Annotated in this window: 33 protein-coding genes, 1 tRNA gene and 1 pseudogene (1 of these 35 running past the window's edge); 5 read left to right on the top strand and 30 right to left on the bottom strand. The window is 62.8% G+C overall.

The annotated features are described in order from the left end of the window. Positions 1 to 143: 143 nt before the first annotated feature. From OS914_RS08680 to OS914_RS08575, 21 genes and pseudogenes are all read right to left on the bottom strand, one after another. Positions 144 to 650, bottom strand: a pseudogene (locus tag OS914_RS08680) (transposase); the annotation flags it as partial. Between the two features lie 337 nt (positions 651 to 987). After that, positions 988 to 2,358, bottom strand: coding sequence for an IS21 family transposase (istA, locus tag OS914_RS08675; RefSeq protein ID WP_267545648.1), 1,371 nt, complete (start codon positions 2,356 to 2,358; stop codon positions 988 to 990). A gap of 394 nt (positions 2,359 to 2,752) precedes the next feature. After that, positions 2,753 to 7,027, bottom strand: coding sequence for a LamG-like jellyroll fold domain-containing protein (locus tag OS914_RS08670; RefSeq protein WP_267545647.1), 4,275 nt, complete (start codon positions 7,025 to 7,027; stop codon positions 2,753 to 2,755). Next, entirely contained in the window at positions 7,024 to 7,812 is a 789-nt protein-coding gene (locus OS914_RS08665; RefSeq protein ID WP_267545646.1) for a hypothetical protein, read from the bottom strand. The genes OS914_RS08670 and OS914_RS08665 overlap by 4 nt, the downstream gene beginning before the upstream one ends. Further along, positions 7,809 to 8,612 carry a CDP-alcohol phosphatidyltransferase family protein gene (locus tag OS914_RS08660; protein ID WP_267545645.1) on the bottom strand — a complete coding sequence of 268 codons (804 nt, stop codon included), beginning with the start codon at positions 8,610 to 8,612 and terminating at the stop codon, positions 7,809 to 7,811. Before OS914_RS08660 ends, OS914_RS08665 begins: the two co-directional genes overlap by 4 nt. Beyond that, positions 8,612 to 9,790 carry a DUF1972 domain-containing protein gene (locus tag OS914_RS08655; RefSeq protein WP_267545644.1) on the bottom strand — a complete coding sequence of 393 codons (1,179 nt, stop codon included), beginning with the start codon at positions 9,788 to 9,790 and terminating at the stop codon, positions 8,612 to 8,614. The genes OS914_RS08660 and OS914_RS08655 overlap by 1 nt, the downstream gene beginning before the upstream one ends. A 105-nt stretch (positions 9,791 to 9,895) precedes the next feature. Next, positions 9,896 to 10,354, bottom strand: coding sequence for an FAD synthase family protein (locus OS914_RS08650; RefSeq protein ID WP_267545643.1), 459 nt, complete (start codon positions 10,352 to 10,354; stop codon positions 9,896 to 9,898). A gap of 10 nt (positions 10,355 to 10,364) precedes the next feature. After that, complete coding sequence (locus OS914_RS08645) at positions 10,365 to 11,987, bottom strand: sugar transferase (RefSeq protein ID WP_267545642.1); 1,623 nt, start codon at positions 11,985 to 11,987, stop codon at positions 10,365 to 10,367. A gap of 599 nt (positions 11,988 to 12,586) precedes the next feature. Beyond that, positions 12,587 to 15,280, bottom strand: coding sequence for a helix-turn-helix transcriptional regulator (locus tag OS914_RS08640; RefSeq protein ID WP_267545641.1), 2,694 nt, complete (start codon positions 15,278 to 15,280; stop codon positions 12,587 to 12,589). Positions 15,281 to 15,324: 44 nt separating this feature from the next. Further along, positions 15,325 to 17,958, bottom strand: a complete 2,634-nt coding sequence (locus tag OS914_RS08635) for a helix-turn-helix transcriptional regulator (protein ID WP_267545640.1) — start codon at positions 17,956 to 17,958, stop codon at positions 15,325 to 15,327. A 211-nt stretch (positions 17,959 to 18,169) separates the two neighbouring features. Further along, positions 18,170 to 18,754: an aminoacyl-tRNA hydrolase gene (pth, locus tag OS914_RS08630; RefSeq protein WP_267545639.1), complete on the bottom strand. Its 585-nt coding sequence runs from the start codon at positions 18,752 to 18,754 to the stop codon at positions 18,170 to 18,172. A 22-nt stretch (positions 18,755 to 18,776) separates the two neighbouring features. Continuing rightward, positions 18,777 to 19,391, bottom strand: a complete 615-nt coding sequence (locus OS914_RS08625) for a 50S ribosomal protein L25/general stress protein Ctc (protein ID WP_267545638.1) — start codon at positions 19,389 to 19,391, stop codon at positions 18,777 to 18,779. Positions 19,392 to 19,642: 251 nt separating this feature from the next. After that, on the bottom strand, positions 19,643 to 20,623 hold the full coding sequence (locus OS914_RS08620; RefSeq protein WP_267545637.1) for a ribose-phosphate diphosphokinase: 981 nt from the start codon (positions 20,621 to 20,623) through the stop codon (positions 19,643 to 19,645). Next, positions 20,620 to 22,128 carry a bifunctional UDP-N-acetylglucosamine diphosphorylase/glucosamine-1-phosphate N-acetyltransferase GlmU gene (gene glmU / locus OS914_RS08615; protein ID WP_420713907.1) on the bottom strand — a complete coding sequence of 503 codons (1,509 nt, stop codon included), beginning with the start codon at positions 22,126 to 22,128 and terminating at the stop codon, positions 20,620 to 20,622. The genes OS914_RS08620 and glmU overlap by 4 nt, the downstream gene beginning before the upstream one ends. A gap of 131 nt (positions 22,129 to 22,259) precedes the next feature. Then, positions 22,260 to 22,331: transfer RNA gene (locus OS914_RS08610), tRNA-Gln, on the bottom strand. A gap of 208 nt (positions 22,332 to 22,539) precedes the next feature. Beyond that, positions 22,540 to 22,971: an endonuclease domain-containing protein gene (locus tag OS914_RS08605; RefSeq protein ID WP_267545635.1), complete on the bottom strand. Its 432-nt coding sequence runs from the start codon at positions 22,969 to 22,971 to the stop codon at positions 22,540 to 22,542. Positions 22,972 to 23,636: 665 nt separating this feature from the next. Continuing rightward, a complete protein-coding gene (locus OS914_RS08600; RefSeq protein WP_267545634.1) occupies positions 23,637 to 25,454 on the bottom strand; it encodes an ABC-F family ATP-binding cassette domain-containing protein in 1,818 nt (605 codons plus the stop codon). Between the two features lie 64 nt (positions 25,455 to 25,518). After that, entirely contained in the window at positions 25,519 to 26,550 is a 1,032-nt protein-coding gene (locus OS914_RS08595) for a 4-(cytidine 5'-diphospho)-2-C-methyl-D-erythritol kinase (protein ID WP_267545633.1), read from the bottom strand. Between the two features lie 93 nt (positions 26,551 to 26,643). After that, positions 26,644 to 27,534 carry a 16S rRNA (adenine(1518)-N(6)/adenine(1519)-N(6))-dimethyltransferase RsmA gene (gene rsmA / locus OS914_RS08590; RefSeq protein ID WP_267545632.1) on the bottom strand — a complete coding sequence of 297 codons (891 nt, stop codon included), beginning with the start codon at positions 27,532 to 27,534 and terminating at the stop codon, positions 26,644 to 26,646. A gap of 43 nt (positions 27,535 to 27,577) precedes the next feature. Further along, positions 27,578 to 28,786 carry a transglycosylase family protein gene (locus OS914_RS18080; RefSeq protein WP_324290636.1) on the bottom strand — a complete coding sequence of 403 codons (1,209 nt, stop codon included), beginning with the start codon at positions 28,784 to 28,786 and terminating at the stop codon, positions 27,578 to 27,580. 463 nt (positions 28,787 to 29,249) lie between these two features. Next, positions 29,250 to 30,185 (bottom strand): TatD family hydrolase, encoded by a 936-nt coding sequence (locus tag OS914_RS08575; RefSeq protein WP_267545631.1) that lies wholly within the window; start codon positions 30,183 to 30,185, stop codon positions 29,250 to 29,252. Positions 30,186 to 30,390: 205 nt separating this feature from the next. Between OS914_RS08575 and OS914_RS08570 the strand changes: the two genes are divergently transcribed. The 3 genes from OS914_RS08570 to OS914_RS08560 are packed head-to-tail and all read left to right on the top strand — an operon-like array spanning position 30,391 to position 35,478. After that, the gene (locus OS914_RS08570; RefSeq protein WP_267545630.1) at positions 30,391 to 31,482 is read left to right on the top strand and encodes an AAA family ATPase; all 1,092 of its coding nucleotides are present in this window, start codon (positions 30,391 to 30,393) and stop codon (positions 31,480 to 31,482) included. Between the two features lie 10 nt (positions 31,483 to 31,492). Next, positions 31,493 to 32,953: a DUF58 domain-containing protein gene (locus OS914_RS08565; RefSeq protein WP_267545629.1), complete on the top strand. Its 1,461-nt coding sequence runs from the start codon at positions 31,493 to 31,495 to the stop codon at positions 32,951 to 32,953. Then, complete coding sequence (locus OS914_RS08560; protein ID WP_267545628.1) at positions 32,950 to 35,478, top strand: transglutaminase TgpA family protein; 2,529 nt, start codon at positions 32,950 to 32,952, stop codon at positions 35,476 to 35,478. Before OS914_RS08565 ends, OS914_RS08560 begins: the two co-directional genes overlap by 4 nt. Here OS914_RS08560 and OS914_RS08555 read toward each other — a convergent pair. Together OS914_RS08555 and rsmI are read right to left on the bottom strand one after the other, a co-directional pair. Then, positions 35,475 to 36,971, bottom strand: coding sequence for an NAD-dependent succinate-semialdehyde dehydrogenase (locus OS914_RS08555; protein ID WP_267545627.1), 1,497 nt, complete (start codon positions 36,969 to 36,971; stop codon positions 35,475 to 35,477). The genes OS914_RS08560 and OS914_RS08555 overlap by 4 nt on opposite strands. A 203-nt stretch (positions 36,972 to 37,174) precedes the next feature. Then, positions 37,175 to 38,059 carry a 16S rRNA (cytidine(1402)-2'-O)-methyltransferase gene (gene rsmI, locus OS914_RS08550; RefSeq protein WP_267545626.1) on the bottom strand — a complete coding sequence of 295 codons (885 nt, stop codon included), beginning with the start codon at positions 38,057 to 38,059 and terminating at the stop codon, positions 37,175 to 37,177. An 84-nt stretch (positions 38,060 to 38,143) separates the two neighbouring features. Here rsmI and OS914_RS08545 point away from each other — a divergent pair, with 84 nt between their 5' ends. Beyond that, complete coding sequence (locus OS914_RS08545; RefSeq protein WP_420713902.1) at positions 38,144 to 39,814, top strand: dolichyl-phosphate-mannose--protein mannosyltransferase; 1,671 nt, start codon at positions 38,144 to 38,146, stop codon at positions 39,812 to 39,814. Positions 39,815 to 39,837: 23 nt separating this feature from the next. On the opposite strand, the gene OS914_RS08540 is transcribed toward OS914_RS08545, so the two are convergent. Both OS914_RS08540 and OS914_RS08535 read right to left on the bottom strand, forming a co-directional pair. After that, entirely contained in the window at positions 39,838 to 40,935 is a 1,098-nt protein-coding gene (locus OS914_RS08540) for a TIGR01906 family membrane protein (protein WP_267545625.1), read from the bottom strand. A 60-nt stretch (positions 40,936 to 40,995) separates the two neighbouring features. Next, positions 40,996 to 41,988, bottom strand: coding sequence for a stage II sporulation protein M (locus OS914_RS08535; protein WP_267545624.1), 993 nt, complete (start codon positions 41,986 to 41,988; stop codon positions 40,996 to 40,998). A 121-nt stretch (positions 41,989 to 42,109) separates the two neighbouring features. On the opposite strand from OS914_RS08535, the gene OS914_RS08530 reads away from it, so the two are divergent. Continuing rightward, positions 42,110 to 42,889 carry an RDD family protein gene (locus OS914_RS08530; protein WP_267545623.1) on the top strand — a complete coding sequence of 260 codons (780 nt, stop codon included), beginning with the start codon at positions 42,110 to 42,112 and terminating at the stop codon, positions 42,887 to 42,889. A gap of 72 nt (positions 42,890 to 42,961) precedes the next feature. Here OS914_RS08530 and OS914_RS08525 read toward each other — a convergent pair whose 3' ends face one another. The 5 genes from OS914_RS08525 to OS914_RS08505 form a co-directional block, all read right to left on the bottom strand. Beyond that, a complete protein-coding gene (locus OS914_RS08525; RefSeq protein WP_267545622.1) occupies positions 42,962 to 44,188 on the bottom strand; it encodes a L,D-transpeptidase in 1,227 nt (408 codons plus the stop codon). Between the two features lie 128 nt (positions 44,189 to 44,316). Next, positions 44,317 to 45,156, bottom strand: coding sequence for an MBL fold metallo-hydrolase (locus OS914_RS08520; protein WP_267545621.1), 840 nt, complete (start codon positions 45,154 to 45,156; stop codon positions 44,317 to 44,319). A gap of 54 nt (positions 45,157 to 45,210) precedes the next feature. After that, positions 45,211 to 46,755 (bottom strand): adenosylhomocysteinase, encoded by a 1,545-nt coding sequence (gene ahcY, locus OS914_RS08515; RefSeq protein ID WP_267545620.1) that lies wholly within the window; start codon positions 46,753 to 46,755, stop codon positions 45,211 to 45,213. Positions 46,756 to 46,795: 40 nt separating this feature from the next. Beyond that, on the bottom strand, positions 46,796 to 47,056 hold the full coding sequence (locus OS914_RS08510; RefSeq protein WP_267545619.1) for a hypothetical protein: 261 nt from the start codon (positions 47,054 to 47,056) through the stop codon (positions 46,796 to 46,798). A 100-nt stretch (positions 47,057 to 47,156) separates the two neighbouring features. After that, positions 47,157 to 47,506 carry the 3' portion of a DUF3499 domain-containing protein gene (locus OS914_RS08505; protein ID WP_267545665.1) on the bottom strand. Its footprint extends 43 nt past the window's final position, so 350 of the gene's 393 nt are visible here — the last part of the coding sequence; the start codon falls outside the window, past its right edge; it ends in the stop codon at positions 47,157 to 47,159.

Genomic DNA, 47,506 nt, shown 5'->3' with positions numbered 1-47,506 from the left:
CGCGGCGAGTCCTACCGAGTCAAAAACGCGTTGATGAAATGAGCAGACAGCTGAAATGGCCTAAAAACGCGCCGCAGTGGCCTGATTCTTAGCGCCGAAATGGCCTACTTTAACTTGACGAAACACACCATGGCCTTGCCGAAACGGCGGATCACGGAAATGAGCTGGGTGATGGTGTCCTGGCGGGCCACCGCGTCCTGAAACACGGTCGAATCCACCGCCCGGCGGTGCCGCCCGGCCAAGACCCCGGTGGCGGTAATGACCTGGGCGACAGCCTCGTTGATCCGGTGCGGGCTGTCGCTGGCGCGTAGGCGGTTGCGCCAATGCACCAGTGCGGTGGGATGGAACGCGGCCTCCGTCAGCCCGTAACCGCACGCAGCCTTCCACCGCAGGTCATACGTCAACGCCTCCGCCGCCGCCCGGTCCGACAAGCCTTCCAAGGCCTGCAACACCAGCACGGTGCCTATCACCGAGGCCGGGATCGACGGCCGGCCCCGCTTAGACGGAAACAGGTCCTCCATCATCGAATCCGGAAACAGCCGCCCCCGGTGTTCGGCCAGGAACGCGTAGGCACTGCCCGGAGCCAACAACTCCCCAGCCAGCGACTCCACATCCAAATACCCGCGCTGAGCCTCTTCAATACCTTGCATGTATCCAGTCTTAACGACCAGCACCCGAAACCCGTCAGGCGCGCCTTAAACCACCCAAATTATTCAGCGCAATCCTAGCTGACGAGAATAGATAGCCAAGCGCATGCGCCAGTGTTTCCCAACAGGTCAGGTCAACCAATCCCTTGCTCTGGAGTCCGAGATCGTCTGGAACGTGCAGTCGTATTGGCCGCGCAAGATTGCCCAACCTTGCGCGGCCAGCACATTTCACCTCACACCCTGCGCCATTACGTGGACGGCTGGGTTATGTGGCCGGGTGGGGTGTTTGCGCTGGTGGAGGCGCTTGTGGGTCCGATTCCGGCCACATAATCCCGGGGTGTTATTGGCCGGCGTGGTCGAGCCATGTGAGGAGATCTTGGTCTGTTGTCCAGTCAGGCAGGGGCTCGGGGGTCAGCGGCTGGTAGGCACTTTCAATGGCGACGCGTTTCGCTTCCGTGTCGGCGCGGGCGTAGATTTCGGTGGTGGATACGTCGACGTGTCCGAGCCCATCAATATCGCGGTGCTGCGGCGGGACATGGTCCGGCAAGGTCGAGTACTGGCCTTTGCGGCCCGTCAGCCGCGGGTGTTCGCAGATGCTCTCGTGCCCGTCGAAGACCGTCACTCGGGAAGACGTCAGCCGGACCCGCAGCAGCTTGCCCGCCAACGCGAAGGGCACTGAATACCGTTGGGTGTCCGCGGTGATGTGGTAGTTCCGGCCCGCCTTGAGTTCCTTCCACTCGACGTCCTCGAACCCGGCATCGGGCAAAGGGCCGAGCATCTCCCGCTCCTCGGTGTCGAACCTCTCCCACCGGGTCGTGTCGTCGGCGCGGCGGATATCGTGGTTGATCTCCCGCACTCGCTCCTCGATCGCAGTATTCAACTCGTTCAGCGTCGTAAAGACATCGTCATCGAGGTAGCCGATGACGCGTTTGTTGACCACGTTCACCGCATTCTCGGCTGAGGCTTTATCGCGGGGTTTCTTCACTCTGGCCGGGACAATTGCTGTCTGGTAGTGATCCGCGAGCTGCTGATACCTCGCGTTGACGACCCGCTCCGCGTCGCCCTTATGGGTTTGGTGGGTGGAGGTCGTCGGGTTATCTGGCACGACGATCTGCGTCACGCCGCCGAAGAACGCGAACGCTTGAACATGCGCGTCGAGCCACGCCGGGGACTTCATATCCGCATATGCGCGGCAGAACATCAGCCCCGAAAACGGCAACACCGCGACGAACAAAATTGCCCGGACCACCTCGCCGGTGATCGTGTCGATGACATCCATCGTGTCGCCGGCCCAGTCCACCAGCATCGCCCGCCCCGGCTCATGGCGCAGCACTGCCACCAGATCGTGGGTGCGGAGGTAGCCAGTGAACAGAGCGCAGAACTGCGAGTACCCGTACTTCTTCCCCGCGTCCTTGGTGTCGACGTAGCGACGCCACGCCAGCAGCAACGTGAAGTGCCGGTTCGCTTTCATCGACGCCAGCACCCGCGACAAGTCGGGCTGGTCATACTCCTCCGACACTTTCCGGCGCCCGTCGGGAAACCAATCCGCCAGGTCGCTGTCACGGACCGCGACCGCCGAGGTGAGACCCCGCTCCTGGACCTCCTGCCGGACCCGGGCCACGTCGCGATGCGAGCACCCCGCGATCTCTACGACTTCGCGATAACTCCTCCCCTCCAACAACAACCCCAATATTTTCCGATATTCCGCCATGACCCGCCCTTAACAATGAGACGACAACGCCTTATGCGTTGTCGTCTCACAGCACAGCAGTTCACCAGGGCGAGCGCTACCGTGTTCCCGGAATCTTGCTACCAGGTCGCTGGACTAGCGCTACCAACAAGCGCTACTCGCCAGTTTAGGAACACGAGCAAACCTCATTCGTGTCCACCAAACCGGGTACGCTCCAAACCATCCCGCTGAACCTGAAGTAGACAAAAGGATGAACCCCAAAACCGCAAACATCTTCGCCACGGCAGGGATTTCGCACGTCACCACCCACGTAACTTCGGCCTAAAGGCGGTCAGTCCACAGGTTTTGACTATTTATCACGACAATGCGGGCGCGAGGTCACCCTGCCGCCCGCATGTATTCGTGGTCGCGTCTGTCAGTTCATGGGCGTCGTCAGCCAGTTTCGAAATGCCACTCGCACCGGACCATTGGTATTGGAGCCTGAAATGTAGGTTCGGAGGCCAACACCACCGGCCGATTGCAGCCCGGTCGTGGAATCCAGTGAAGTCAGTTGCCAGGCCGTAGGCTCCGTATCAACGGCCCTCCAAACCTTGGCGTTGAGCGTGGTGGGCGAGATGCCAAACACTTGGAATCTGATCTGCAGAAGATCTCCGGCCACATACATGCCCGGGAGCGCCTGCGATGCAATCGTCGTTTCGATGCCCCCATCGGTTTTGGCCAAGGTCATCGTCATTGCACCCGATTTAGAAATCCACATACTGACCCGATAATCCGCCGTTCCCACCCGTCGTCCCAGAATCGAGAAATAGGATCCTCCCCCATCGCCGATTCGATCCAGGGCCACCTGGACCCGAGTTTCCGCCGAGGAGGATGAGACGCCGTTGAGATAGGCGTACCGTGTCTGTCCCACAGCCGACGAAACAGTGCCAGCGCCGGGACTGACCGCGAAGTTGCTCGATCCGGAAGGAACCGTCCACGCACCTCCCACCGTCGCGGTCCCGAAACCATTAGTGCTGGTGCGGTTAAAATCGTCCTGCGCCAATGGCTGATTCACCGGCGGCGCCGCCGACACCGTCACGCCATGCGTCACAGCGTTCGTCGCACCCTTATCATCAGTAACCACCAACTTCACCGAATACGTCCCCGCCGCAGCATACGTATGCGACGGCGAAACACCCGTCCCCGCCACACTGCCATCACCGAAGTCCCAACCATAGGAAACGACCGACCCGTCCGGATCCGAAGAACCCGAACCGTCGAAGGACGCCACCAAATTCACCGACGACGACGCAAACGCCGCCACCGGAGGCTGATTCACCGGCGGCGCCGCCGACACCGTCACGCCATGCGTCACAGCGTTCGTCGCACCCTTGTCATCAGTAACCACCAACTTCACCGAATACGTCCCCGCCGCAGCATACGTATGCGACAGCGAAACACCCGTCCCCGCCACACTGCCATCACCGAAGTCCCAACCATAGGAAACGACCGACCCGTCCGGATCCGAAGAACCCGAACCGTCAAAGGACGCCACCAAATTCACCGCCGACGACGCAAACGCCGCCACCGGAGGCTGATTCGCCACACGGCCGGCTCCCAGAGCGAAATGATCGGCTACCGCGCTGGCACTGAGAGCTGTTGGATATACTGCCACCTCGTCGATGGTGCCCGCGAAGTAAGGCTGCGGTCCCCATGTGTTGTCTGACCCAACTCGCCAGTACCCGTCATATGGTTGGGCAGCTGTCTGCGGATTACTGCCGACGAGCTGGCCATCGACGTAGAGTTTCATTCCTTCAGCGGACTGGGTTGCCACCATATGATGCCACGCCCCATCGTTGTAGGAAGCCGTGGATGTAGTGGTATTTGTCTGCCCGGTATATACGCCAAACGTAAGCTGTCCGCTGTTTTCCATGTAGACGTGCCGATCATAATTGCTGGACAGGCCCATTTGGGAATCGCCAAAACCAATCAGCTTTCCCCCGTTCGTGGTGGTCGTGTTGAACCACAACTCCTCCGAGTAAACGGTTGGATTGGATACCCGCGCATTCCCGGACAGCAATCCCGCTGAACCATTGAACTGAACGGCTGTATTGCTCGTACCTGCAATGGCACCCGGCCGACCCAGAGTTACCCCAGCAATATACGTACCGGAGTTTCCGGCAATGCCGCTGTCGTTCGCGGTGTTACCTGTGCTCTCCCCCAGCCGCCAGTACAGGTCAGGTTCCGCTTGGAAGACGGCTTTGCCATAATTGTCTGCGGGGGCAACCGGAAGGTTCAGGGTGCGGCCAGAGGCTTGATAATGGTTTTGGACCTGCGACAAACTAAGAACAGTTGGGTACACAGCAACTTCGTCGAGGTCCCCGCTGAAGTAGCTACTGGCGGGCTGAGAAGGCCATCCATTCAAATTGTCACCACCAATTCGCCATCCGCCTGAGTACGACTGACCGGACGTCACGTCTGCGCGCTGACCGATTCGCTTGCCGTCGATGTACAGCGACATGCCGTTGGACCCCATGCTTGCGACGACCTGATGCCACTGTCCATCGTTGTAATTCGAAGCGCTCTGCAACGTTTGAGTGTTTCCGGTGTAGACGCCGAAGATCAGTTTTCCAGAGTTGTCCATGTATACGTGCCGGTCATAGCTGCCAGAATCCCCGGTTGCGCTGTTACCGAATCCGATAATCTTGCCGCCGCGGTTGCTGGTCGTCTTAAACCAGGCCTCCGTGGTGAACGTGTCGGGACCTTGCACTATCGTCTGGGTCGCGCCGTAACCGGCGTTCGTCCCATTAAAGCTGCTGGCCGTGTTGCTATCGCCGATTACGGCCCCGGCGGCGCCTCTAGTCACGCCCGACCCTAGAGCGGCATCGCTCCAGCCAGCCCAGTCGATAGCGGTCGAGCCACTGGGCTCCCCCAGTCTCCAATAAGCCGAGGCGCCGTCCTGCAAAACGCCCTGGGCATAGGCGCTGAGACTGCCCGTCGCTGCGACGGTGACTGAAACGGCCTGGGACTTGGACGTATTTCCGAACGGATCAACGGCTACGACTTGGTATGTATGGGTCGAACCCGGCATCAGCCCTGTATCCAGATAGCCCATAGCACTGCGCTGCCAGAAATTTGACAGCTTCGTCGTCGTATAAACAGGAGTCGCTGTCTTGCCATCGCGCACTAGCTGGTAGGTCAGGTTCTGGTTGTCTTTGTCCCAATTGGCCGTCCAGCTGACGCGGGCGGTTCCTGAGGAAAGACTTGCCACTGAAGGATTTGCCGCCGATCCGTTTATCTGCGGACCTTCCTTGTTGGGTGCGATGTCTTTTTTAGCAAACCGAACAATGCCCTGCTGGGCTTTTCCATTTACCTTGGGAAATTCACCGCCAAGAATCACATAGTCAGAGTTTCCGGTGACGTTCCATGCGGCTTGTGACTGGCCGGTGAATGTTCCAACTTCAAGGTCTGGGTACCACTGGAGGAGAGACGGATCCGGGGTCCCGGCAAAGTTGTAGTACCCGTAGGGATCGTTCGTAATCGTCCCCGTAGCTGCCTTGCTGAATGCGAGTGCGTGGTGGAACGTCCATGTTGGCGACGTTTGTGGGAACGCGCCAATGTTGCCACAATAATGCGCGTGACTTACGGTATAAACGGCTGTTTCGGCGGCGTAAACGCCGTATGTGTCACCGTGGCAATCTTCGACCCATTTGATGCTTCCAGTCGCCCAGTCGGCTGAAAATGTTCCTTCCAAATTCCCGCCAGCGCCGAAAACGTATCCCGTGCCGTAAATGTTGGGGCCGTCCGACGACAAGCTCAGGATCGATGCTTTAGCACCACCATTGCGGATCAGCCCGTTAGCCGCCCACGGCAACAGCCCTCCATTGAGGGTGTCGAGGGCACCAAGCCCGTAACCCGGGTCACTCGAACCATTCAAGGTAGTAAAGCTCCCGCCGACCACTACCTTGGAGCTATCCGGTGACAGCAGCATGGTGTTGATATCCCCACCGGCGGGGACAGGGTTCCAAGGCAGCAAGGTAGCATTTGCAGCGGTGACTGCCGCCAACTTCGTACGGCTGACCGACCCAACTCCACTGAACCACCCGCCCATGTACACCTTGTCATTTGAAGCGGTGATGGCGACGACGCGGGAATTGACCTTCGGCGCCCAAGAAGAAATGAGCGCCCCTGTCGATGGGGTGAGGGCTGCGACGTAAGGACGAGCCACACCGTTGACTTGCGAAAAGGCGCCGCCTACATACAGACGGGTGCCATCTGGCGAAGCCACAATAGTCTTGGCCATGCCGTTAAGGCTTGCAGTAAAAGAATTTATGAGGTTTCCCGTGGTGAGGTCATACGCGAGAATATTGTTGCGTGCCACGGTGTTGGTTCCGGGCGCAGAGCCCGCTGGCCTGGCAGTAGTGAACTGGCCGACCGCATATGCCGTGTTGCCTATGATCGCCTGCTGCCACACGATCCCGTCGATCTGGACGGTCGGTAGTGCATCGGCCGACACGGTCAGCGGCGTCGCGGGATTGGCCGGGTCCACAGGTGCTGTGTCGGCCATAGCCGCGGGTACTGCCACCGCAGCAACGGAAAGAGCCACCGCAACGGAAACTAAGATGCCAAATATCTTTTTTGTTGCGCCGCTCACCACGGTGCCGAATCCACCGGGACTGGCTATGCTCTCGTATCTCGGTACCGCTTTCATGGCTTTCCTTCTACTTGTGGCGCTGCGCCCTCAAACGCCGCGATGGTGGAATTTACTTCGAAATTTACAAGGATCCGCACAACCCCGCGCTGGTTTTGCGGGACAAGGTATACGTACGTCCCGGAACCTGATTGCCCCGGCAATATACTGTCCGTGAACCCTGATACTCCCGGCCCGCTCAGTGATATTGCGGGAACGTTATCCGTGCCTGTGCCCACGTTCACCACAACATTCGCAGTGGATATTGAACCTGCTGTTTGATTGTGGATGGTGACGGTGAAACGAAGCGAGGGGCCGGAAATTTCGCCGGGTCCACTTGCCTCCCCGGACACTGCCTCGATGGAGGAGATCTTTGCAGTAATGCCGTCGGCAACTGAAGAAGAGTGATCCAGCGGTACGGCTGCCGCTACGGGCTGATCTACTGTCGCGAGCTGCGCGGCGCCGGCCGGAGCGGAGGCCGCGGTGGCCGGACCAGCCGCCGGCGGCTTGTTCCCTGCTGGAGGATGCGACGGCGAGCCTTCCGCCGTGGGTTGTGGATCTACTGGTGCTGCGGCCGATGGAGCTGCACTTGTCGCACCGGCGGCTGCAGTCGCAACCGCGACCGATGATGCTGCCGATGAACTCTGGGCAATGGCACTCCTGCTGGCCGTTCGTCCCTGGCTGGAAGACCAAACCGCACCTGCTGCACCGAGGACGATTAGCACTACAAGGACAAGGACAACAGTAACCACGGTGCGTCCGGTGCGTTTCCCAGCCGCATCGGCGGGGCTCTCGGAATCGATCATCTTCCGCCTCCTCGACGGGACGAAATTTGGTCAGTTCCGACTGTTCTGAGCTCTCGGAACCACTTCAGTGACGCGAGGATGAAGAATCCTGCGGTGGCGATTGTTATCAGCGTGTAAAGCACGAGGAAAGCGGGTAAGGCACCTAGAAGAATAAAGGAGAGGCATAGAACCCCGTAGTCCATTGGAATTACGAGGACCGATCGCACCCAGGATGATCGTCCTCCGGCCGCGTCAGCCGCTGGGGTTGAGGTTCCCAGCTGGCGCCGCAACTGCTCGGTAAGGATCATTCCGAAAAAGAGTGCCGCCCCGACGATGGTTGCTGCCAGCGGTACCAGCAGCCATATCTGGGCAACGGATTCAAATCGATACATTCCCACCGCCAGGAAAATAGGGAGCGCCGAAATCTTGATCGCATCCGCCATGTGGTCGAGCCATTCGCCAGCAGGGCTACCGCCGCCGCGTAACCTCGCCAGTTGTCCATCGGCAGAATCAAAGGCATAGCCGACGACCAAGAACAACGCCACCGCAAAACCAAGCGCCCAAGACGGCGGGTACACGGCCAACAAGATAATGCCGATGTAGGTGAACGCGGCGCTAATAAGGGTGACGGTATTGGGAGTGAATCCGGCCCGATAGGCCCATGCCGCCAGCAGTCTGCCCAACTTTCTGTTGATGAAGCGGGAATAGGCGGGAGCGTGCAGGCCAGCTTTTTTTTGAGCGGAGGCTAGGCGCCCGAGGGTCTCGCGGTAGGCTTCTGTCCGACGAGCGGCACGTCCTGAGGTCGCATCCAAAGCTGACATCACAACCCCTGGTCCTGCAGCAGGCCGTACGACGGTGCCGTGTCTTTGAAATGGCGTCGTCCTTTGCCTCGCTGCCGATGCAGAATACCCGTGATAATGTCTCGGCATAGCTGCTCATACCCCTCGGCTATGTCATCCCAGCTATACAGCTTTGCCCGCCGCCCTGCAGCGGCGCCCCGTGAGACTAGGCCGGAGGAACATCGTTCAGCCTTTTCTGTGAGGACGGAAACGTCCTCCACGGTGGAAAAATACTCGCCCGCATCGCCAAGGACTTCGCGATTAAACCCGACGTCGAATGCGTTCGTGGCAGCGCCGGCACCCATCGCACGCAACAAGCTCGGATTGGTACCTCCCACCGAATGCCCATGCCAGTACACCAGAGCATTCGCATAGAGCTCGTCCAGCAGCTCCTGATCCCACACGCCACCGATGAACTGGACGCGCTCATCACCGAGAGCGTGCAGAGTGCCCGTATATTCCTCGGCGTATGGGTGCGATCCCACGACGATCAAGGGCAACCTTGCACGACTGTGCGTGTAACCCTCCACAATAATGTGGACGTGATTCTCTGGCAGGAAACGCGCAACGACCAAGTGATAACCTCGAGGACTCAACCCCAGAGATTTAATCCTGTCGCTCCTGCCATGCTCCAGAATGGGAGCACCATAAGTGAGCAGGGATGTGTCCGCACCGAACTCGGACCTGTAGTAGTCCTGTATCCCTACCGCATCGGCTATTAATGCGTCGGAAAGGCGAACCGAGAGCGCTTCCGCGGCGCGATAATATTTGCGTCCTAGCTTGCCCCATCTTGCTCGCTGCCACTCCAGACCGTCCACGTGCGTTGCTACAGGAATGTTCGCCGCCCTTAGAAACGGCAGCCACGGTGAATTGGCAGCATTAAAAAGAATGGCTGCATCGACGCGATGGGACAGAATGTGACCGACGGACAAACCCGCATGCCCGACGGTCTCAAGGGCACGCTTTCGGGGTGCCGGCAGGTGCACCAGTCGCATTCCCAAGTATTCCTTGCGGATCGGTTCGCCAGGCTGCTGATTCCGGCAATAGACGACGACGTCGTGTCCCCTAGCAGCCAATCGGCTCCCGACTTCTTCAACACACGTTTCAAAACCACCGTAGCGTGCCGGGACGCCGCGGGTGCCGACGAGTGCTATTCGCATGGAGGAACGATCTGATGCTTTCATTTTCATTTTTCATCCCCAGGATTGATATTTTCTGTGCAGCGAGACCGTGCAGCGACCGGCCGAGGGCCGTAGACAAATTTTCTAAGGTGTGTGTTGCAGGAGGGAGCCGCTAAGGAAGCCGGAGTTCAGGACCTCCAGACTTCTTTTAAGGACGGTGCTGGATGTGTGAACCGTGTACGGAAAATAGACGACTTCCACACCAACCGCTGCGAAATCACGCTCTAAAGCGAGACCTCTTTCCGTTCCGCGCCAGTCGTCGCCTTTGAAGAGGATGTCGAAGGGGAAATTACGCCAGGTATCCAACTTGCTGGGATGAACCTCAGCAACCGCCTCGTCGACGAAGCGGATGCTTCTAACAATTTCCAGCCGCTCAGCTAATGGAATTACCGGAGGATTACCCTTGGTCGCTATGAGGAGGTCATCAGCCACGACGCCTGCGATCAGGTAATCGCACCGCGCCTTGGCATGCCGGAGCAAATTCAGGTGGCCAACGTGAAAAAGATCGAAGGCTCCTGGTGCATAACCTACTCTGGTGCCCATGACATACCTTTCAGTAAGCGCCGACGGGAGAGCGCATGGCACGGAAAGTCCGCCACATGATGATGAGGTCGCCGGTGAAGGACCAGTTCTCCACGTAGTAAAGGTCCAGCCGGATGCTCTCTTCCCAGTCCAGCGTGGAGCGGCCGTTGATTTGCCACAGACCGGTGATACCAGGTTTGATCAGCAGCCGCCGGTTGGTGAACTTTTCATACGTCGCCACTTCTTCCGGCAGCGGTGGCCGCGGGCCGACCAGGCTCATGTCGCCCATCAGGACGTTCCAGAATTGAGGGAGCTCGTCGAGGGAATATTTTCGCATCCAGCGCCCACAGGAGGTAACGCGGGGATCCTTGCGGATCTTGAAGAGCGAGCCGGCTCCCTCGTTCTGTCCACGGAGGCCGTCGAGCTCATCTTGGGCGTTGCGGACCATGGAACGGAACTTGAGCATCTCGAAGTTGTTTCCTTCCCGGCCAACGCGCTCCTGGCGGAAAATTACCGGACCGGGGCTGTCGCGCCAGACGACAACCGACAAAACCGCAAGGATGGGCGAGATGACCAGCAGAGCCACCGCGGAGATAATCACATCGACAATCCGCTTGAAGAAGTGCTTTCCACCTGCGTATTGAGGCAGTTCAACGTGCGTTAAGGGCAGCCCTTCAACCGGACGCATATGAATTCTGGGCCCGGCGACGTTGGTCAGGCTAGAGGCAAGGACCAATTCCGTGCGGCTATCTTCGAGGCGCCATCCGAGTTCACGAATGTACCTTGCCCCACCGGGGACGGGACCGGCAACTATCACGGCGTCCGCGGCTGTTACCGCTACTATCCTGCCCACGTCAGCCAAGGTAGAGAGTACCGGGATCCGGTACCACGGCGGTTTCAATTCCATCGATGCATCTAGGACGGGAAGCGCTGCCCCCGCGATCTGGTACCCGACACCCGGATTCTTCGCCACCTGCTGAAGGACGTATTCAACGTCCGCCGGGTCTCCGATCACCACGACCCTCGCCAGGTACTTCCCACAGGCACGCTGTTTGTTCAGCCACTGACGCCAAAGCCACCGGCTGGCCGAGAGAAGTGCGAGGCCCAACGGCAGGGCGATGGCGAAATAACCTCTAACCACTTCGACGCGGAAGACGACCATAACGATGGCCAGGGCGCCAAAAAGCTTGAATGTCGCTTCGATCAAGCGCTTATATTCGGTGGCGCCGACCCCGAATATTCGGCTGTCCCTGGTACGGTAAACGTCGAGGGAGACGATCCAAGCGACTAAGATGAAGGCGGAGAGCCACACGTAGCTTGTCTCCGGGTTCCGGAGTCGGGAGTCAGGTCCATCAACGCCGAACCGTCCAAGGTACGCAATCAAGACGACAGTCACGACCGACAGGGAATCGGTGACGCGGAGCCTGAGCTTGTAGTCCTTCCACCACGTCGCGGCAGGTACGGCCGAGTGCGCCAACCCCGTGGCCGAAGTGTCGTCCCACACGCTGTGCTTCGCCCGTGCGGTTGGAGCTGGCGTGGTAGCGGCGACGGTCTGTGCTGATGCCGCCGGGCCGCCGACGGGGACAGTGATACGAATCTTGGGATTGGTTCGCAGACGGCCGCGGAACGGGACCCGGGACTTGAGCTCGCTCATTGGAAGTCCAAAATTGTCCGGCACCCGTTGGGAAAACGCCCAAGGCTGGAGGTCTGGGTAAAAAGGGGAACCGACGACGGCTGGGGGAAAGCCCTGGTCTCAGAAGGCTTATCCGCCGCCGGCTCCGTCATGGGGGGCCGCATGATGGGTGCAGACCGTGTGTACCGCTGTGATCTTGCTTCGGCGCGGATGGACCGGAAGGGGCACGTGGCCCGCAGCGCTGGACATTCATGAACAACCATCTGAGACCTTCTATTTACTTGAGGCATTCCTTGTTTCAAGTAAAGAAGAATGTGCGTGTTCCCGCACGAGTATGGACTACTCGTCTTCTGCTGCCTCGTCAGCAAGGTCGGGAGCCCGTATACGTGCTTCGTCAACGAAAATTACACACCGGTTGCTCCAAGTAGTCGCAAACATGCTGAGTAGGGCCACCTCAATTACTTGGTTTAGCGTGTAAAAAAGCGAATACACTAAGTGAGGTTCGCAGGGCACGTGAGTAGCCTCGCCAGACTGACCATGAGATAGGGCAGAAACGGAGCTCAACATCCGGCGAAGAGCCTGGCATTGGCCAGAAAACCGCTCCACAGAGGGTCCGAGTGTCAGAAGCGTGCGACCCCGCCGAGTTCCTCACGGCCGCTGACTCCCAGCTTCGCGTAGCTACGGTACAAGTGGCCCTGTACCGTGCGAATTGACACGTGCAGCCTTGCGGCAATCTGCTTGTCCGTAAGCCCTAAAGCGGCGAGGGTTAGTGCGTCTCTTTCGCGGTCGGTGAGGGCGTGATGGTCCCCCCGCTGTGTGGCGACCTGTTCTCCCACATCGAGTTCGATCTTGGACCACTGGAGGCCGGCAAGAGCCGACTGCCTGCTTTCCTTGCTCATACCGCTCTTTGCTGATTTTAGCGCGGCAGCGTAGGCGGTGGCAGCATGGCCGGGCATGTCTGCCTGCCGAAATGCGTGGCCGGCCTGCAAATATTCAGCAGCGCTGCCGCCGGCCAAAGCACGGGCATAGGTGCAGAGTGCTCCGGCCCAAGGACCTTCCATGGATTCGGCCAGCTCGCCAAATCGATCCAAGCGGCTGCGGTCGCCGAGACCAATGCAGAGCTCCAACGCGTGTAGTTCAAGGGCGACGGCGCCGCTGGCCGCGGCCGCGTCGGCCGCGCGCTGCAGTGCCAGCAGCCCGTCGCCGTTGGCCCGGAGCAGTTCCATGCCGGCGTCGAAGAACCCCTGCGCCTGCGCTGACGTGAGGTACATGCCGCCGCAGTGCGAGGCGGCATAGTCTTTTGCCAGCCTTTCGGCTTCCCGGAGGTTCCCGATCCTGACCGAGGCGTAAAAAGCCAGGGCTGCGCAGAGCCGGAACAATTGGCGCTCGTCGCAGAGTCGGAGTTCTTCCAGTGCAGGAACCAAAAGTTGCAGCGCCTGGCGCACCCTGCCCTGCCGAACGGCGACATATCCGAGAACGGTGTTCACCGCCCCGCCAAACGTCACCACCCCCGAGCGGCCGGTCATGGCGTTCCCGTCGAGGAGAGTCCGGGTCAAGGGCCAGTCTCCGGCGACCAAGGCGCAGGCAATGTAGCGTTCCACCACTATTTCGGTGGTTGACGTCACGTCGTTGCTGTCCGGTTGCACGAGCGAGAGAGCGGTCGCGGCACTGAGCTGCCCACGGACCGGGAACCCGAGCACGCAATTCCGTTCCGCCTCCAGAGCCAGCGCAACGGCCGTCGTCAGCCTCCCATGCACGCCGTCGTCGGGCTGCTGCGTCCTCGACAGCAGTGGTTGCAAAGTTGAGCCCATGGAGTCGTAAGCGCCGATAAAAGATTGTTTCAGCGCGAGCATCAGCGCGGCACGTGCAGAGGTGACGGCCAAAATCCGCTCAGCATTTTCCGGCCTAAGCTCAGCCAGCTTCACACCGGAACGACGCAGGAGTTCTGCCGCCTGCTCAACCGATATATCAGCGTTCTGCCGCGCAGCGACGACCTGTGGCAGAAATATGGTCCCCGGCATAATCTGGGAAAGTTCAACCCCGACATGATGTTTCTTGTCCAGCAGGGCCGCGGCCCGGGCATACTGTCCCATGCGGAAGTAGACACGGCTCATCACCAGGTTCTTTGCGGCTGTCAGCAGCGGATCCTGAATCGCCGCGGTGATTTGCAACGCGAGTGCTCCTTCGTTGAGCCCGCAGGCCAGTTCCGCTGCCCGTAAGAGCTGATTCTCGGGGACGGGCATTCCGCAGCTCAACGACCACGTCACCGTCCGAAGCAGGGAGTGGGGGTTTGCCGGGTCACCCTCCAACTTCGCAGCCAATAACTGTCGCAGCTGCATGCTTCGAGCCGCCGGAACCAGCTCCCTGAGGACCTCGGCGTAGACGGGATTAAGCGGGCGCACGGATGGCTCAGGAGGTCCGGATACAACTATGAGCCGGTGTTCCAGCAGTTCGGCCAGTACGGGTTCGGCAAAGAGCTCTTCGATCACAGTCAGGCTTACCGGTTCAGCCAACGAAATCAGGGTCAAGGCATCCCGCGCAGGCGCGGAAATGCGCATCAGTTGCCGCCTGACTACCTCCATCAGGTCCTGGCTTTGTTTAGGCGGCGGACCTATCATCAACCACAGCCCGTTGCGCTCCACCAAAGTTCCCAGGCGCAGCGCATCGCGGAGCAAGGCTGTCAGCAGCAAGGGATTCCCGCCGGATCCGAAGAGGAGGCTTTGAACAGCACTTTCCAGTACCTCTCCGCTCAGCAGGCCCTTGCAGAGCTGACGGGCCTCCGTGCTGTTCAACGGCAGCAGATCAAAGCGTTCTGCGGCTCCGTCGCGCCACAGCTCCAGAAGGGGTCCGGGTATTCCAGGATTGGGCTTACAACTGGCAGCCAACTTCGCCCAGCCGGCGAGGACCAGCTGGGCAACTAAACCGGCGGTGGCATCATCGAGGGCGTGGGCGTCATCAATGAGGAGCAATACGGGTTTAGCGGATTCCTCGCCGAGCTGAAACTGCGCCCAAAGGGTCCTGAGCAATGCGATCGGGGATGACATGTCAGCAGGCGAAGCATCGCGCAAGTAGGGGGCCAGTGCACCATAAGGGACCTGAGTAAGCGACGGGCTACTGTGAATCGCCACGATGGCCACCTCGCCGTCGATCTCGTCACCGAGCCGGTGCAGTAGCGACGACGCACCAAGTCCCATATCCGCCACCACAAAAACGGCAGGACAGTCCTTCGAACGAAGTGACTGCACGACGGCGGCCAAGATACCTCCGCGGTCAACCCATGCGTCAGTCATCAGGCCGCTGGCGGCAGCGCTCAACCGACGCCGCCTCGTCCATCGTATCGGCGCGGCAGCAGATAATCCTAGGGCACATCGTCCAGCTCGCCCCTGGACCGTACGCCGAGTTTGCTGAATATCTGATAAAGGTGGCCCTCCACAGTGCGCACCGAAACCTCGAGCCGGTCCGCCATCTCGCGATTACTCAACCCTCCGCGGACAAGTTTCACCACTTGCCGTTCCCGCGGAGTCAGCTTAGGGCCTTCTGTGTGCGGCACCAGCGGCACGAGCGGCAGACCGGCGCGCAGTTGGTCCAGGCGATGCTGCGCGTTGCGTACCGTCACGGCGTCTCCGGATTCCCGGGCACATTCCATGGCCAGCACAACACATCTCGCTTCCACCGCCTTCAGGACCAATTCATGAGCCGTATCGGCTGCCTGGAGGAGAACCGCCGGGTCCTTGACGCGGCTCCCACTGGCGACCAGTCGCGAGAGCGCCGCCATGGGACCCTGCCGCCGCTTGGATGCCTCTTCGAGAAGGAGATATTCCTCTGCCGTTCCGTGCATCGTTGCCCCGAAAAGACTCGTGGAAGCCATGGTGTAGCGCCCGCAGGCCATGTCGCGGCTTGCCGACTCTACGAGTTTTTGTTTGGCGGTGGACTCGCCCAGCCAACGGCGGGCCATCAGATCACAGAACATTGCCAACGACGCCGTCACCCAAGAAATATTCTTCCGGCAGGCGGAGGCGAGGCCAAGGTACCGGCGGGCTTCGACGGCGTCGTCGACCTGGGCGAAGGCGAATGCCAGGGCAGAATACGCCAGCACCGGGGCATTGAAGCTGCTGCTGATTTCAAGCTGGGCCACCGCCGATAGTAGGGGATCCATCGCCAAGTCACCGCGTCCAGCGAACGTGTAAGCAACGCCCAGTGCAAGCTCCGTCGCGCCGCCGCGGTACCGCAGAGCTTCTGGTCTGCGGTCAAGGCTGGCCGTCAGCATAGCGACGCACTCCATCCAGCGGCCGCTCAGCAGAAGGGCAGTGAAATGCCCCTCGGTGAGCCAGTCACGCATGATGCCCCGGCCGTCTGCCTTTTGGGCGTCCGACTCCAACCTTTCGGCCAATTCGACCGCGTCTATTTCGCGACCGGTAAGCGCCCGAACCAAAACCAGCAGGCTACCGCAGTCAATCCGGATTTCGGACGCCGTGCCCGTCCGGAAGATCGTTTCCAGTTCCTCGGCGATGCCGGTGAAATTTCCTCGGTGGACGGAGGCTTCAATGCGGGCCAGGGCCAAGCGTTCACCCGCGACGGTTACGTCCTTCGCTGTCACGTGTTGGGACAGATCGGTCACGCGGCACTCGATCTCGTCCCGTGCAGCGGCAAGCAGAGCGTCGATGCGTTGATATCCCCCCGGAATCCAGAGCAGGCTGTGGCAACGGTGCAGAATATAGTTGGCGTAATCCGGCAATGACAATCCCGCCAGTTCCCCCCGCCTGACTGTGTCGAGGACCTCAATCGCTGCTTCGTGGTCAGCCAAGATGAAATAGGCCGCTGATCTTTGCTCAGCAGCAGCAACCCACTGGTCGTCGGATCGCTGTACCTGCTCGGCGCATCGCAGGGCAAACACCGGGTCGAAATGTGCGTTGGCCGCAGCCGCTGCGGCCAGGGCGACTGAAGGTTCCAACGGGGCCCCGCAGTCGATGGTCCAGGCAGCGTAGGTGAGAATTTCCTGAGTCGTCATGATTTCGCCCACCGCGCCGGTCAACCGCGAAAATAACGCGTGAAGTTCCCGTCGGCGCGCCATATCCAGTCCCGCACGAATCACTTCCCCCATAAACGGCTCACCGAAAGAAACCCATTGCGTGCCTGACCTTGCCACACTTAGGTGACCGGACTCCTCCATAGCTGCAATCAGCGACGCGTCCATCAGCTTCACCAGGGTCGACAGTCGGACTTGCCGCGCCAAGGCCAGATACTCAATCACATCCCGTACCTCCCGCGGCTGATGATACATTCGGGAACGGACGAGGTCCTCCAACACGGACGGGGCACCAACGGACACCTCGTTATTGATGGTCCAGACGCTGCCCCTACAGTGCAGGGCACCGGTGTGGAGCTGCTCGCTCACTGTCGCGTGCAGTACTAGGGGGTTTCCGCCACTGGAAGCATGAAGAATTCGCACTAAAGCGGTAGTCACCTGACCGTCCAGCACACCCTCCAGCAGCTGGCGGACTTCATCTCGGGAAAAAACATCCAGCCGGACATGTTTCAAGCTGGCCCTCTTGATCAACCAGATAATATCTTCCGGTAATTCACTCTCATGCCGGGTCACAACGAGAACCTTGGCCGATTCGCTCAGAAGCAGATGCATGATGACGGCCAGACTCTGCTCGTCCACGCCACTGATGCTGTCGAGAATGAGCAGTACCGGTTTCCCATCTGATTCCTTCCGGATCAAGTCCGTGATGGCGCAGATAGTCGCGGCGGGTGAGTCCGAGATCGTGGCGGGCATCCGCGCCAGCAGGAATGCCAGAACGCCGTACGGACGGGCGGTTCCGCTCGTGGACCCGTGCAAATGCACGATGGAATGGTCCGGAGCCAGCGCGGTCTCCACAGCGCGGGCGAGAGTTGTCTTGCCTATCCCCTGCGCGCCGGTAACGGCGATCCCTTGACAGGCCGGATCCCGGACCGCTCCGATGGCCTCGGCAACCTTGTCCTGTCGCACGACAGATGACCAGTTGCGTCGCTCGGACGCCCCCATCGACCTTCGTGCTTCTCTCCCGGACGCGAACAACAACGGCTCCTGAAAGGCAGAAAAATTCCCCACGCGCACCCTTTTCCCGTATCCGCGAATTGAGACATTTTCACGGCAGGTATGCTCAGGTTATCCCGGATTGGACGTTTAATGAATAGAACGAAACAAATCGGTGAATTGTTCAGGAACCAGCGCCGTGGAATTTCTGCTGTGCCTCCAGTAAGCCGCCGACAATCATGAGTTCGACGGCATCCGCGGCGGCATCGATCAGGAAGGGGAGGTCCTTGACCTCGGTGGAGGAGAAGTCCTTTAACACGTGGGTCGCTGCGTCCGAGCGGCCCGGCGGCCGACCGACTCCCACGCGAACACGGTAGTAGTCTTTGCTGCCCAGTGCGCTGGACATGTCGCGGAGCCCGTTGTGGCCGCCTTCTCCCCCACCGATCTTGAGCTTGATGGTGTTAAACGGGATATCAATCTCGTCGTGGACGGCGATGATCTGGTCGGGGCCGAGATCAAAGAACTTTGCCAACCCGGCGGCCGGGCCGCCGGAAAGATTCATAAAGGTCATCGACTTGGCCAGGATCAGCTTCGACCCGCCGATGCCCAGCCGTCCCTCGGCCACCAAGGCACGCACCTTGTGCTTCTTGAAGGAGGCCCCCATCCGCCGGGCCAGTTCTTCGACCACCAGATAGCCGATATTGTGCCGGTTACGACTGTAGTCGGGCCCGGGATTCCCGAGCCCGACTACAAGCCAGGTGTTACTCATCTGACGTATGCGGCTGCAGCTATTACTCGGCAGCAGGAGCGTCGGCGGCGGGAGCCTCGGCGACTTCGCCCAGATCCTGCTCTTCGGGCTCGGAGATGTTTACGATCAACAGTTCCGGATCAGCCAGCAGAACGGAACCGGCCGGCAGCACCAGGTCAGCGGCGTAGATGTGCGCACCGGCCTCGCGCCCGGCGATGTCGACCTCGACGTGCTTGGGCAGGTTGGTGGCTTCCGCCTCCAGGGAAATGGTGACTTCCTCCTGGTAGGTGGCGGCGCCCGGGGCGACTTCACCGACCAGAATGACGGGGACGTCGACGATGACTTTCTCGCCCTTGCGGACCGTGAGCAGATCGATGTGTTCGATGATCTGCAGCAGCGGGTCGCGCTGGATGTCCTTGACCAGGGCGAGGTGCTCTTCGCCCTGAATGTCCAGCGTCAGCAGCGCGTTGGCTCCGCGCACTGCGCGCGTTGCCTGGCGTTCCGGGACAGTGATATGGATCGGCGTGGCGCCATGTCCGTAAATGACCGCGGGGATCTGGTTTGCACGGCGGGCACGGCGGGCTGAACCCTTGCCGAACTCGGTGCGGATGACGGCGACGAGCTTCTGCTCGTCCTTCTTGATAGCTTTCTCAGCCATGCTGGCTCCTTCATATCGTTTGTCGTTGATCAGCGGTGGTCCCGGGTCGAAACCTGGGGCCGTAACTGTGGCCTAAACCGAGCCGACACGCCGAACGCGAAGGAGCTTCAGACCCAGTCGATAACGGACTCGCGGCCGCGAACGGCCTCGATCCCTCGCCAAGGTATCGTCAACAACCATACCAGTACCGTTCGGGCTGGAGGCACCAGTCGGTCTGCACGGCACCTCGGACGGGAAATAAGCCGCCGGGATTAAGCCTGGCCGTCGAACAGCGACGTGACCGAACCGTCCTCAAACACTTCCCGGATGGCGCGCGCGATCAGCGGCGCGATCGAGAGCACCGTCAGCTGCGGGAAGCGCTTTTCCGCCGTGATCGGCAAGGTGTTGGTCACCACCACTTCGCGGGCACCGCTTTCCGCCAGGCGCTTGGCCGCCGGGCCGGAGAATACGCCGTGCGTGGCCGCGATGATGACGTCCTTGGCCCCGGCGTTCTTGAGGACCTGGACGGCGCCGGAAATGGTTCCACCGGTGTCGATCATGTCATCGATCAGCACGCAGGTACGGCCCTGGACCTGCCCCACCACCGTCTTGGACATGGCCTGGTTCGGCACCGTCAGATCGCGGCTCTTGTGCACAAAAGCCAGCGGCGCTCCGCCGAGGCGTTCGGCCCACTGTTCCGCCACGCGGACCCGGCCGGTGTCCGGGGATACCACCGTGACATTGTCGCCGTCGACGCGGGTTCGAATGTAATCCGCCAGCAGCGGGATGGCCATCAGATGGTCCACCGGACCGTCGAAGAAACCCTGAATCTGCGACGTGTGCAGGTCGACGCTCATGATGCGGTTTGCGCCGGCGGTTTTGTACAGGTCAGCGACCAGCCGCGCGGAGATCGGTTCACGCCCCCGGCCCTTCTTGTCCTGGCGGGCGTACGGGTAGAACGGGGACACCACGGTAATGCGCTTGGCGGACGCCCGCTTGAGCGAATCGACCATGATCAGCTGTTCCATCAGCCAGTTGTTCAACGGAGCCGGGTGTGCCTGCAGGACGAAAACGTCCGTACCCCGGACGCTTTCGGCGGACCGGACGTAGATCTCTCCGTTGGCGAAATCGTAGGCATCGATGGGCAGCAGTTCGGTGCCCAGCTCCCTGGCGATTTCCTGCGCCAGTTCCGGGTGCGCCCGGCCGGCAGCAAGTACCAGTTTCTTCTCGCCGTGTACCGTAATTCCGCTCATTCGTGTGTGCCCTCTTCTGTAGATGCCTGGATGCGTGAGGAGTTGGGGTCCGTACTCGCGGCGGAAACGGAGCGTGCATGCTGGGCAGAGACGGAATCCGGCCGTTTCGCCAGCGTCCAGCCTTCCATATTGCGCTGCGGGGAGGCGTTGACGCTCAGCGCGCCGGCCGGTACGTCCTTGCGGATAACGGTGCCGGCTCCGCTGTAGGCACCATTGCCGACACTGACCGGGGCGACGAAGACGGTATTGGAGCCGGTCCGCACGCCCGAGCCGATGACCGTGCGGTGCTTGTTTTCGCCGTCGTAATTCGCGGTGATGTTGCCGCAGCCGATGTTGGTGTCTTCGCCGATCTCGGCGTCGCCGGCGTAGCCCAGGTGCGAGAGCTTGGAGCCGCGGCCGATGGTGACGTTTTTGGTTTCGTAGAAGGCGCCGATCTTGCCGTCCGCGCCCAAATCGGTGCCCGGACGCAGGTAGGTGAACGGGCCCACATGGGCGTGCGCGCCGATTCTGGCGCCGCTGCCGTGCGTCCGCGTCACCTCGGCGCCCGCACCGATCTGCACATCCGTCAACGTGCTGTCGGGGCCGACGACGGCGTCCCTGGCTATGACGCAGGAGCCGTGCAGTTGAGTGCCGGGCAGGATCGTGACGTCCTCCGCCAGGCGCACCGTGGAGTCAATCCAGGTGCTGGCCGGATCAACAATCGTCACGCCGGCACGCATCCAGGCCATCACAGTGCGCCGATTATGTTCCACGCCGAGCGCAGCGAGCTGGACGCGGTCGTTGGCTCCCTCGACCTGCCAGCGGTCCGCGGTCACGACGGCGGCGACCCGTCCGCCGTCGTTCCTTGCGATCGACAGGACATCGGTGAGGTACATTTCGCCCTGCGAATTATCCGCGGTGACGCGGCCAAGCGCGGCACGGAGCACGGCGGCGTCAAAGGCGTAAATGCCGGAGTTGATTTCCCTGATGTCCCGTTCCGCGGCGTCGGCGTCCTTGTGCTCGCGGATCCCCAGCACCGTCCCGTCGCCGGTGCGCAGAATCCGGCCGTAGCCGCTGGCGTCCTCCAGCACCGCGGTCAGCACCGTCACCGCATTCCGGTCCGTGCTGTGCACCTCAATAAGCTCGGCCAACAGGGCAGTTGTGAGCAACGGCACATCACCATACGTCACCACAACGGTGCCGGCCAACGTGTCCGGAAGGGCTTCCAGCGCCGCCTGCACCGCCCGTCCGGTACCGGGAACATGGTCCTGGTCAACTATCACCGCGGCCGGGTCCATGGCCGCAATGTGTTCGGCGACCAGATCGCGTTCATGGCGGACGACGGCGACAAGAACCTCGGGATCGAGGGCTCGGGCCGCGGCGAGCGCGTGCCCGATCATCGATAGTCCGCCGATTTCATGCAAAATCTTGGGCTTCCGGGACTTCATCCTGGTGCCCGCGCCTGCGGCGAGAATGATCACCGCAGCCGGCCCCGTGGGGGGTGCCACTGTTCCTGCTGGGGTCATTCCTGCTGCATTTTTCGGCACTTCACTGGTGTTGCGGGGGCTCACTAAGTGGCGCTCCTACCCGGACTGAATCCGTCGTCTAGCTGGGCAAAGGGTTAACGCAATATTACGCGCCCGCCATTGCGTGGCCGTTCCGCCCATAGGATTCGAACCTATACTCCACAGCTCCAAAGGCTGGGGTGCTGCCATTACACCAGGGCGGACCATGCCGTCGCCGCTGATTCCACTTACGACACGGGCCCGGTGGGGGCCGTCGCTATGCGGGCGGCCGCACGAGTATCTAGTTTGCCACGCCGCCGGGCCTGCCCGCGACTCGGGACCATGAGTCGCCTCGGAATCCGTTCGGCAGGTATGGCGAGCTTCACGTTACCAAGCTCACCACACCTGCCGAATGGATCACCATCGAAGGGGTCAGTGCGGCCCCTGCCAGCCGTGCCGTTGGAGGGCCTGAACAAAGAAGCCGATGACCCATTCCTCGCCAATCTCCATGTCCCGTGCGTAGATCTTCACCTGCAACCATCCCATTTCCGCCGTCAGGGAATCCCGCCGCCTGTCCGAAGCCTGTTTGTGCGGCGTGAGGTGATGACGGCCTTCGTACTCCGCGCACACCTTGAATTCCGCGCAGGCGAGATCGACCCATACCGGCGGCGTTCCATAATCGCCTTCAACCGGAAAATTGGGTACAAAGTCGGGTAAGTTGGAACCCCAAAGCATCAATCTGAGCCTGGTCTCCGGCGGAGAATCCACTCCCACCCGCATCATGGTCAGTGCCTGCCGGGCCTTTGCCAGACCCGGCCTGCCCCGCGTGGCACCGACGTATTCGCGCAACTCTGTCAAAGACACACGAGGATTCTGGCTGCGGCCGAATCCGCGCTGATGGCCGCAGATGAGATGATCGCCAGCGACGACTAAATCCTCCAACGGCAAGAGCTGCGCTAAATCCAGCCAAGTTCTGGCAAGGGTGGTGATGGGTAGGCCGCTAAACAATGTGGTTTCGTCCCCACCCAGCGCGCATTGATGGCCGCGAATTCCCTTGCGGCGGGGAAGCGAGCACCCCTTCGGGCGGGTGAGATGGATGAAGGGTTCCGATTCGAAAACAGAGGGTATAGGTATCCCGTGCAGGGCTGCCGCCGTCGTATGGCTGACGAAGACGGCAACACCGAGCTCACAGTACGGTCTGACCCGCGAAACCAAGGGTTGCTCGACGCTGCGGGGTACTCGGATCAGACGGCTCGGTGTTGCCAGTGCCGATGCCCGCGTACGGCTGCGGGCGACTCCTGCCAGCCGGGCTTGGGGAACGGTGAATGAGCGCCCCGCGAGGGACGGTGGTAGCGGCTTTGATCTGAACATGCGGCTATTGTGCCCGTTGAGATGGCACCCGTGCCGGAGTTTTCCACAGGATATCGAAGCGGCCGACGCACCACGTTCCGGGCCAAAATCTGTTCAGCAGATACGGCGACCTTGAGGGTGCCAAGGTCGCCACACCCGCCTAATAGATTGAGGTGAGGCTAGGCGAGAGTATCGGAGGCGCGCATCCACTCTTCCTCAAGAGCCTCACGGTCCGTCGCCAGGCCCTGCAGCTTGCGGTTCAGCCCAGTCAGCAGCTCATGGTTTCCCACGTTGGCCTCCATCTGGACGTTCAGTTTTTCCTCCTGCGCCGTGAGCTTGCCCAACTGCCGCTCGATCCGGCCCAGGCCCTTGCGAGCTTCGCGCTTCTCGGCTTCGCTCGGACCCGTCTTGGCCTGCGTGCCACCGATGCCACTGCCCGCCGCGGCCGGCCCCGAACTTGCGGGCTTTCCGGCCAGTGCCGCCTCACGCAACTGAAGGTACTGGTCCACTCCGCCGGGCAGGTCCCGGATCTTGCCGTCGCCCAGCAGCGCCATCTGCCGGTCCGTGACGCGTTCTAGCAGGTACCGGTCATGCGAGACCACCACGAGGGTGCCGGGCCAGCCGTCCAGCACGTCCTCCACAGCAGCGAGCGTATCGGTATCCAGATCATTGGTGGGCTCATCGAGCATCAGCACGTTCGGCTCCCCCACCAGCAGGCGCAATAGCTGCAGCCGGCGCCGCTCACCGCCGGAGAGTTCACTGACCCTGGTCCATTGCTTGTCCTTGGTGAAACCAAGCTGCTCCACGAGCTGACCGGCGGTCATATCCTTGCCGCCGACGGCGAAGGAGCGTTTTTCCCGCTCGATGACCTCGACGACGCGCATGTCCAGGACGTCATCGAGCTCGGTGACCTCCTGCGTCAGGACCGCCGTCTGGACGGTTTTGCCGCGCTTGAGCGTACCCTTGCTGGGCTGTACCTGGCCATTGAGCAGCTTCAGCAGGGTCGTCTTGCCGGACCCGTTGACTCCGACAAGCCCCAGCCGCTCACCGGGGGCCAGACGCAAGGTGATGTTATCCAGCAGCGGCCTGCCGCCGTCGTCGGCCGCGGCATAGGAAAGAGTGACGTCCTCAAGATCCAGCACGTCCTTGCCAAGGCGGGCAGTAGCCATCTTGCTCAGCGATACCGAATCGCGCGGCTCCGGCACGTCGGAGATCAGCTCGTTCGCCGCTTCGATCCGGAATTTGGGCTTTGCGGTCCGGGCGGGAGCTCCGCGGCGCAGCCAGGCCAGCTCCTTCTTGACCAGCTGCACCCGCTTGCTTTCCATCACGGAAGCGGACCGGTCACGCTCGGCGCGGGCCAACACGTAGGCGGCGTAACCGCCGTCGAACGGATCGACGATGCCGTCGTGCACCTCCCAGGTCCGGGTGCAGACCTCATCCAGGAACCAGCGGTCGTGGGTGACGACGACGAAAGCGCCTTCATTGGCGCGCCACCGGGTTTTCAGGTGGCGCGCCAGCCAGGCCACGCCTTCCACGTCCAGATGGTTGGTGGGCTCATCGAGCATGATCACGTCGTCGTCGCCGATCAGTAGCTTGGCCAGCGCCACCCGCCGCTTCTGGCCGCCGGAGAGCGCGTGCACGTTGGCATGCCAGTCCACCTCACCGACCAAACCGCCCATGACTTCGCGGACCTTCGGATTGGACGCCCATTCGTGATCCGCCGCGTCACCAACGATCGCCTCCCCGACCGTTAGGTCCGCGTCGAGCACGTCGGACTGATCCAGGTAACCGACCTGGACGTTTCCGCGCAGCGTCACCCGGCCTCCGTCCGGCATCTGGCGTTGGGCGAGCAGGCGCATCAGGGTGGACTTGCCGTCGCCGTTGCGGCCAACGATGCCGATCCGGTCCCCTTCTTCCAGGCCCAGCGTCACGCCGTCCAGCACGGTACGGGTCGCAAACTGGACGGTAAGGTTTTCGCCACCAAGGAGGTGTGCCACGGATCAACTACTTTCGGTAAGAATCAAGGCAATCCATCCTACCCCGCGGGCGGAAGCCGGGGATTCAGCGGGTGACGTCGGAAACGATTTTGGCCCCGTGTACGGGACCGTGCACGGCGAGGGAATTGTGCCCCTCGGCCGCCAGTTTCCCGGCCAGCTCCAGCGCGGCAGCTTCATCGGCCGCGAGCATGGCAATGGTCGGTCCGGAGCCGGAAACCAGGGTAGCGAGGGCGCCGTGCTGCTTGCCGGCCGCCAGCACATCGGCCAGCTGCGGAGCCAGCGCGACGGCGGCACGCTGCAGATCGTTGGCCAGCACACCTGCCAGCGCGGCAGCATCCCCCGCCCGCAGTGCCGCAAGCACGGCGGGATCGACCTGTCCGGGCGCCGGGGGTTGGACGCCGTCGGCCAACCGCATGCGGTCCAACTGGCGGAATACCTCGGGCGTGGCCAGGCCAAAATCGGCCTGTACCAGCACCCAGTGCAGCGGCGACGGCGCCAACGCCGGCGTCAGTTCATCGCCGACGCCCAGTCCAACGGCGGCACCGCCGAGCAGCCCGAAGGGAACGTCCGCACCCAGTTCGGCCGCCAGATGCGAGACTTCCTCACGGGAGAGCCCACTATCCCACAGCGTCTCGCAGGCCAGCAGCGCCGCAGCTGCATCCGCGGAGCCGCCGCCCATTCCGCCGGAAACGGGAACACGTTTGGTGATGTCGAGCCGCACGGGGCCGGCATTCTCGGAGACATCCGCCATTAGCCTGGCGGCTCGGACCGCCAGATTCCGCCCATCCAAGGGGATCGCCAGCGCGCCGTCGGAGTGCAGTGCGTTGCCCTTGAGCCGAACAATAACATCGCCGTCCCCGGCGGTGTTCGCGGCGGCGCTGGTGCCGGCACTGGCCCTACCGGGGTCGGCGGCCTGGCCTGGTCCGGGGATGCTGGTGGCTGAAACCTCTTCATAAAGGGAAACGGCGAGGTACAAACTGGCGACCGAGTGATACCCATCGGGCCGCAGCGGACCGGCCCGGAAGAAGACATTGATCTTACCCGGCGCCCTGACCCGGACGGTGCGGCCCGGCGGAGAAGTGTGCGCTGAGTTCATAGCGTCCAACTTAGGGCACCGCTGGGCAGCGGCCAAGTGCCGCGTCATTTTCACGGCAAATCGCCTCGAGGGAAAGGTTTCGGTCCGGCTGTTTCAGGCCAGCAACGGTATTTTCGCCTCTGCGATCCGGGCGTAGGCGGCAACATCGATGACTTCTCCGCGCGCCCGTGGGTCAACGCCGGCGGCGGCCAGGCAGCGTTCTGCCTCCGCGGCTCCCCCGGCCCAGCCGGCCAAGGCCGCGCGAAGGGTTTTGCGTCGCTGGGCAAAAGCGGCATCGATAACCGCGAAAACTTCTTCCCGGCTTGCCCGGGTTACCGGAGGCTCGTGCCGGGTAAAGGCCACCAATCCGGAGGAGATCTTCGGCGCCGGCCAAAACACGTTCATCCCGATCACGCCCGCCTTGCGCATCCGCGAATACCAGGCGGCCTTGACCGATGGGATGCCGTAGGTTTTTGACCCCGGCCCTGCGGCCAGCCGATCGGCAACCTCGTCCTGAACCATGACCAGCCCATGGCTTAAGGACGGGAAACGCTCCAGCAGGTTCAGCACCACGGGCACGGCGACGTTGTAGGGCAGGTTTGCGACCAGCGAGGTCGGCTGCACCGGGAGTTCGGTGATGCGCATGGCGTCGGAGAGCACCACATCGAGATTTGCCGCGAGGCCGGGCCGAAAGGCAGAAACCGTTTCGGGAAGCTTCCCGGCCAATACCGGATCAATTTCTACGGCGACCACGCGGGCAGCGGCGTCCAGCAACCCCAGGGTCAACGAACCAAGCCCGGGCCCAACCTCTAAAACGGTTTCGTCCGGGCTCAGGCGGGCCGCGGCAACAATACGACGGATGGTGTTGCCATCAATGACAAAGTTCTGCCCCAACGTCTTGGTAGGCCGGATACCAATCTCGGCCGCCAGGCGGCGAACGTCGGACGCCCCGAGAAGCGGTAGAACGGGTACGGCATTCTCGGGGCGCGCAGCTGGCTCAGTCACTGTGCCATCCTAGTAGCTGGCCACCTGCCCCGATGTCGGACCGCTAGCCTGCGGCGCCTGCGCAGCCCCAGGGGCCAAGGCCCGCCTTGGCGTAGTACGTGTTCGCGACGGCGATCTGCTGCTCCCGGCTGGCAAGATCAGCCCGCGGGGCATACTGTCCGCCGCCGTTGGCCAACCACGACGAAATATCAAACTGCAGGCCCCCGTAGTAGCCGTTACCGGAGTTAATGGCCCAATTGCCGGTTGACTCACACTGGGCGATTCTGTCCCACATGGCCGCATTCATCACGGCAGGAGCAGGCGCACTAGTGTTGGTGGCCGCCGGCGGCGCAACTGGCGCGGCAGGCGCGGCAGGCGCGGCAAGTGGAGCAAGAGCAGGAGGTGCGGCTGCTGGAGCAGGCGCTGCGGCGGGAGCAGGCGCTGCGGCAGGAGCGGGACGGTCTTTGACGCCGACTGCGATCTGCTCGGCCGACGGCTGGACGGTGATCTTTTCCCCGGTTCCGGCGCGGCTGACTTCGCGACCGTCGATCGTCGTCACGGAATAGGTCTTTTCCAGTTTTCCGACGGTCCCGGTCCGAGTGGTCTTCTGCTCATCCTTGAACAGATTCGGGTCCACCGTTTTCTCCGTGCTGAACGGAACATCTTCGGTGGTCGACGTGCTAACACCCCTGCTAACGCGGGAGACCCTGATTACCATATGGTCCACGACGGGGGCGTCCTGGGGCTGGGACACAAGGTCCGCAGCGGCGGCCGTAACGCCGGCGGACGCCAAGACAGCACCCACGGTGCGGTCCGTCGTCGTCCGATCAACGCTCTTGCCGTCGGCCAGGACGGTGACAGTCTTCGGCGTGACGATATCGATCGCGTCACTGCTGACAAGCTGCATGTCTTTGGGAGCGGAAATCATGGCGCTGGCCGTTACTCCGAGCTGATCCAGCAGATCCGAGACCTTCACCGACGTTGTCTGCACGGTGGTATCCGAGCCGTTCAGCTTGACCTTAATCTGTTTGGAAGTATTCACCTTAATGATGGTGCCGTCTGTGACCGCCGTGTCCATCGCCGGGCTGACACTATCAGCGGATTTCACATCCACGTTGGCGCGCTGCAGCACCTCGCTGACCGAGCCGCCGAAGGTCTGGACCGAGCTGGCCTGACCGTCCACGTTCACGGTGATGGTCTTGTTGTTGCCGACAAAGGCGACCAGACCAAGCACCAACGCCAGCAGGACCACAGCCTGGCCGCCGACTTTCACTAGGCTAAGCCTGCCCTCGGATTTGAAGAAGTTATGCACAGGAACCCATCACTACTCAAGCATCCGGGCACGGGGAATCGGCGCGGCCTCGCACGCGCGGCGCCAAGGCGTCCGCGCGGCAGGACTGTGCCGCCACACTTACCGGTTTTGGCGCGCGTCCAGGGGTCATCTAAAAAGAAGTCCCAATGTAGGACCAGAAGCCCCGCAGACGGCGCCGGCACACAAGGAATCCGTGTGCAAACGTGCAGTGAATTTACCCGTTGGCCTTCCCCGACCCCGGCTAATAGTCCCCCAGCGTAACCTAACCGTGATCTTTTAGCCAAGACCGTATCGGGACTAAATCCTGCCCGGGTAGCTGAATCGACACGGCCGCGCCGTGCGTGACAAACAGTTGACAGGAAAGTCCTGGCGTGATGTCAAACCGGCTCGAGGTTTTTGTCACGTGCGGCATGCGGGTCTGCCTTCATGCCCAGGAGCCGTAGACCGCTTCCGTATTGGCCGCTAGCAAGGTCCCCAGCCGGGCAACGTCCTGACCCAGCAGCTCCGCCATTGAGCGCACGGTATAAGGGATCATGTAGCTGGCGTTCGGCAGGCCCCGACAGGGGTGCGGGGTCAGGAACGGCGCGTCGGTTTCCACCATTATCAGGTGCGGATCTGCCACCGCCAACGCGGCCCGGATGTCATGTGCGTTTTTAAAAGTCACGGTCCCAGAGAAGGACATGTACCATCCGTTGTCATTGCAGATCCGTGCCAGTTCCTCGTCGCCGGAAAAACAGTGCAGCACCACTTTAGCGGGCGCGCCCTCCTCCTTGAGGGTGGCAACCACGTCACGGTGCGCATCCCGGTCGTGGATCTGCAGCGCCAGCCCCAGCCTTTTGGCCAGCTCAATGTGCCGGCGAAACGAATACCGCTGCGCCGCAAGGCCGGATTCCCCGGTTCTGAAATAGTCCAGTCCGGTCTCGCCAATGGCCCGCACCCGCGGATGCGCCGCGAGTTGTTCAATTTCCGTCAGCGCACTTTCCAGCCCGCCGGCAAGTGCAAGCTCCGGTGCGTCGTTGGGATGCAGGGCGACGGCGCCCAAAAGCCGGTGGTCCAACTCAACTGCCTGCACCGTAAAGCGTGACGACGCCAGGTCGCAGCCGACCTGAACGGCGCCCTTGACACCAACGGCTTCGGCGGCGTCCAGCGCGTCTTTCACGCCCACTTGGGCCAGCCCCTCCTCAAAATCCAGATGCGTGTGATTGTCGATCACGGAGACGGGCAAGGGAACCGGTGCGTACGGGTAGTCCCGCTTCCGGCCCCGCTTCCCGCCGCCGGACGACGACGGCGTCCCGCTAACGTCGTCGTCCGACTGTTCTGCGGCACGGTACTGATGGGGAACTGATGCACTACTGCTCATACGATCCACTGTATCGACTGAGCACTGCATCGACCGGGCACTCGAACGCTGCACCGGTTCGCTGCCGGTTCCGGCCACCGGTCCCCTTTGCTGTGCCGTCCCAGAACGGCGCAAGAGCTAGTAACGTATGTCTCATCACCGTGCACTTCCGGATGCGACGCTCATGAGGGCGTTCCAGGGTCAGCGGAGAGGCGAAAGGTCAACTATGGACCCTCAGAATCACACCCTGACAGGGCAGCCGGTTCCGTGGCCGGCACCGGCAGGGTCTGTGTCCACCAATGGCCGGGCACCGGATGGCTCCGGTCCGGTGACAGCGCAGACTCTCATGACAGCCGATCAGTTCCAAGACCTCAGCCGGCGGATTTTAACCAGCATTAATACAGTGATTGATGGCAAGGCCAGGGCCGCGGAAATCGCTTTGACCGTGCTCCTGGCCCGCGGCCACCTACTCGTGGAAGACGTTCCGGGCGTCGGCAAGACGCTGCTGGCCAAGACGCTCGCCAGAACGATCGACTGTTCGGTCAGCCGCATTCAGTTCACGCCCGATCTGCTGCCTTCGGACATCACCGGCGTCTCCATTTATAACCAGTCAACACAGAATTTCGAGTTCCGGGCCGGCGCGGTATTCGCCAACATCGTCATCGGCGACGAAATCAACCGGGCGTCCGCGAAGACCCAGTCCGCCCTGTTGGAGAGCATGGAAGAACACCGCGTCACCACCGACGGCACCTCGCACCGGCTACCCGAACCGTTCATGGTCGTGGCGACGCAGAATCCGATCGAAATGGAGGGCACCTATCCGCTGCCGGAAGCGCAGCGGGACCGCTTCATGGCCAGGATTTCGATGGGTTACCCCGACCGGGCCTCCGAGATCGACATGCTCTCCACCCACCAGTCGGTGTCGCCGTTGGAAGCTGTCCGGTCCATCGCCACCGTGCGGGAGGTGGCAGCGATGATGGATATCGTCGACGCGGTCTATGTCTCATCGGCCGTGAAGGAATACATCGTCCGCCTCGGGCAGGCCACCCGGGAAAACACCCAGTTACGCCTCGGCGCCAGCCCGCGGGCACTGCTTCAGCTGCTCCGAGCCGCAAAGGCCCACGCGGCATTGGATCAGCGCAACTTTGTGGTCCCCGATGATGTGGTGACTATGGCCGACGTGGTGTTGGCGCACCGGCTCATCCTCGAGCGCCGTTCGGCCAGCACCGGACAGACGGCATCGGGGGTCATCGCCGCACTTCTGGACGGGCAACCGGTAAGCCCGGCCCGCAGCACCCGCAGCGGCGTCCAACGATAGTGGCCAACCCATGAGCTCCCGCTGGTTCCCGCACCTCGTCTTCCGGCTGCGCGGCTGGGGGCTGCTCGGCACTGGGGCTCTCAGCCTGCTGCTGGCACAAGTCATGGGACGCCGGGACCTGCTGGCCTTGAGCGTGTTCCTGATGGCGCTGCCGCTGCTGGCAGGGTGGGGCTCGCGGATGCTGCGGCCCCGGTTCTCCGTGCACCGCGGGTTTTCGCCGGCCAGCGTGGAAACGGGCACGACGGCGACGGTGCACCTGGCGCTTTCGGGAAACAGCTTCGGCGGCGGCCGGGTCAGTATGAGCGAGCAATTACCGGCGCGGTTCGGCACGCCGCCGTCCTTTACCTACCCCGCCAGAAACAGCGGCGCCGGGGGAGTCAGCCGATATGAGTACCGTCTGCAGCCGCTCGCCCGGGGTCAGTTCGGCATCGGCCCGGTGACCGCGGACTTTACCGATCCTTTTGGGCTCAGTGGACATCGGCAGAATTTGGGGATGACCGACCTGCTCACCGTCACGCCGGCCGCCGTCGAGCTGCCCGGCACGACGTTGGCCGGCACCCGGGCCGAGGAGGGGAGAACGGCGACGAGAAAGCGCGCCCACCCCAGCGACGATGACGTGATGACCCGTGAGTACCGCCATGGCGACCCGATGCGCCGCGTGCACTGGCCCGCGACGGCACGACATGGGGAGTTAATGGTGCGCCAGGAGGAATCCGTCAGCACACCGGAAGCAACGCTGCTGCTGGACAGCCGGTGGGGACATTTTGCACCGCTTGGGCACGCCTCCGGCGGTGCTTCCCGTACGGGCAGCGTGGCCCATACGGCCAGTGCTTCACCCGCTGGCAGTGGCATGGCGGAGCTGCAAAGCTCGGATGCGTTCGAGTGGACCGTCGTGGCGGCCATATCCGTTGCGGCCCATCTGATCGAACGCGGCTTCAGCCTGCGGATCCTGGACCCGAGCGGCGAGTCGGGCTTCCACACCTCAAAATCGGCCGCTGATCCGTGGGAGGAGAGCTTCGAAGGCGACGCCGGGCTGTCGGCAGTTGCGCTCGCCTTGGCCGCCCTGGAGCTGACGGCGAAACCGGTCCAGCACAGCGGCGTCTCGGTCCATTCCGAGGACAAGGCAGTCACGGAAACCCTACTGGACCAGCTCGCAACCCGGCGTCACCACGGGCCATTGGTGGCCTTAGTCGGCCAACTTTCCCTGGATTGCGCAGCCGCGCTGGCTCCGGCGGCGGAATATGGTGCCGGAGCCTTTGCCATAATCTGCAGCGACCGTCCGCAGGAAGCCGGGCCAGTGCTGACCATCCTGCGCGGCGGCGGCTGGCGGGCCATTGCCGTGGACCCGCGCGCCGAGTTGCCGGCAGTCTGGGGATGTTTCGACGACGCGGAATTCTTCGTCGCGGCCGGCGGCTCGGTTTCCCGTTCCGGCGCGCTCTCCGGCGGGGATTCCCTGCGAGGACGACCATGAGCACGGATACCAGTCAGCGACCGCCGTCCGACGGCGCCGGCCCACGGACACCCCGCCGTCTGCCTGCAGCAGCAATCAGCCGCCCCCGGCTCTCAGCGGCGCCGTGGGCGATGGCCGGCGCGATCTTCGTGGCAGTAGTGGGCACATCCCTTGGCCTTAACGGAGTGCTGCGCGGCTGGAGTTGGCTGATCCTGGTGATCCTTACGGTCGCCGCGGTGCTGCTGACCACCGCCACCGCACGTAGTCTGCGGGTTCCTCAGGCCGGAGCCCAGTTGCTGGGCCTGCTGGCCTTGATCGCGGTCCTCACGGAGCTGTTCTTCAGTTCCTCTGCCGTGCTGGGGTTATTTCCGACAAAAGATACCCTGGACGCGTTGGGCGGTCTTCTACGCCAGGCATCGGACACCATCATCAGCGGCGCCGCGCCGGTATTCCCTGATACAGGCGTCGTCTTCGTCATCTGTGCGGGGATCGGACTGACCGCGCTGCTGGTCGATGCCTTGGCCGTGGCTCTGGCAATGCCGGCCAGCAGCGGACTGGGGCTGCTCGCGATCGTTCTCATCCCCGCTCTGATCAAGCCGGACAGCCTCGGCATTCCGGGCTTTCTCGGCGGCGCGGCCGGTTACCTGCTGATCCTTGGTTTCGGCCAGTGGTACGCGCCGCCGGGCGGCACCGACCAAGCCGCGACGAGGTCAACCGGACAATTCCGCCGCGCAGCGGGTCTGGCCGCCGCCGCCGTCGTCATCACGGCGCTGGCAGCCTTGCTGGTCCCGGGCTTCAGCACCGGAACTTTTCCGCAGGGGTCCCACCTGAATGCCTTCGGGAAGGTTTCCGGGCTGAACCCCATGCTGACGTTGGGCAACGATCTGCGTCAGCCCGGCGGAGCGGGGAAATTGGTATATGCCACGGACGCTTCCTCTGGACTCTACCTGCGGACCACCACTTTGGAAGACTTCAGCGGCCGCTCGTGGGAGCCAACCGTGCGGGACGCGACGCAGCGACTGGATCTGAGCGCCATCGGAGACGATAAGTCCACCAACCTCGGCGGCGATCTCCTGACGACCATCACCGTCGTGGAATCAAGCGACTTCAGCACCCCCTGGCTGCCCGTGCCCTATGCCCCGGCCAGCGTCAGCGGTCTGGCCGGGCGCTGGAGCTGGGACCCCGAAACGTTGGCGATCGAGGGCATCAATACCACCTCACTGCAGCAAAAATACACCGTCCGCAGCGTCATGCCGGCGCTGACCAGCTCCGTGCTGTCGCAGGCGGCGCAGGCACCGCCCAAAGCCTTGGACCCAGTGTTCATGTCCCTGCCCAAAGACACGCCCGACATCGTCCGGCAACGGACCGGGGATGTGACCGCAGGGGCGCAGACACCGTACGAGAAGGCACTGGCAATCCAGAATTATCTGCGTGGCCCACAGTTCAGCTATTCCGAGCAGACCCCGGTGGCCAACGGCTACGACGGCAGCGGGATGGACGTCTTAGCTAAGTTTCTTCAAGTAAAAAGCGGCTACTGCGTGCACTTCTCGGCGGCCATGGCCGTAATGGCGAGAGTGGCCGGAATTCCCAGCCGGATTGCCGTGGGCTACGCACCCGGCCAACTGACCGGGGCTACCGTGTCCCTGGGCGGCGCGCAGGTCAACGAGTATCAGGTGGATGGGCACAGCGCCCATGCCTGGCCTGAACTGTACTTCACCGGATTGGGCTGGGTGCCCTTCGAGCCCACGCCCGGACGCGGGCAGGTGCCCTCTTACGCCCGGCTGCCGGGGACCCCAGGTGCCGCTTCCGGCCGCCCCGACGATTCCCTCAATTCCGGGCTCAACGTTCCAGCTCCATCCTCCGGCACCGGATCAGCATCGCCGACGCCTGTTGTGACGAACGCATCCGGTCCCCCGGCAGCCAATGCAGCTGCGCCGCTCTGGCTCAGTGCTGCCGGTGCGACCCTGCTGCTGCTGGCCACACCCTTGTTGGTGCGCACCGGAAAGCGCGCGCGCAGACGCAGCACCCTGCGCACGGCTGGCCCCGGCCAGATCCCGGAGCTTGCTGCCTGGGCGGAGCTGGAGGAGCTGGCATACGACTACGGGATGCCCACAGCCACCGGAGACACGCCCCGGACGTTCACCGCGCGATTGTTGCGGGGACCGCTTCGCGGCGGGCAACCAAACGTCCGGCTGTCCCCCGAGCCCGGCCCCGGCGCCGGGACGGCCGGTACTGCGATTTCGGGCGGTCCCGAGACGGGCCCGGGCGCCGTGCGGGTTTTACTGACCGCCTACGAGCAGCGGGTGTACGGCCCTGCAGAGGCCGCACCCGAAGAACCCTCCGCCGGCGGCGCTGACAGCCCGGCAAAGGAACCCGAGGGAACGCAGCATCCGCTGTTGGAAGCACTCGCCGTAGTGCATCGGGCGCTTCGTGCCGCGTCAACGCCCGGCCGCCGCCTCCGAGCGGAGTTAGCGCCGCCGTCGGCCCTGCCCTGGAACCGCGGTTCCCGTGCGGCTAACCGGCCGCCGTCGAAGCCGCCCGGTTAGGAGGCGTAGGGGTCCGCGATGCCGATGTACTGCGTGTACAGATATTCCTCGATGCCTTCCAGACCGCCTTCGCGCCCCAGTCCTGACTGCTTCACCCCGCCGAAAGGGGCTGCGGCGTTGGAGATGACCCCGGCGTTCAAGCCCAGCATGCCGGTTTCCAGGCGTTCGCCCATCCGCAACCCCCGGTTCAGGTCTTTGGTGAAAACGTAGGCAACCAGCCCGAATTCGGTGTCATTGGCCAGCGCCACGGCCTCGTCTTCGCTCTTGAACGTCACGATCGGCGCCACCGGGCCGAAGATCTCCTCGCTAAGAATGCGAGACCCGGGCTCGACCCCGGTCAGGACCGTGGGCTGATAGAAGTAGCCCGGCCCGTCCACGGCCGCGCCGCCCGTTAGGGCTGTTGCACCGTCGGCGAGTGCATCCGTGACCAGTGAATGCACCTTGTTACGACTCTTAGCATCAATCAGCGGACCCACGGTGGTACTTCCCTCCGTGCCGCGGCCGGTGGTCATCGCGCCCATTTTTGCGGCAAACGCCTGTGCAAATTCTGCCGCCACGTCTTCGTGCACAATGAAGCGATTAGCGGCGGTGCAGGCCTCGCCCATGTTCCGGAGTTTCGCGGCCATGGCGCCGGTCACGGCAGCGTCCAGATCTGCATCGTCGAAAACCAGGAAGGGCGCATTGCCGCCAAGTTCCATGGAGGTGCGCAATACATTCGTGGCGGCCGCGGCCAACAGGCCACGGCCCACTTCGGTGGAACCGGTGAACGACAATTTGCGTAACCTGGAATCCTTGATCAACGGCCCGGTCACGTCGGCGGCCGACGTGGTCGTTACGACGTTGAGCACTCCGTCCGGAAGGCCGGCTTCCTGCATGACCTGGGCAAAGAGGAGGGATGTCAGCGGGGTGAGGTTCGCGGGCTTGAGCACCATGGTGCAGCCTGCGGCCACGGCGGGGGCAATTTTGCGCGTTGCCATGGCCAGCGGGAAATTCCACGGCGTGATCAGCAGGCACGGGCCCACCGGTTTCTTACTCACCAGCAGTCGGGATTTCCCGTCCGGGGCGGTCGAGTAACGGCCAAAGGCACGCACGGCCTCCTCGGAGAACCAGCGCAGGAACTCCGCACCGTAGGTGACTTCGCCGCGCGCCTCGGCCAGCGGCTTACCCATTTCCAGCGTCATCAGCAGGGCGAAATCCTCGGCCCGAGCGGTGACCAATTCGAAGGCCCGGCGCAGAATCTCCCCGCGCTCCCTGGGCGCCGTGGCGGCCCAGCCATCCTGGGCGGCCACTGCGGCATCCAGTGCCGCCGCACCATCCGTTGCGCCGGCGTCCGCAATGGAAACCAGCGCTTTCCCTGTCGCTGGATCTTCGACGTCGAATGTCCTGCCGTCCGCGGCCGGACGCCACACGCCGCCGATCAACAGTCCGGTGGGAAGGCCGGCGATCAGCTCGCTTTCGCGCGCCGGGGTAATGGTCTGGGTACTGGCGCTCATACGGACTCCTGTGTCAGGGATATCGGACGGACTTGCTCCTGCTGATCACGGTAGTTCGCGGGCGCACGGTATGTCTACGCCGTTGAGCACCACCGCGTCGGCCGCAGCTGTGCAAGTGCACAAGCACCGCAGCCAGAGGGCGGCTTCGGCCAGCACGACCAGGAAGCTGCGACGCTACTGCCCCGAATCTGCCCACGGGGTTTTCACCTTGCAGCGAGCACCGCGCTATAGAGCTCCCGTTTACTGACGTGTTCCTCCTCCGCGACGGCGGCAACAGCTTCCTTCAAGCGGATCCCCCGCGCCATGAGCTGATTCACCGCCGTTACCTGGTCCTCCACAGTCGCAGGAGCGGCGTCCGGGGCCCCACCCACCACTACCGCGATCTCACCGCGCACTTCGGTCGTTTCGGCCCACTGCAGCAATTCGCGCAAGGGTCCACGAAGCACCTCCTCGTACGTTTTCGTCAGCTCGCGGGCGACAGCTGCCCGGCGGTCCGGCCCGAAAGCTTCTTGTAGTGCCCGAAGCATGGGCTCCAGCCGGTGCGGTGCTTCGAAGAACACCATGGTCCGCTGCTCTGCCTTCAGCGCGCCCAGACGCGTGGCCCGTTCACCGCTCTTGCGCGGCAGGAAGCCCTCGAAACAAAACCTGTCCGTCGGCAGGCCCGACAGTGCCAGCGCCGTCAGCACCGCTGACGGTCCCGGTGCCGCCGTCACCCGTATCCCTGCCGCCACGGCCGCCTCCACCAGCCGGAACCCCGGATCGGAGACGGTGGGCATTCCCGCATCCGTCACCATCAGCAGCGTCTTCCCGTCCCGGACCTGGGCCAGCAGATCCGGCGTCTTGGCGAGCTCGTTGTGTTCGTGATAACTGATAATGCGCCCGCTAACAGTGACACCCAGTCCTTGGAGAAGGCGATGCAGTCTGCGGGTATCCTCGGCCGCGATCAGATCAGCGGAACCGAGCCACTCGATCAGTCGCGACGAGGCGTCACCGAAATTGCCGATCGGCGTTGCCGCCAGCACGATGTAGCCGCCTCCTGCGGGCGCTGCAGCTCCGGAGGGCGATGTGGCCAGGCGATCGATATCCATGGTTCCAGCCTAGTGTCCCCTTCCGCTGATCCCGGCCGGGGAGGACCGTTCGCCGAAGGTAGCATTGGCAAGGTGAGCTTGAATGTGACGGACCCCCAGGCGCGCCCGTTGCCGCCACTGCCGCCGGTCTACGGTGCACGAGAGAGCTGGCTCATCGATCCGAAGAAGGCTTTCACCCTCGAGGCCTTGCGCGCCCGGCTGCTGGGGGCGCGCTGGCGCTGGCTCGATACACCGCTGTCTCTGCGACTGTGGTTTTGGCTCGCGCCGGCACTGACGGCCGTCATCGGCGGAATTCTGCGGTTTGTCCGGCTGGGGGAACCGCACGCTCTGGTTTTCGACGAGACCTATTACGTCAAGGATGCATACTCGCTGCTGCAGAGCGGCTACGAACGCAACTGGGCAGAGAAGGCGAATGAACACTTCGTCGCCGGCAATTTCAGCTCACTCCTGGACACGCCGGAATATGTGGTCCATCCGCCCGTCGGTAAATGGATGATCGCGTTCGGGATGTGGCTTTTCGGGCCGTCCAGCAGTTTTGGCTGGCGTTTTTCGGCAGCCCTGGTGGGAACACTGTCCATCTTTGTGCTGGCGCTGATCGCGCAAAAGATGTTCCGCTCCACCATCATGGGCGCGATGGCGGGGCTCCTCTTCGCCGTCGACGGGCACGCCATAGTCCAGTCGCGGACCTCGCTGCTGGACGTCTTTGTGATGTTCTGGGCCTTGGTGGCGTTCGGGGCACTGCTCCTGGACCGCGACGACGGACGGAACCGGCTCGCGAAAAGACTGTCCGCATCCGCGGCGCGCAACGGCGGAGTTCCTACCTACAAAGAGCTGGCCTACGGGCCATGGCTTGGCATCCGTTGGTGGCGGTTGGCCGCGGGCGTTTCCTTAGGATTGTGCACCGGCACCAAGTGGTCAGGCATCTTCTTCCTGCTCGCTTATGGCCTGCTGAGCGTCTTTTGGAATCTCAACGCCCGCCGGATCGCCGGCATCCGCAACTGGATGGCCGGCGGCATCCTTAAGGACGGAATCTTCGCGTTTGCGTCGATGGTTCCGGTGGCCTTTGTGACCTACCTGGCCAGTTGGACCGGCTGGTTCATGGCCACTAATTCGTGGGACCGCCAGTGGGCCAATGCCAACCCGGGCGGCAGTTGGGCCTGGATACCGGGACCGCTGCGTTCCCTTTGGCACTACCACTTCACCGCCTATAATTTCCACACCGGACTGGACTCCGACCACCCGTACAAGGCCAATGCCTGGTCCTGGCTGGTGATGGGAAGGCCCACATCCTTCTACACGGACTATCCCAAGCACGGCGAGAAGGGGTGTGTCGCGGACAGTTGTGCCGCCGTCGTCTCTTCGGTGGGAAACCCGGTGATCTGGTGGTCCGCTGCCCTCGCCGTAGTGTTCGTTTTCGTCTATTGGATCGCCCGCCGCGACTGGCGCGCCGGCGCCATCCTTGCTGGGCTGGCGGCCGGCTACCTCCCGTGGCTGCTGTATCCGAACCGCACCATCTTCTTCTTCTACGCGATCGCGTACGAGCCGTACCTGATTCTGGCGCTCGTCCTAGTACTTGGCCTGATCCTGGGAACGGCCGCGGACCCACGGTGGCGGCGGATACAGGGCGCACTGCTGGTGGGATTGTTCCTGGTGCTGGTGCTCGCCGTCAGTACTTATTTCTACCCCATTTGGACCGCCGAACTTATTCCGTACGAGCAATGGCGGAACCGGATGTGGATGCCGAGCTGGATCTAAAGCCCAACGGGCCCCGCACCTTCTTAGGCTCCGGCCACCGCGCGCCGACCCTGCCTGCGGCTCTTGGCCCTGGCACTGACATTCCGGCGCTGTTTGGTGGGCCAGGTGAAGGCAAGCGTCAGCGTGGAAACGAAGAAGACGACGACACCGATCAGCAGAGACGAATCGGTCCAGAACTGCTCCGGGAACAGTCTGATCAACGAGTCATCGAGGTAAAAGGTCCAGGTCCCGTTCTTAAAGAATATTTTGTGGAAGTCCGCGAAGAACGTCTCCCAGCCCATAAATGCCAGCACGGCCAGCCCGATCACCAGCACCAATGTGACGATTGAACCCGCGAAGAGCCCGCGCCGCACTCCGCCCGTGCTGCGGCGCATCAGGTAGATAATGCCGATAACCATCACGACGGCGAGCACGGCGCCCACGACGAACGCCATGCTGATCACGGATTTAACATCCGCCATGTGGCTGACTTCGCCGGCATTAAAAAGTGCCCGCCCACCGGGCTTAACCAGGTCGCCGAGGAACCGGGGACCGGAGAAATTGAGCAGGTAATCCACCACGTATGACCCGTACGTCATCCGGTCATCTGTGCTGAAGCCGAACGAATCGGCCGGGAAGCCGGGTCGGTAATATTCCGCCCAGAGAAACAACGGCGTGGTGATCAGCCGGATCGCCAGCACCAGCAGCACGAACGGATAGCAGATGGCAAGCAGGACCTGCATGACACGCGGCAGCAGGGGCTGGACCTTGGCGGCTTCTTCCCGCTGCGCCGCGCGGCGGTCCACGTCCTCCTGCGGCGGACGGACCTGGAGCATGCTGGTCGGAAGTGGTTCATGGAAGACCGAAGACGGTGCCGCCAACGCTGCCGAGCCCGGTGCCGACGGTTCGGCGGAGCGCGAAGCCGGCGCGGCTTGGCCGGGGGCGCCGGTCGTGGCCGTCTTACCGCCCGACGGCACCATCCATGCGAAGGCGGGTTCGTCGTCGTCCGCAGCGCTGGCGGCAGTTCCCGTAGAGCTGCTGCCGGTGCCCAGCCCGGGGCGTGGCTGCACATCGATCTTCGCACCGTCCACTGCCGGTTCCGCAGCCTCGTCGGCTGAAACTGTCTTCTTGTTCTCACTCACATTTTCAGCGTACCTGCCGTGCGTCTCCCCGAGGTGGTCGCCACCCCGAGCGGCGGCCCTTTAGGTCGTTGCCAACGTGTCGCCGGCGTCGAAGGTGTCCAGGTCGCCGCGTTCCCCCGCCCGCGAGGCCGCCCGTCCCAGAACGAGCGTGTAGGCCCAGTAGGAGGCCAGCACCGCTAAACCGATCCCGATTTTCGCCCACACCGGCAAACTGGATGGCGTGACGAACGCCTCCACGAGACCGGAAACCAACAACACGATGAGCAATCCAAGGGCAACCGTAATGAGGGAGCGCCCCTCGTTGGCCAGCGAAACGAGCCGTGGCCGCGGACCCGGTGAAACCCAGGCCCAGAAGATCCGCATGCCGGCCGCACCGGCCACGAATACCGCGGTCAGCTCCATCAGCCCATGCGGCAGGATGTAACTGAAGAAAACGTCTCCGCGCCCGTAACCGAACATTACCCCGCCGGTGAGCCCAACGCCCATCGCATTCTGATAGACCATGAACGGGACGTATACCCCGGTGATTCCCAGAGCCACGGCCTGGGCTGCGAGCCAGGCATTATTGGTCCAGACCTGCCCGGCGAAGGAGGCACCGGGATTTGCCGAATAGTAGTTTACGAAATCGTGGTCCACCAGCTGCCGCAACCGCACGTCTCCGCCGAGGGCCCCGAGCACGAGAGGATCTCCCGCGGCCCACGTCCCGTACAGTACGGCTATGACGACGAACGCGGCTCCCACCGCCACGGTCAACCAGCGGAGCCGGTAAAAGGCGGCCGGCAGCGCGAGCACGAAGAAATGGGCCATGTCGTGGGCAAAATTGGACCGGGCACCGGTAAAACGTGTCCGGGCCCTGGCGAGCAGGGCCGAAAGAGAGGCCGAGAGCGCGCTTTCCGGCGCCACCGATCTAATCATCGACAAATGCGTGGACGCACTGCGGTACAGCCGGAGCAGCTCGTCGGCCTGCCCGCCGGAAAGGCGGCGAAGCCGGGCCAGCTCATTGAGCCGGTCCCATTGCATCCGATGTACGGCGGCAAACGCATCCAAATCCACAGTCTCACCCTACTGCCGGTCCACCTGCCGCGCACCGCACCCTAGAATCGAGGGAAACGGGCAGCAAGAGACGCCAACGGGCAGGAGAGCGGCCATCAGCTCAGTCATTACCGGCGAGGCCGTGGTCCTGGAACTGCGCCCGGCGTCTTTTGCAGCCCGGTCGCTCGGCGCGATGATCGACGCCGTTGCCTTGGTGGTGCTGCTGATCGGGTTCGCTCTGCTGCTGTCCGCCGGCTTCGCGGATCTCGACTCCGCTGCCGCCAGCGCTCTGCTGCTGGCTCTGGTGGTGTTCGTCCTGGTTATTCTGCCGATCGGTGTCGAGACACTGACCCGCGGAAAATCGCTTGGCAAGTTGATCATGGGGCTACGCATAGTGCGCGACGACGGCGGCTCCATTCGGTTCCGGCAGGCACTGATCCGCGGGCTGCTGGGCGTTTTTGAGCTGTATATGATGCTCGGCTCGGCCGCGTTCCTGATGTCGCTGTTCAACGAGCGGTCCAAGCGGCTCGGGGACATGCTGGCCGGGACGTATGCCATACGCGAACGGCTGCCTGCGCCGCCGGCCTCCACGCTTGGCACCCCGGCTCACCTGCAGTCCTGGGCACGGCTGGCCGACATCGGCCCACTGCCTGACCCGTTGGCCCGGCGGCTCTACGCCTTTACCAATCAGGGTGCGAAAATGTCGCCCGGGTCCCGAAGGCAGCTTGCCGCCGATCTCGCCACGGAGGCTGCCGCCTTTGTCTCGCCACCCCCGCCACCGGGCACCGCACCGGAGGCTTATCTGGCCGCCCTGACGTCCGAGCGGCGAGAACGCGAGCTGCGCCGCATGACGGCCCAGCTCAAGAGCTCCGAAGAATTGGCCCGGCGGCTCTACGCCCTGCCCTTCGACAGCGACAGCTGACTGCTCAGAGTACTGCCAGGATTGGGCGCTGGTGGCGGCTGCCCCCAGGGCTCTGCGCTAAGATCGCGGTTCCTACCGGGACGCGTACTGCGCCCACGGGATGTTCCAGTCGCCAAAGCCATCCGTGGGAGCGGCGGGTTCGCTGACGCTGTTGATCACTTGCACCAGGTCTCCGATGCCCATGTTATTGAACACCCAAGAGGCTCCCGCCTCGTTCAGCCCGATGCAGCCGTGCGAGAGGTTCAGTTTACCGATATACGGTACCGCCGAATCCGTGGCCTGGTGGATGAATTCCCCACTGTTGGTCAACCGTGTGGCGTAGTTGACATCCAGTTCTCCGTAGTTGGCAGGATCCCCGGGTTTGAGGCCGATCGAGGCGGCCACGAAGTGCGCGTACCGCTGCTTGTCCATCAGCGGCATAAAGCCGGAGGCAGATGGAAAGCGCTCGTCGCCCATGGTTGCGAGGAAGTGCTGGGCGGGCTGGTCGTTGATGTACACGTCGGCTACGAAATTGGCAGAGTCCGCGACCATCACTTTCTTGTCGCCGATGGGGATGGTGATGGTCTTATTGAAATTGCCGATCTGGCCCTTGCCCAGGTCAACGCCAAAGAGCTGCATGTCCATCGTAATCGTGCTGTTCGCGGCCCAGAAGGTTTCCGGACGGTATCTGACCATCGTGTCGCTGTACCAGTGGAACGCTCCGACCTGGCCGGCCGTCGTCGTAATCTTCAGTGCCTTTTCCACCGCTTCTTTGTTCGTCACCGGCTCGCTGAAGGTGATCTGCAGGGGCTGCCCGACGCCGACCTTTTGGCCGCTGCGCGGATAAACGGAAGCATCGGCCTCGTGCGAGGCGGGGACGGTGCTGAACTTCTGTGTCCTATGGGTGGTCCGGCCAGCGACGTCGACCACCGTGACGTCGTAGCTGTAGGCGGTGGCAAATTCCAGCGCGCCGGCTGCGGTCCACGTTGATCCGTCGGCGCTGATCCCACCCTCGACGCTCGTCTTGGCTTTGGTATCGGTCAGCGTGACGGATTTGATGGTGCCGTGCGTGACTTTGACGACTGCCGGCGCCGCCGGATTGACCTGCGCCGCGCCGTCCGTCGGGCTCACGCCAAGCTCCATCGCCGGCACCACCGGAGCGGCGAGGCCCTCGGTGGTCCTGGCCGGACTCTGCGCCTCGGACTCGATCGCGGCCCGGGCCCAGGTAGGGGCAGTCGCGGCACCAACACCGCCCCCAACGACGCCGAGGCAGACCAGCGTAATGAGCCCGATCTTCCAGCCCTTGCCGCTCTTACGCATCTGCACATCCCGCATATTTCTCACCCAACCCGCAAAGTTACGGCCCGCATGCTGCCTCACCGGTTTTGCCAGTCGGTCACCTGCGCACAGCAGCCATACCGGCTGCATCCTCATTTTACGCCATACTGTCAGGGGCGAGGCTGACTGGCGTCGGCCTCGGCGCGGCGCAGGTGGTCCAGCTGGGCCGCCACGGACAGTTCCGCTGCGGCGCGCACGGACTCTGGGACATCGGAATAGACGTTGGCAGTAACTGCCTGCACGGAAGCCTCCGGTCCCAGCCGAAGCAGCGCCGCCCGCAGTTGAGCCAGACGGGAGTGCCGGTGTGCCAGGTACTCCCCCGCCACCGCAGCCAGCTCGGGCCGCACCGGGCCATGGGCCGGCAATACCAGCGCCGGGCCCAACCGCTGGAGCGTTTCCAGCGACCGCAAATAGGAGCCCAGCCTTCCATCCGGGTAGCAGATAACGGTGCTCCCCCGGCCTAGAATGGTGTCCCCCGTCAACACCGAACCGTTTTCGCCGTCGTCCGGCAATGCAAAACAGAGCGAATCCGCGGTATGCCCGGGCGTGGCGATCACCTCGATCTGGACGTCCGCGGCCTCGATGTTTTCCCCCGGAATCAGCGGCGCCGCCCCGATGCAATAGTCGGGGTCCAGAGCCCTGATGGGGGCGCCGGTCATTTCGTGGAATCTGCTGCTGCCCGCTGTATGGTCCCGATGATGATGGGTGATGAGCACCAGCTCGACGGCGCCGCAATCGGCCAGTGCGCGCAGGTGCGGCTCATCCAGCGGGCCCGGGTCGACGACCACCACCCCCTTAGTGGACGTTGAGCGACCCGGGTGGATACCCGACGCGGGGTTGACTATGACGTAGCTGTTGGTGCCCTCCAGCGTCATGGGTCCGGGATTGGGTGCCAGCCTGGACCACGTCAGCATACTGCTGCGCGTCCATGGGTCACTATTGTTCACCATGGACGCTCCTTCCCAGCCGGTTGCTCGACCGCGGATTTAATCGACGGTGCAGCCTCAGTAGCGGTAGTGCTCTGATTTGTAGGGGCCGGCCACATCCAGTCCCAGATAGTCCGCCTGCTCCCGGCTGAGTTCGGTCAGTTCGATGTCCAGTGCCGCCAAATGCAGCCGTGCCACCTTTTCGTCGAGGATCTTCGGCAGCACATAGACCTCATTGCGGTAGACCGGATTCCCATCGGCATCGGCCTGCCCGTGCTTGCTGAAGATTTCGATCTGCGCAATGGTCTGGTTGGCGAACGAATTACTCATCACGAAGGAGGGATGGCCGGTGGCATTACCCAGGTTCAGCAGGCGCCCTTCGGAGAGCACAATGATGGACCGCGGCTCTTGCCCTCCGCCCGACCCGCCGTCGTCGAACACCCATTCGTGCACCTGTGGCTTGATTTCCACTTTCCTGATGCCCGGAATCTGCGCCAGCCCTGCCATGTCGATCTCGTTGTCGAAATGGCCAATGTTGCCCACGATTGCCTTGTTCCGCATGCCCGCCATGTGCGCGGCGGTGATGACAGCCTTATTGCCGGTAGTTGTGATGAAGATATGTCCTTCACCCAGAACCGACTCCAGTTTCGCCACCTGATAGCCGTCCATGGCCGCCTGCAGCGCACAGATCGGATCGATTTCGGTCACGATCACCCGCGAGCCTTGCCCCCGCAGCGCTTCCGCCGCCCCCTTACCGACGTCGCCGTACCCGCAGACGACGGCGACCTTACCGCCCATTAACACATCAGTTGCGCGGTTGAGACCGTCCGGAAGCGAATGCCGGATGCCGTATTTGTTGTCGAACTTACTCTTGGTGACGGAGTCATTGACATTGATGGCAGGAAAAAGCAGTTTCCCCTGCTCAGCAAGCTGGTACAGCCGCATGACGCCTGTGGTGGTTTCCTCGGTGACACCGCGGATGCCACGCGCTACACGGGTCCACTTTTGTCCGTCCAGGGCGAGGGTTTCCCGCAGCACGTCAAGGAATACCCGATACTCCTCCGGGTCTGCGTCGGTTCCCGCCGGAACCTCTCCTGCGGCTTCGAATTCGACGCCCTTATGCAGCAGCATGGTGGCGTCTCCGCCGTCGTCAAGGATCATGTTCGGGCCCAGCTGTGGATCCTCAGCCGCGCCGGGCCAGCTTAAAATCTGTTGGGCCGTCCACCAGTAGTCCGCTAGTGTCTCCCCTTTCCAGGCAAAAACCGGGACGCCCTGCGGATCCTCGACGGTGCCGGGGCCGACGACGACGGCCGCGGCCGCTTCATCCTGCGTCGAGAAAATGTTGCAGGAGGCCCAGCGGACCTGCGCACCGAGAGCCACCAGCGTCTCAATGAGCACGGCGGTCTGCACCGTCATGTGCAGGGAGCCGGCGATTCGGGCGCCCCGCAGCGGCTGACTGTCACCGAATTCGTCCCGGAGCGTCATGAGCCCGGGCATTTCATGTTCGGCCAGCCGGATCTGGTGACGGCCCGCCTCGGCAAGGGAAAGGTCTGCGACCTTGAAATCGGGCGTATCAACGCTCTGGTGCCCTGAAGACAGTACAGAAGATAGCTCGGAAGTCATCTGCATAGTTCCTTAATGTTCAGGTGGAAAGACGGTCACTTTACGAGGTGGCCTCTGGCTGGCCTGCCGTGAACGATTGGTCCGCCGACCGCGGATCATGCTGGTCGGAACCAGCTGAAACGGCGGCGGCAACCTGTTCCGGCCGCAATAACAGCACAATTTCGTCCTCGATCCGGTAGCGCAACGGCTGACCACCGGGGCCCGGCACGGTGCTGACCAGATCGTCACCGTCCTGCACCAGCGACGACCTCGTTACGGGGCATCGCAGCAAAACCAGGAGTTCGTCTCTGACATGCGGCACCGGTGCACTCCCTCACAAAAGCAATCAACAAGAACGGGCAAACGTGTAACAGCGATCTGCGTCGGACGGTTCATCCATGTACAACCCTAGTCCGGTGCGTTCAGTCCCGCAGAATGCGCAAATGATTGCGACGCCCCGGCCCGGCCGCGGGGGCACCGGCAGGAGGCTCCAGGATGGACTTCATTCCCCGCTGCACCAGCGGTGCGGGTTCGCCCGCGGGAGCCTCCGCCGCCTCACGAACGGCGTCGACCAGGGCGAGCAGATCATCGGGTCCGGGGCTTGCCGGGGTCGAGGGCGTCGCGAGCCGCAGCACTTCCCAACCGCGCGGCACACTGAGCCGTCCTGCATGCAGTGGACACAAGTCGTAACAGTGTGGTTCGGCGAAAGTAGCCAGCGGGCCCAGGACAGCAGTGGAATCCGCATACACATACGTCAGAGTTGCGCTTGCCG

It is taken from the genome of Arthrobacter endolithicus (assembly GCF_026627425.1).
Taxonomy (GTDB): Bacteria; Actinomycetota; Actinomycetes; order Actinomycetales; family Micrococcaceae; genus Arthrobacter_M.
Note: the sequence above shows the minus strand (reverse complement) of the source record. Positions and strands in the feature narration are given on the sequence as shown.

Bases quoted from the DNA above. Each gene is read 5' to 3' on its own strand.
- istA (WP_267545648.1), bottom strand. From the start codon at position 2,358: ATGGCGGAATATCGGAAAATATTGGGGTTGTTGTTGGAGGGGAGGAGT.
- OS914_RS08670 (WP_267545647.1), bottom strand. From the start codon at position 7,027: ATGAAAGCGGTACCGAGATACGAGAGCATAGCCAGTCCCGGTGGATTC.
- OS914_RS08665 (WP_267545646.1), bottom strand. From the start codon at position 7,812: ATGATCGATTCCGAGAGCCCCGCCGATGCGGCTGGGAAACGCACCGGA.
- OS914_RS08660 (WP_267545645.1), bottom strand. From the start codon at position 8,612: ATGTCAGCTTTGGATGCGACCTCAGGACGTGCCGCTCGTCGGACAGAA.
- OS914_RS08655 (WP_267545644.1), bottom strand. From the start codon at position 9,790: ATGCGAATAGCACTCGTCGGCACCCGCGGCGTCCCGGCACGCTACGGT.
- OS914_RS08650 (WP_267545643.1), bottom strand. From the start codon at position 10,354: ATGGGCACCAGAGTAGGTTATGCACCAGGAGCCTTCGATCTTTTTCAC.
- OS914_RS08645 (WP_267545642.1), bottom strand. From the start codon at position 11,987: ATGAGCGAGCTCAAGTCCCGGGTCCCGTTCCGCGGCCGTCTGCGAACC.
- pth (WP_267545639.1), bottom strand. From the start codon at position 18,754: ATGAGTAACACCTGGCTTGTAGTCGGGCTCGGGAATCCCGGGCCCGAC.
- OS914_RS08625 (WP_267545638.1), bottom strand. From the start codon at position 19,391: ATGGCTGAGAAAGCTATCAAGAAGGACGAGCAGAAGCTCGTCGCCGTC.
- OS914_RS08620 (WP_267545637.1), bottom strand. From the start codon at position 20,623: ATGAGCGGAATTACGGTACACGGCGAGAAGAAACTGGTACTTGCTGCC.
- glmU (WP_420713907.1), bottom strand. From the start codon at position 22,128: ATGACCCCAGCAGGAACAGTGGCACCCCCCACGGGGCCGGCTGCGGTG.
- OS914_RS08595 (WP_267545633.1), bottom strand. From the start codon at position 26,550: ATGAACTCAGCGCACACTTCTCCGCCGGGCCGCACCGTCCGGGTCAGG.
- OS914_RS08575 (WP_267545631.1), bottom strand. From the start codon at position 30,185: ATGAGCAGTAGTGCATCAGTTCCCCATCAGTACCGTGCCGCAGAACAG.
- OS914_RS08570 (WP_267545630.1), top strand. From the start codon at position 30,391: ATGGACCCTCAGAATCACACCCTGACAGGGCAGCCGGTTCCGTGGCCG.
- OS914_RS08565 (WP_267545629.1), top strand. From the start codon at position 31,493: ATGAGCTCCCGCTGGTTCCCGCACCTCGTCTTCCGGCTGCGCGGCTGG.
- OS914_RS08560 (WP_267545628.1), top strand. From the start codon at position 32,950: ATGAGCACGGATACCAGTCAGCGACCGCCGTCCGACGGCGCCGGCCCA.
- OS914_RS08555 (WP_267545627.1), bottom strand. From the start codon at position 36,971: ATGAGCGCCAGTACCCAGACCATTACCCCGGCGCGCGAAAGCGAGCTG.
- rsmI (WP_267545626.1), bottom strand. From the start codon at position 38,059: ATGGATATCGATCGCCTGGCCACATCGCCCTCCGGAGCTGCAGCGCCC.
- OS914_RS08525 (WP_267545622.1), bottom strand. From the start codon at position 44,188: ATGCGTAAGAGCGGCAAGGGCTGGAAGATCGGGCTCATTACGCTGGTC.
- OS914_RS08520 (WP_267545621.1), bottom strand. From the start codon at position 45,156: ATGGTGAACAATAGTGACCCATGGACGCGCAGCAGTATGCTGACGTGG.
- ahcY (WP_267545620.1), bottom strand. From the start codon at position 46,755: ATGACTTCCGAGCTATCTTCTGTACTGTCTTCAGGGCACCAGAGCGTT.